Source organism: Saccharomonospora piscinae, assembly GCF_005862235.1.
GTDB lineage: Bacteria > Actinomycetota > Actinomycetes > Mycobacteriales > Pseudonocardiaceae > Saccharomonospora > Saccharomonospora piscinae.
The window spans coordinates 339,801-397,471 of sequence record NZ_VCEK01000001.1 but is presented as its reverse complement, the minus strand read 5'-3'; the positions used below and the strand labels follow the sequence as shown (position 1 = coordinate 397,471).

The following is a 57,671-nucleotide window of genomic DNA, read 5'->3' as shown; positions in this document are numbered from 1 at the left end:
TCCTGCTGCAGAACGCCTACCACGGCCATTCCGACTCCACGCTGTTCAGCCCGCGCCCCGGCAAGCGCCGCGAACACCTCGCGGCCCCCTCGTTTCCCGGTGTCTCCGCCGGTGCGGCCGAGGACGTGCGGGTCCTGCCGGTGAGCGAGCAGCACCTCACCGACTTCATGGCCGCGCACGGCGAGGATGTCGCGGCCGTCGTGATGGAGCCCCGGTTGAACCAGTCGCCCGATCTCGACCTCGGGCCCCTGGCGCGGCTGGCCCGTGAGCTCACCGAGCAGGCTGGCGCGCTTCTCGTGTTCGACGAGGTGCTGACCGGGTTCCGCTTCCACGTTCGTGGTTTCCAGGAGCTCTACGGTGTCCGCGCGGATCTCGCCACCTACGGCAAGACGCTGGCGGCTGGTCTGCCGTTGGCCGCCGTGGCGGGGCGGTCCGAGGTCATGGATCTGATCGACGGTGGGCCGTGGACCGAGAAGCTCCGCGCCGACCCCGACAGGGTGTCGTTCACCGGCGGGACCTACGCCAAGCACCCGCTCTCGGTGGTCGCGGCGCGTGCTGTGCTCGGCCGGCTGGCAGAGGACGGGGACAGCGTGCTCGCCGAACTCAACGCCGCGGGTGACGAGTTGCGCGCCGGGATCGCGCGGGTTCTGGCCGAGGCCGACATCGCCGTGCGGGTGCTGGGGACCGGCTCGTTCTTCCGGTTCGTCCCGGCCGGTTCGACGAGTTTCGCCTACGGTGGGAAGGCATTCCACGAGTTCCGGCGTGCGATGATCGCCGAAGGGGTGCTGATCCCGGAGACCGGGAACTGTTTTTTGTCTCCCGCCCACACTTCGCCGGTGCGCGCCGCCGTCCTCGACGCGGTAGCCCGCGCGGCGAGGCGGCTCTCCGGCGGCGGAGAGCCCCGGAGCGAGGCGCTCGACCAGCGGTCGCCCGCGGTCAGCCTGGCGCTGTTCGGTTTCGCGGCCAACGGTGAGAACGACGTCTACTCGCGGCTGCTCGACCTGGTCGAGCACGCCGAGGCCGAGGGCCTGGCGAACGTGTGGCTGCCGGAACGGCACTTCGACGACTTCGCCGGTTTCTCGCCGAACCCGGCCGTGCTCGGTGCGATGGTCGCGGCCCGCACGTCGCGTCTCGGCATCCGGGCGGGCAGCAGCGTGTTGCCGTTGCATTCGGCGGTGTCGGTGGCGGAGGACTGGGCGATGGTCGACGTCGCCTCCGGTGGGCGGGTCGGGCTCGGCGTGGCGTCGGGCTGGATGAGACGTGACTTCGTGCTCTCCGACGCGCCGCATTCCGAACGTCGCGCGCTTTTCCGGAAGCGGCTGTCGGAGTTGGAGCGCCTCTGGTGCGGCGAGGCTGTGGCGGTCGAGGGGCACTCGGGTGAGCGGGCTGACGTGCGCCTGCATCCCCGCCCGGTGAGCGATCTTCGTCTCTGGCAGGCGTGTGTGGGTTCGCCGGACTCGTTCTACGAGGCGGGGCGAGAGGGCCGTGGTGTGCTGACCAACCTGATTCAGCAGGACCTCGACCAGCTGACCAGCAACCTCGAACGTTACCGGCAGGGGCGCCGCGACGGTGGGCTTTCCCCGGACGGCGGGAACGTCACGGTTCTTGTGCACGCTGCCGTGTCGACCGACGGTGCTTCGGAGGAACGGAACGTGGAGGCGCTCGAGCGCTACATGTTCGCCACGTTCCGGAGTACCCATGACGACCCGGACTCGGTTTCGGCGGACGTGTGGAAGTCGCGGATGAGGACGGCGGCGCACCGTTTGCGTTCGGGGCTGTCGCTGGTGGGCGCGGAGGACGAGTGGCCCGCGCTGACGGCCAGGCTGGCGCAGCTCGGCGTGACCGAGATCGCGTGTCTCGTCGATTTCCTGCCGCACGGCCCGGCGTGGAGCGACACGGTACGGGCGTTGGGTAGGCTGCGTGCCCGGCTGGACGGCCACCGGCCGTCCGCGCCGGATCGGGTGGAGGCCGTTCCGGGCACCTCGACCGACCCGCCGAGGATGGACCACTCGAGCGCGAGTACCGGTGGCGAAGCGGGCAAGGGTGCCGTGCCCGTGCGGGTGGCGGAGTCCGTGGTGCGGGGACCGTCGTTTCCCGTCACGATCAGCCGAGCCGCCCGCGAGATCTGGGCCGCGTGCCAGCTCGGCGCGCAGACGCGCGAGGCCTACGTCATCGCGCGCACGTTCAGCATCTCCCCTGAGGTCGACCTCGATCGGCTGCGGCGGGCCTATCTCGACGCGCTTGAGGCGCAACCCGCGTATCGCCTCCGCCTCGATCCGGATGGGGCCGGAGGCTGGGTGGAACCCTTCGGTGAGGCGCACCGGAGCAGCTGGCATCTGCTCGACGGTGTCGCGGAGTCGGCGGAGGCGTTCGAGGCCGAGGTCAAGGCGAAGTCTTTCGATCTCCCGCTCGACCCAGCGTTGCGCTGCGGTGTGCGCATGACCTGCCAGCGCTCCAGTGACGGGGTGCTCGTCAACCTGCGGGCCTCACACATCGTGCTGGACGGCATGCGGTTCGCCGAACTGCTGGAGTCCGTGGCCCAGCGCTACGCGGGCCGGCCGGTCGAGGTGCAGCGGATTCCGGCGGCGGCGCAGATCGAGAAGGATGTCCGCGACCGGGATCGCGCGTACTGGGACGGTTGGGTGGCCGCCCTCCCGGACGAGGTGTTCGACGCCGGGTTCGACGCGCGCACGCTTGACCGGCGCGGATACCGGGTGTCGGCGCCGCTGCCGGACGGCCTGCGAGAGGGTCTCGCGGCGTACGCGCGGGCCGAGCGGTCGACGTCTTTCGTCGAGGCGCTGCGCGCGGCAGCCGAAATCATCGATGACACGCTCGGGCGCCACCACCTGTATGCGTTCCCGGCTCGGCCGTCGTTGGTGGAGTACGGCAGTGGCGCCGTTCTGGTGCCGTTCTGGATGGGTTCGACGACCGACGGGTCCGCGCCTTCCGCGAAAAGCTCGATCATGTCGGGGATCGAGCACGGTTCCCTCACGTTCCGGCAGGTGTTCCACGACGTCACCCGCCGGGTGCAGACCCCCACGGTGACGGTGTCGTGGGACAACCTCGAATCCTTCGCGCTGAGCGGGCACCGGGTGGAGGAGGTGTCGATGCCCACCGACGTGGTGCGCTTCCCGCTGGCCGTGACGTTCACCCAGCGTGCGGATGGCGCGGTCGAGCTGTCCCTCGACGCGGCCCACGGCTTTCTCTCCCGGGACGAGGGCGACAGGCTCCTGGCGCGGCTGAGAGGTGGCCTCGCGGAGCGGTTCGCTCCCGCGGCGGTCGAGCCGGACCTGTTGGCCCGGCTGGTCCGCGGCCTCGCGCTGCCGGTCGGTGATCGCGGTGCCGCGCAGGTAGCCCTTGACGGGCGGTCCTGCCCGCTCGATTTTCTCGTCTCGAAGGCCCGGGCGTCCGCACGGATCCTCGCGGAGGAAGAGCCGGCCTCACTGGGCTCGTCGGCGGTGGTGATCGATGTCGACACCGCCTTCGAGGCCACCGTGGCGCTGCTGGCCACGGGGATGGTGGGCCTGGCAGGCAGGGTCGGTGCGAAGGATGTGCCGGATCGGCTCGTCATCGCCCGGACAAGTGGCCGGGAACCCGACGACGGCGCTGGCGGCGCTGGCGGCGCTACGGTGTTCGCGTTGAACCGCTGGGCGGTCGTCAGCCCGACCGAGACACTCAACCTGGCTCCGTCGCCGGCTGGGGACCTCGGCGGGGCCCTGTCGCACGTTCTCGGCACGATTCGGGCCGACCAGCGGGCCGACATCGTGGCCGCGCTGCGCGCACTGGCCGACGAGTACGCGGTCTCCGGCGGTGCGAACTCCGAGATCGCGGGCACCGGGGGCACCGGGGGCGCCGAGTGTCACGTGCCCGAGCTGGTGCGGGGGATCTGGAAGCGGGTGCTCGACGAGGGCGCCCAGTTCCGGGACGAGGACGACTTCTTCGATCTGGGCGGCGACTCGATCGACGCGATCCGGATGATCGCGATCCTGAACCAGGAACTGCACACCGATCTCGAAGTGGCGCTGATCTTCGACAATCCGACAGTCGGTCAACTGAGCGACGCCGTGCGTTCGCTGATCTGAGGAGGCGACGAGATGACTCGGGAAATCAGGACGACGTTCGGCGAGCTCCGTGAGTTCCCCTCGTGGGAGGAGCCGAGTACGCGGGTGGCGGCCGAGTTCGGTTTCGACGACGGGATCATTCCCGACCAGGCACAGGCCACTGTGGACTCGAATCTGGCGGTGTTCGCCGCGAGCGGGCGGCGTTCGATCGTCGACGACTCCCGCGCCGACTGGGCCATGTTCTGCCAGGAACGGTTCGGGCTCGAGTCCACGCTCTGGCCGTCGTTTCGCAGGCACCCCTTGAACGAGGACTTCGTGTGGCGCTCGGTCGGAAAAGGCAAGCGTGTGCTCAGCGACGCGGAGGCGCAGGCGTACGACCAGGACGGTTACGTCGTCGTGGAGGACGTACTGAGCCAGGCGTTTCTCCGGGACGTCGTCGCGGACCTCGACCGCTTCGAGGAAGCGCGAGTGGAGTCCGCGAAACACGCGAGCGGCAAGAAGACCATCACCCAGGCGGGCAAAGTGACGTTCAACATCCAGCTCGCGCGCCATTCGGCCCGGCTGCGGGAGCTCATCGCGTTGCCGCTGTTGCAGCACATGATGTACGACCTCATCGGGCCGAACGTGCGTCTCTACTGGGACCAGTCGGTGTACAAGAGCCCGCACTCCTGTCTGGTCTTTCCCTGGCACCAGGACACCGGCTACACCTTCGTCGACCGGCCCGGTCAGGTCGTGACCGCCTGGATCGCGCTCACCGACGCCAACGAGGACTCCGGGTGCATGTGGGTGGTGCCGGGGGCGCACCGGGTGGGACCGCTGGTACACGAGAAGGGCGAGTCCGGGAACTGGGTCTTCGACACCGATCCCTCCGGGATGGTCCCGCTTCCGGTCAAAGCTGGTTCCGTGGTGGTGTTCGCGGGCCTGCTCCCGCACATGACCGGCGGCAACGCCCAGGACTGGACGCGCAAGGCGCTGGTCGTCGAGTACGCCCCGGACGGCATGAACCGGATCGCGATCGACCCGTGGGGCGACAGGGTCGTCAGCCCCGCGAACAACCCGCACACCCAGTTCGAGATCCTGCGTGACGGTCGGCCGGCGGTGAGCCACTAGCATGCGGACGGAGCACCGTGTTCTCGCCGCGCTGTCGGGACAGCCGCTCTCCGCCCTGCGCACGCCCACGACTCCGGCGAGCCTGTCCGGTGTGCTGGACCGGGCGGCGGAAGGTTCCGCCGGCGTCACCACCGTCGACTCCGGCGGGTCGTGGCGGCGGGAGAGCTGGCACGGCTTTCGTGACCGTGTCCGGCGTATCGCCGACGATATCCGGGAGCGTGGCGTCGAAGTCGGTTCCATCGCGGTCGTGGCGGCGACCGAACCGTCGCAGATCCTCGCGCTGTTCTGGGGCAGCGTCGTGGCGGGGATCGAGCCGCTGCTGGTTCCGGCGGAACTTCTCGACGGCCGGGACGACAGCGGCGCGTGGCTGGCCGCGCTCGCCGAGCACGCACCGATCCGTGCCCTCGTCCACGCCGAGGGCACGCGATTCCGGGTCGTGTCGGAGGCTGTGAAGGCTGCGGAGACTGCGGAGTGGGGTATCACACCGGTCCCGCTCGATCTGGACCGCGCCACGGGCGGGCCCGGGCCGGCTGGTGGGGCCTGCGACAGCCCGGACTCGCGGGTCCACTTCATGACGTCGGGCAGCACGGGCACGCCGAAGGTGGTGCCACAGCGTCACCGGGGCATCATCGACATGGCGCTGGGTGCGGTGGCGGTGAACGGCCTCGACTCCACCACGGTCGGGTTCAACTGGATGCCGCTGTCCCACGTCGGCGGCATCCTGATGGCCCATGTCCGCGACGCCGTCCTCGCGGCCGAGCACATCTCGGTCGCGCCCGAGCGCATCCTCGCCGACCCGCGTGAATGGTTCCGGATCGTGACCGAGCACCGGGTGAGCGCGGTGTGGTCGCCCAACTTCGCGTATCGGCTCCTGGCGGGTGTGGCGGAGCAGATCCCGCTCGACGGGCGGGTGGATCTGAGTAGCATCCGGTTCTGCCTCAACGGGGGAGAGGCGGTGTCGGCCGGCGACTGCGCCCGTTTCGAGCGGTCGCTGGGCAGACTGGGCATGCCCGCCCGCACGTTCGCTCCCGCCTGGGGTATGGCGGAGACCTGCTCGGGGGTCCTGTACCGCCCGCGCTACGACCCGACCGCCGACACCTCGCTCACCGTCTCGGTGGGGTTCCCGCTTCCGGGGGCCGAGGTCCGGATCTCGGCCGCCAGCGACGTCGCGGAGGAGGGCGTGGGGCATCTGGAGGTCCGCGGGTCGATGGTGCTGGAGGGCTACCTGGTCGGAGGGGATCTCACCGGCAGCGCCGACGGCTGGTTCCGGACCGGCGACCTCGCCCGGATCGACGCCGACGGGGTACACATCGTCGGCCGGGACGGCACGAGGATCGTCGCCAACGGCGTGACCTTCAACTCCGCCGACCTCGAAGGCGAGATCGAGCAGGTCGACGGCGTCGTCCCGGGCACAGCGGTGGTCACCTCGTACCGGGCACGTCCCGCCGAGCGCGATGAGATCGCCGTGTTCTGTTCGGTCGACGGGGAGGTCGCCGCGGTGTGCGCCGACGTGCGACGCCGCGTTGAGAAGATCATCGGCATTCCGGTCGACCACGTGCTCGACGTTCCCGCCGCGGCGATCGAGCGGACGAGTATCGGCAAGGTCCGCAAGGGCAAGCTGGTGGACAGATTCATCGACCCCGATCCCGCGCGACTGTGGGAGTTGGCGTGGACACCCGCGGCGGCGGTGCCCGGAACCCGGCGGTCGCGCCGGGCCGAGGGGCCGGTCATCCTGCGCGGTCCGGGGCTGGTCCACTCCGCGGTGTCCGACTACCACCCGCACCAGCTGCACGACCTGCTCGAACACTGGCACCACGCCGTCGAACCCGCCCGGCTACGCGGGCGGGACGTCTGCGTCGTCATCGAGGCACACGAGGGGCGGGCGGAGCGTCTGCCCCGGTCTCATCCGGTGGCGGCGTTCCTGCGCGCTCGTGCGCACGGTGCCGGAGCCCGGTCGGTGCGCACAGTCTGGGCGCATCCCGTCGTGGAGCAGCGGACGCTGGAGGACGTCCTCGACGACGAGCTGGCTCAGGGCACGACCGCGGACCTCTTCGTGGGTCCGCGTGGTGACCTCTGGCGGCGGCTTCGCGTACCGGTTCCCGCCGAGCGGGACTCCTCGCGGGCGGACCATTTCGTCCTTGTCGGCGGTACCGGTCGGCTCGGTGAGGCGCTTGGTGCCGAACTGTCGCTGCGCGGCGCGCGGGTCACGCTCGTCGGCCGCCCCGCCCGGGGGCGCAGCGGTACGGCAGGGGGAATCGACCGGATCGGCGTCGACCTCAACTCGGCAGCGGCGGTGCGCGGGCTGGTGGACGAACTCGGGTGGAATGCCGGGGAACGGACCCAGGTGGTTCACCTGGCCGGAGCGCCGAGGCCCGCACCCGAGGACAGGGTCGAGCGGCTCGTCGGCCCGAAGACCGACGGGGTCCGCGCGGCCGTGGAGCTGGCCCATTGCCTGGACGCCCACCTGACGATCGTGTCGTCGGTCAACGCCCACCTCGGGGGAACGGGAGTCGAGTTCTACGCGGCGGCGTGCGCCGCGTCCGAGATCATCGCGGAACGGGCGGCGGCGGTGCCGAGAACGACCGTGTCGGTCACCTCCGTGCGCGAGGCCCGGCAGACCGGCGAGGCGGACGTGGCGGTCGCGGAGGCGCTGGGCCTCGAGGAGGTCAGCGTCATGGATCTCGCGGCATGCCTGGTGGCGGGGCCCACGCGCTCCGTGTTGCTCGGTGTGGGCGAGCACACGCCGCTCGTCGCCGAGCGAGCGGGTGATCCGGCCACCCCCGCGTCTGCCGCGGCGAGCGCGGACCGTGAGGCACCCGACCTGGCCGGGTGGCCACCCGCCGCCGTGGAACTCGCCCACGTGGTGCGCCCGCTTCTCGGTCCCGACGTCCTGGGCCTGGGCCGGAGCTGGTTCGAGATGGGGCTGACGTCGGTGGACATGCCGAACCTGGCGCGCGTCGTCACCGAACACACCGGCCACACCGTCGGTGTGCTGGAGCTGATGCGGTATCCGACCCTGGCCGCACTCGCGGACCACATCGAAACGAGTCAGAACAGGAGCGGCGGTTGAGCGACAGGATCGCGATCGTGGGGTACGACGTCTGCCTTCCCGCAGGGCGTGAGCGCGCGGAGATCGACTCGTTCCTCGCGTCCGGGAAGAGCGCCGTCGTGGACGTGTCGCGCAGTGAGCTGCTCGCCGCGGGCGTGCCGGAATCGGAGTTCACCCGGGACGACTACGTCGCCCGGTCGGCCCGCGCGGAGTGGACCCCGCGGACAGCGCGCCACCTGGGGGACGTCAGCGCACACGAGCTGGCGGTCACGGACCCGCAGCACCTGCTGTTTCTCGACTGCTGCGCCGGGGCGCTGCGCGATGCGGGCATGAGCCCGGACAGTGTTCGCGGCCGCGACATCGGTGTCGTGGGCGGTATCGGGATGGGCCTGTACGCGGGCCATTCGCTCGACTCCCATTTCACGACCCGGATCCAGCGGGATGCCGCGTTGCGGGACCAGCTCGCCTTCCCCGAGGTTCTCATCGGCAACAGCAGCGACCACTGCGTGGGGCGGGTCTCCCACCGCCTCGGCCTGACGGGGCCGAGCGTCAACGTGCAGACCGCGTGTTCGACGGCGCTGGCCGCGGTGGACCACGCGGTTCTGCTGCTGCGCAGCGGACGGACCGACACCATTTTGGCCGGCGCGGCGGCCCTGTACTTCCCCGACCGCCGCGGCTACCGGTGGCAGCGTGGGGGAATTCTGTCTCCCACCGGGGTGTGCCGGGCGTTCGACGCTGCCGCCGACGGCACCGTCGGCGGCAGCGGGGGCGGGGTTGTCGTGCTCCGTCGCTACAACGACGCGGTCGCCGACGGCGACGTGATTCACGGGGTGATCGAGGGAATCCACTCGGGAAGTGACGGCGGGCAGCGGGCGAGCTACGCCGCGCCCGCGTTCGACGGGCAGGTACGGGTCATCCGCGGCGCGATGGCGGACGCGGGCGTCGGGCCGGACGACTTCGCCTACGTCGAGGGGCACGGCACGGGCACTCCCGTTGGTGACCTCGTCGAGCTGGGCGCGTTGCACGAGGTGTTCGGTTCGCGCCGCACACACCTGCCGGTCGGCTCGGTGAAACCGACGCTGGGACACCTCGACACGGCCGCCGGCGTCGCGTCCCTGGTGAACGTGCTGCTCGGAATCAAGCGTGGCTGGATCCCGCCGACGGCGAACTTCACCGAACTGGGCCCGGACGCGCGCGACTGGACCGCCCAACCGTCCACCGGACCCACTGTGTTCCCGTCAGGGACCTCCCTGGCCGGCATCAGCGGGTTCGGCGCGAGCGGCACCAGCGTTCACTTGGTGCTGTCCGCTGAACGCGACCCCGACGACCCGGGTGCCACCGCTGGAGACGGTGTTTCGGCCGGCACGGTCGTCGCCGCTGCCGCGACGGCCTCGGCTGTCCCGGCTGCCCCGCCAGCGCACGAGGACCAGCGACTCTCCCCGGCGGGGGACAACACCGGAATCCTCCCCGCGCGGGAGGAGATCGCCGGGGTGCTGATCAGGCTGCTGCGGGAGCGCGGGGATTTCGCCCACCTCAGCGACGAGCAGGTGATGGAGGTCGGGATTCTCGACTTCGGGATCGACTCCGTGGACGTGGTGGCCATCACCAACGTCTTCGAGGCCAGGTGGAAAGTCAGTCTCGAGGTGCTGGACCTGTTCGCGGCCGACACCGTGGCGGCGATCGTGGATCTCGTCGAACAGGAACTCGGGGAGTGACCCGACGGCAACCACACGAGCCCCACAGCGTCTCGCGGGCGAGCATCAGGTTCGGCAGGCGGCTGCGCCTGTTCGCGCTGGGGTGGCGGCTGCTGCCCGGGTTCACCGTCGGGATCGCACTGCTCGTCCTCGCGGGCGGTTCGGTGCCGGCCGCGTCCATCGTGGCGGTCGGGCACGTCCTGGGCAGCGCCGCCAGCGGCGCGTCGGGGCTGGCCCTGGCGGGTGCGCTGTTCGTGGCGCTCTTCCTACTCGACCAGCTCACCAACATGGTGATCGACGTCCTCGCCGACCGCTATGGCGGGCGCCTGCAGGCCGAATCGGAACAGGCACTGGTCCGCGCCCGGCTCGACGCACCCGGTGCGACGCCGCACGCACTTCAGGCCGCGCTCGACGCGCTGGGGTCCGCACCACCGATCCGGCGGCTCGTGGTGTCGACCGTGCGCTACCTCCTGTTGCGCGCGCAGGCGGTGATCCCGGGACTCGTGCTCGTGTTCGTCGAGCCGGTCGCGGGCCTGCCCGTGCTGGCGGCGTTCGTCACGCTGTCGGTGTTGATGGAAAGGGACTACCGCGCCGAGCAGTCGGCGGCCTACTCGACCGACGACCAGAGCGTGCGCGCGTGGTACCTCGGCGGCCTCGCTTTCGACCGCCGCACGGCCCGCGAGGTGATCGTCTTCCGCGCGGCCGACTGGGTGATCAGCAGATTCCGTGCCGCCGCGCACGGTGCCCGCCCGGCCACGCGCATCCGCCCACGGCTGCTGGCGGCGCTGGCGCTCGCGGTCGGCTCGATGGCGTTCGCGCTGAGCGTGCTCGCACAGTCCGGTGTGGCTCCGTCGCGGCTGGTGATGGGCGTGTCCTCGCTGGTGGCACTGATGCTGCTGTTCGGCGTGACGATGGACGCGGTCCACTCGGCGACCGGAGCCGAGGTGTTCGCCCGCGTGCGGTCCGCGACGGCGGGAACGCGGCCACGGCCGGTGGCGACACACACGGCGGCTCCGCACGCGGGGCCGGGCAGCACGATCCGGTTCGACCGGGTGACGTTTGGCTACCCCGGTGCGGCCGAGCCGGTCTTCTGTGAGCTGAGCTTCGAGGTGCGACTCGGGCGGAGCCTGGCCGTCGTCGGGGTCAACGGCGCCGGGAAGTCGACCCTGCTGAAACTGCTCGTCGGGCTGCTCGCGCCCAGTTCGGGGCGGATTCTCTGCGACGGTGTCGAGGTGTCCGCCGCGAGGTCGCGGACCGCGTGGCGGCACTCGTTCGCCTTCCTCGGCCAGCAGTACGTCCGTTATCCGGTGCCGGTGTACGACAACGTCGCGCTGGGGCGGGCGTCCAGCGTCGGCGCACGCGATCCGAGGGTACTGGCCCTGCTCGGTGATCTCGGCGCCGCACCGCAGGACCGGGCGGCACCGGGATCCACCGCCGCGACGGGTGGCGGAAGTGGTCTCTCCGGCGGGCAGTGGCAGCGTGTCGCGACCGCACGCGCGCTCGCGGGCATGGTCGACGACGACCGGCGGGTGCTGGTGCTGGACGAGCCGACGGCCGCGCTCGACGCGCAGGCCGAGGCGCGCTTCTTCGCCGAACTCGGCGAGCTGGCCGGGCCGGATCGCACCACGGTCATGGTGTCCCACCGTTTCGCGGGCGTCCGGCGCGCGGACGAGATCCTCGTGCTCGACACGGGCGAGATCCGGGAGCGCGGTTCGCACGCGACGCTCATGGCCCACGGCGGCACGTACGCGCGCATGTTCGACTCGCAGGCAGCGCGCTACCGCGCACCGGATGAGGAAGCGGTGCGGTGATGACGTTTCGTGGTGCGCTTCGCGAACTGCTTCGCTTGTCGTTCCGGGCGGACTCCAGGGCCGCGTGGATCACTGTCCTCACGTTCACGGTCCGCCCCGTCGCCACAGTCGCCGCGTCCGTCGCGATCGCGGTGATGGTGGCCAGGTGGGCGGCGGACGAGTTCTCGGCGGGTGTCGTGTTCCTCGGCGTCGCGTGTGCGGCGCTGGCGGCGCAGGTACTGCTCGGGCGTTACTCGCTCACCGTCTCGGCCCGGCTGGTGGACGCGACGAACCGGCTCGTCGACGAGGATCTGCAGCGTGCGCTCTACGGTGTCCGCTCCATCGAACACTTCTCCGAGCGCTCCTTCCTCGACGACCTGCAGATCGTGCGCTCAGAGCAGCCGCGGCTCACCGAGGGCGCCGACGTGGTCGGTCTGATCCTCGGTACGAGTGTCCGGCTGGGCAGCACAGTGCTGATCACCGTGCTGGCGACCCCGTGGTTGCTGTTGCTGCCCGTCGCGGCGATCGGTGCGTACCTGTGCGTCCGGCGCAGGGAGGCGGCGGTCGGCGCGGCCCAGCGCGCCGCGGCGGAGCACGCGCGGACGAGCGCGGAACTCGCGGGCATCGGGACCGACGAGCGGCACACCGGAGAGCTGCTGCTGTCCCGGGGCGGCGAGTTCGTCCTGGAAGCGCACCGCCGCGCGGCCGAGGCGGCGGAGGCGACCAGAAGTGCGGGCCTGTGGCGTGGCGCGCGGTGGACCGCACTCGGTGCGGTCCTGACCAGCGCGGCGCTGGCCGTGGGTATCGCGGGGCTCGTCCACGCTCTCGACCACGGCACCACCGACCTGGCGACGACTCTGGCCTCGTTGCTGCTGCTCTCGACGACGACGTCGCTGGTGGGCGCGCTGGCACGCTACCTGACTTCCTGCGCCGACTCGATCCGCGTGGTCCGCGCGCTCAACCGCGTGTACCGGCGGCTGCGCCCCGGGTCACGGCGGTTCCAGGACACCGGTGACAGCACCGGTATCGAACTCCGGGACGTGTCCTACCGCTATCCCGGCGCCGAGACGCCAGCGGTGCACGACGTTTCGCTGCGACTCGACGCAGGCCGGACCTACGCTCTCGTCGGCGCGAACGGCAGCGGCAAGACCACCCTGGTGACCCTGCTGAGCGGATTGGTCCAGCCCAGCTCCGGAGAGATCCGGACGGCGGGCGGGTGCGCACCCGACGTCACCGCCGTCACGCAGGATTTCGCCGAGTTGGAGTTCGAGCTGCGCGACGCGGTCCGGCTCGGCGACGACCGGTTCACCGACGCCGACGTCACGCACGCGGTGAACCTCGCCGGGCTCGAACACTGGGCCGGGCAGGACGGCGCCGGTCTCGGGCGCGAGCTGGGGGCCACGATGCCCCATGGCACGCGGCCCTCACACGGCCAATGGCAGCGCGTGGCGCTGGCGCGGGGCTTCCTGCGTGCGGACGCGCCGGTGCTGCTGTTCGACGAACCCACCTCGGCCATCGATCCGATCGCCGAGGAGACGCTGCTCGACCGGCTGATGGACCGAGCGCGCGCGGTCACCCGGAACAGGCACGGCATCGCCGTGATCGTCACCCACCGGATGTCGCTGGCACCGGAGGCCGACGAGGTGATCCTGCTGCACGAGGGCCGCGTCGTCGCGGTGGGCCCGCATGCCGAACTACTCGACGTGCCGCTGTATGCACGGTTGTACGACGCGCAGCGCGCCGGCTACCTCGTCGACGAACCGAACAGCTGATCGGCGGGCTCCGATGCGGCCCCGGCGGGGTGCGCGCCGGTGAGTTCGCGCATCGCCTCCCGCCACGACCCGAGCAGTCTGTCGAGGTCGCCCGCGTCGAGCGCGCCCGCCGCGCCGACCAGCATCGCCTCGGTGTCGGACGGGGACTCGGTGAGGTAGACGGACAACTCGACGGGCGCCTCGGGGAAGTCGAGTTCCACCGGCGTGACCTCGACGCCGTCGAGCGTCCAGCCGAGATCGACGTTTTCGGTCGCGTAGAGCAGCGCGACCTGATAGAGGGGATTGCGGCACGGCACGGCCCCACGCTCGGCCCGGGCGGCGGCCATGAGGGTCGCGATCGGATAGTCGCGGCGCCCGAAGGCGTCCCGGACGAGCGACCGGCATTCTTCCAGGGTGCCGCCGAGACCCGCCGCGCGCGGTGAGCGGGAACGCAGCAGGACCAGGTTCTGGAAGAAGCCGACCGTGTCGAAGTCCTGAGGCCGCCGCCGCGTGTCCATGGGAATGACGAGGCTGATGTCGTCGGACTCGGAGAACTGTTTGAGCGCCCACATGACCGCGGCGACGTGCAGGACGAATCGGGTGCAGCGATGCCGCCGCGACGACGCCTCCATGCGCTCCCGGACCGCCGCGCCGAGCGTGCGGGTGGCCATCACCGGCCGGAACGATCCCGGTTCACCACGCGGGTCCGGGCTGGGCAGAAACCGCGGTGGTAGCGGCGTGAGCAGGTCCCTAAGCCCCGCCACCTCGTCGATCTCCGGGAACGTGTTGCGGACCCCGGCCGCGTCGTAGGGATGCGGCTCGGCGAGGGTGTCGCCCTCACCCGCGTACAGCACGGCCAGTTCGCTCTGCAGGACGGCCTTGGAACGCTCGTCGACGGCGATGTGATCGATCGCCAGGACGAGGCTGTGCAGGTCCGCCACGTGCGGAATGACAACGGCCTGGAGTATCGAGTGCCGGTCCGGGGACGTGAACCGGTCAACGATCCGCCCGAGCAGGGTGTTCACGTGGTCGCCGATGTCCCGGACGTCGGACAATCCGGTCTCGCCGCACAGCTCGAACAGGTCCGGCCCCTCGTACTGGTGCAGGATCGCCAGCACCTCGCCGGACTCGGCGAGCGCGTAGTTGGTGCGCAGAATGGTGTGCCTGCGGACGAGCGCCACCAGCGCCTCCCGCAGCCGATCGAGGTCCAACGGTCCCCGCACCAGCAGATGCACACCGACGACCTGCGCGGGCACCGCGCCCCGCGCGTAGCGCATCATGATCAGACGGCTCTGGGTCGACGACGCCGGATACACGTGCGCCCGCGACGCCGCGCGAGCGAGATCGCCTGTCATCCCCCACCCGCCTACCCTGCGATCCGAGATCGGTTGGCCGAACTACCGAGAGTTTACTGACACCGGCTCGCCTGCGGTACCGACTCGACGTGTCCCGTCCGGCTCGGCGGCGGCCCGTGCTCGTACTCGGGTGCTTATACGATGAGCGAAACGTACCTTTTGTGCTGGAGAGTGAATCCGCTGATGGACTCGTCCGCGAGTTCCGGGTCGTCGCAAGACGACCCGAGTCATAGTTGTTCCGTCGCCGCGTCGTCCGTCCGCGGTGTCCGTGCTGGTGAGCGGGGGCCCGTCTGATGGCGACGGTTCTCACGCTCCTGCTGGGTGTCGCCGCAATCCTGTTGATCATCGCCGCGAACGGGTACTTCGTCGCCCAGGAGTTCGCCTACATGTCGGTGGACCGCTCGAGGCTCGGCGCGCGGGCCGAGGCGGGTGACGCGGCGGCGAAGCGAGCGCTCAAGGTGACTCGCCGCACGTCGTTCATGCTCTCGGGCGCGCAGCTGGGCATCACCGTGACGGGCCTGCTGGTCGGCTACGTCGCGGAGCCCATGGTGGGCGAGGCGCTGGGTGAGCTGCTGGGGGGCGCTGGTGTTCCGGCGGCCGTCAGCATCTCGATCGGGACGGTGCTGGCGCTGGTCGTCGCCACCGTGGTGCAGATGATCTTCGGCGAGTTGTATCCGAAGAACCTCGCCGTGGCGAACCCCGAACCGCTGGCGCGTGCGCTCGCGCGGTCGACGGCGATCTATCTGGCCGTGTTCGGTTGGCTGATCACCGTGTTCGACCATGCCTCGAACGCGCTGTTGCGGGCGTTGCGGATCGAGCCGGTGCATGATCTGGACACCAGCGCGACCGCTGAGGACCTGAAACGTGCCGTCGCGGATTCCCGGGACAGTGGTGACCTGCCCGCCGACCTGTCGGTGCTCATCGACCGGATCCTCGACTTCCCTGAGCAGGACGTCGAGCACGCGATGATTCCGAGGTCGCGGATCGGCACGGTGTCGCCGAGCACGACGATCGGCGAGCTGCGTGAGCTGATGGCGAGTGGGCACACCCGGTATCCGGTGGTGGACGAGCGCGGGGAGCCGATCGGTGTGGTGCAGCTCGTCGATCTGCTTCGCGGTAGCGCACCCGACGACGCCCCGGTGACGGGCATCATGCGGTCGCCGCTGGTGATTCCCACGTTGATGTCGTTGCCGGACGCGCTCACGGAGTTGACGCGGACGCGGAACCAGCTCGCCTGTGTGATCGACGAGTACGGCGGGTTCACCGGGGTGCTGACCACCGAGGATCTCGCGGAGGAGCTGGTCGGCGAGATCACCGACGAGCACGACGAGGGCCCGCAGGTCACGTGGGTGCGGGAGTCGGCGGACACGTGGCGGATGGATGGCGATGTGCACATCGACGAGGTCGGGCGTGCGCTGGAGCGCCCGATGCCCGAGGGGGACTTCGAGACGTTCGCCGGGCTGCTGATCGCCGAGCGTGGTGCCCTTCCGGAGCCGGGGGAGCGGGTGCGGGTGCCGTTGCCCGACGACCCAGCGGACCTGCTGGAGGACCCGCCGGTGCATCGGGCTCTGGACGTCGACGTCCTGGCGTTGTCCCGGCATGTGCCGAGCCGGCTGCGGGTCAGAGTCGTCGAAGTGCCCGATTCCCAGGACGCGGCCACGGAGGAGGGCGAGCGAGGATGAGCAATCCCGTGGTCGTGGTGCTGGTGACGATCGCGCTGATCGTCCTCAGCGCGTTCTTCGTGATCATCGAGTTCGCGTTGCTGGGTGCGCGCAGGCACCGGCTTGAGGCGGAGGTGGAGCACAGCCGGTCGGCGCGGGCGGCGTTGCGGGGCATGAACGAGTTGACGATCATGCTCGCGGTGGCGCAGCTCGGGATCACGGCGTGTACGTTCGCGCTGGGTGCGGTGACCAAGCCCGCGATGGATTCGTGGCTGAGCCCGACCTTCTCGTCGTGGGGGTTTCCGTACTGGTTCGCCGACGGCGCTTCGTTCGTGCTGTCGCTGTTGCTGGTGACGTTCCTGCACCTCGTGGTGGGTGAGATGGCACCCAAGTCGTGGGCCATCGCGCACCCGGAGAAGGCCGCGAAGCTCACGGGCCTGCCGTCGCGCGGGTTCGCGTGGGTGTTCCGGCCGCTGTTGCTGTGGGTCAACGCCATGGCGAACCGGCTGGTGGCGGCGAGCGGGGTGACGCCGGTCGAGCGGGCCGCCGTGGGCGGTCAGGACGTCGACACGATCCGTCACCTGGTGGAGCACTCCGCGTCGGTGGGCACGCTGGACGTGTCCTCGCAGTCGCAGATCTCCGACGTGCTGGAGCTGGAGAGTCTGGCGGCGGGGCAGTTGGTCGCGCGGCATCGACCCCCCACCTCGGTGCCCTCCGACGCGACGGTGGCCGACGTGCGGGAGGCCGCGGCGCGGTCCGGGCACATGCGCATTCTCGTCCACCGGCCCGACGGTGGCGCGCCCCGGCTCGTGCATGTGCGGGACACGCTGCTCGAACCGGCGGACGCGCCGGCCGGTGAGCTCGCCCGGCCCGCCCTCACGCTCACCGCGGCGACCCCGGTGTACGAGGCGCTGGGGCGGATGCGTGGGACGAGCGAGCAGCTCGCGGTGGTGATGGACGGCGACCGGTTCGGGGTCGTCACGGTCACCGACATCCTGCGGCGGGTGTTGCCGCGGCAGGCGCAGGCGCGTCAGGCGTGATCCCGGCCAGCGGGTGACTGGGTGAGGAGCCACCGCTGGCCGAACGGGTCGCGGAGCCGTCCGGTGCGGCCGTGGCCAGTGTCCTCGATCGGTCCCCACTGCTGTGCGCCGAGTTCGACGGCACGGGCCACGGCGGTGTCGACGTCCGCGACCTCCGCCCGGACGGCGGGACCGCCGGTGGTCGCGGCGAGGTGGTCGATCTCGGGGAACTCCTCGGCGAGCATCAGGACCGAGTCGCCGAGGCCGAGTTCGGCGTGGCCGATGCGCCCGTCGGGCATGACGACGGGCTCGCCGCGCCGCTGGGCGCCGAACACGGCGACGTAGAAGTCGAGGGCGCGGCGGGCGTCGGTCACCGCGAGGTACGGGGTCAGGGAGTGGATCGTCGCGTCGGTCATGTCCGGGGGATGCCCGTTTCGCGGCCGGTTCGCTCGGGGCGCGTCGACCTCCGTGGGGTCGCGGCGGCTCGGGGTCAGCGGCGTGGCCCCGAGCCGGTGTCGGTGTGCCAGCGCAGCGCGGCGCTCAAGCGTGCCTCGACCATCGGCGACATGGTCTCCAGGTAGGTCGCGGTGACGTGGTTGTCGTCCATGTACACAAGCACGTTGCCGATCACCGGCGGGCACACCTCGGGTCCGCAGAAGAAGTCGCTGAAGTCGAGGAACTCCACCCCACCTGGCACGCCCGGCGCGTCGCGGTACGGCGGTCGCGGTGACAGGAACTCCCGCCGCGGCGCGTCGCACCGGTCCGCGCTGATCCCGTGGCGGCGCACGCACTCGGACGGTTCGTAGTCGAACCGGGGGCTGTCCCGGATGCCCACGACCGGGATGTCCGCGTCGGCGAGCGCCCGCCACTGGGCGATGTAGCCGGGCGGGGTGCGTTCGGTGAGCCCCGCGCGGACGTCGCGGGTGGCCATGGTGATCACCGCGTCGGGGCGGGTGTCGAGGATCTCGGCGAGCGCGGCGTCGTTCCAGCTTCGGCAGTCGGGCGCCACGTCGGCTCCGGCGGTGAACGGGCAGCCGCCCTTGCCGATGGAGATGATCTGCCAGCCGCGGCGGTCGACGACCGGTCGCAGGGCGGCGATGTACTGCTGGGAGTGCGAGTCGCCCACGACGACCACGCGCCGCGTCGGCGGACCCTCGGGGTCGACCGTGCAGATGCGCAGGTCCTCGTGCCGGGGCGAGTACCGGCACTCGTCGTCGGGGAAGCTGTCGAACTCCTCCGGCAGCGCCGCGAACGGTGGGATGACGGGGCTGCCGGAGTCCAGCAGCGGGGCCTGCGCGGAGACGGCGTGGGCGCCCAGCGTGTCGATCTGCTGGGCCTCGACGTCGAACGACGCGCGCTGCGCGGTCAGGCCCTGCCAGGCACCGGCCGCCAGCAACACGGGTACCAGTGTGAGCAGCCCGAACCGGTAGGCGCCCCACCGCGTGCGCGCGCCGATGCCGGACACCCGCACCGGGTTCTCCACCCAGCGGTGCGTGGCCATCGCCAGCGCGACCGACACGGCGATCACCACCGCGCCGCCGACCGCGCCCGCGTCCTGCCGTTCGAGGGTGATCAGGAACAGCAGCAGCACCGGCCAGTGCCACAGATACAGCGCGTAGCTGAGATCGCCGAGGCGCACCAGCGGCCGGGACGACAGGAACCGGTCCGCGCCCGCCCGGCTGCCGGTGGCGCCCGCCAGCAGCACCAGCACCGCCGCCATCGTCGGCCACAGCGCCGCGTAGCCGGGGAACACGGTGCCGACCGGCCACACGATCCCGCACAGGACCAGAGCGAGCACACCGGCCCAGCCACACGCGAGGCGCAGTGCCCGGGGCAGCCGCACCGCGTCGATGGCCAGTGCCAGCAGCCCGCCCAGCGCGAACTCCCATACGCGGGTGGCGGAGTGGAAGTAGGCCAGCGGCTGGTCGGCCGCGGTCAGCCACACCGAGTAGGTCAACGAGAGCGCGAACACCACCCCCAGCGAGGCCAGCAGCGCGGGTCGCAGCCCCCAGCCCGCGCGGCGGGCGGCCAGCGCGATCAGCGCCACCACCACCGGCCACACCAGGTAGAACTGGACCTGGATCGACAGCGACCAGAAGTGCTGCACCACGCTGGCCGTGGAGTGCTGGGCGAAGTAGTCCGCCGAGTCCGCGGCCAGCCGCCAGTTCTCCACGAACAGCGCCGACGCGACGACCTCCTTGATCGTTTGCGCCCAGCGGTTCTCGGGCAGCAGCACCACGGCCGCCGCCATCGTGGCCAGCAGCACCGTGAGCGCGGCGGGGAACAACCGGGTGATCACCCTGCCCCACAGCGCGCGGAAGTCGATGCGGCCCCGTCGGCTCGCCCGGTACAGCTGCCCGGTCAGCAGGAAGCCGGTGATGACGAAGAACACGTCCACACCACCGGAGACCCGGTCCAGCCACACGTGATAGACGACCACGAGCAGCGCCGCCAGCGCCCGCAGGCCCTGCAATTCGGGCCGGAACCGGCGTTCGGGTCGTGGTGTGGCGGGCTCGTCGGCCGCCCGCTCGGGCGACGAAACGGACGTCGACAACTCCTCGGATCCTTCCCTGCCTGCACTGCGCGCAGCGACGGTACCGGCCCCGGGATCGGGGCCGTGCGCCGCGTCCGCGTGGTGTGCCGCAGCGAACAGCGGGCCACGGCCGGGCGCCCGCACGGGAAAAGGAATCGCCGGGTGCCGGGCGGTGTCCTAGCATCGGGCCCGCCGCGGCAGTCTCGACGATCACCTGGAGGTCCCGTGTCCCCATCCACCGGCTCGCGCGTACTGGTGACCGGCAGCGCAGGGCACCTCGGTGAGGCGCTGGTGCGAGTGCTGCGGGAACAGGGCCGCGACGTCGTGGGGCTCGACGTCCAGAGCTCCCCGTTCACGACGGTGGTCGGCTCCATCACCGACCGGGACGTGGTCCGGAGCTGCCTGCGCGGTGTGAGCACCGTCCTGCACACCGCGACCCTGCACAAACCCCACGTGGGCACGCACGAGCGGCAGGCATTCGTCGACACCAACGTCACCGGCACGCTGGCGCTGCTGGAGGAGTCGGTCACGGCCGGGGTCGAGCGGTTCGTGTTCACCAGCACCACCAGCGCCTTCGGGCGCGCGCTGACCCCCGACGCGGGACAACCCGCCGCGTGGATCACCGAGGACGTCACCCCGCTGCCGAAGAACATCTACGGCACCACCAAGGTGGCGGCCGAGCAGCTGTGCGAACTGGTCCACCGGGACCACGGCCTGCCCGTGGTGGTGTTGCGCACCGCGCGGTTCTTCCCCGAGCTCGACGACCGTCCCGAGGTCCGTGCCCGCTGGGCCGACGCGAACGTCAAGGCCAACGAGTACCTGTACCGCCGCGTCGACCTGCGCGACGTCGTCGACGCGCACCTGGTGGCGGCCGAGCGCGCACCGGACATCGGGTTCGGCCGCTACGTCGTCAGCGCCACCACCCCGTTCACCCGGGCCGACCTGCCCGAGCTGGGCCGGGACGCGGCCGCGGTGGTGCGCCGCCTGGTACCCGGTGTCGACGCGGAGTACGGGCGACGGGGCTGGGAACTGTTCCCGCACCTCGACCGCGTGTACGTCAACGAACGCGCCCGCGCCGAACTCGGCTGGGCGCCCCGCTACGACTTCCGCTACGTCCTCGACCGGCTCGCCGCCGACGAGGACCCGCGCAGTCCGCTGGCCCGCGCGGTCGGCGCGAAGGGCTACCACCGCGAGCCCACGGACGTCTACACCGTCGGTTGAGGTCCGGGAGTTCTGGGCCGCCGATCTGGGGGCCGCCACAGTGACTCGGGTTCTGTCGGGTGTTCGCCTGACGCCGGTCTGCCTGGGGGAGAAGTAGCGTAGACCGCGTCCGAGTCGATGCGGGCGACGGGTCCACGACCTCGACGATTCCGCATCGACGTACCACCCACGATCTCCATGAGGGGGAGAGTCATCGATGGGACGCATGAAACGCTGGACCATGGTGGGGACCACCGTCGCTGCGATGCTGGGCATGTCGCTCATCAGCGCACCGACTGCCGCAGCCGACAGTTCGGCTCGAATTGACGGCGTCACGGTCACCTTCAAGTCACACGGTGAGGTGTTCACGCTCGACGACACCGCGTGTGACGGCAATCCGGTGTACCTGCTGTACAAGTACGACGGGGGCGGAGAGCGACGCTACAACTTCAGCGGAGGGTGCAACGCCAGTCCCTCGGTCATCAACCTGAGCTTCGCCGAGGGCAACACGATCCAGTACCGCGGTTGCGTGAACCGGGCCGGGATCTGGGACCGCTGTAGCGGCTGGACGACCGACAAGACCTGACCGCGCGCCGGGCCGCTGGTCCGTCCAGTAGGTCCGAACACGTCCGGTGCTGACTGTTCGGACACACTGGCCCCCGGAGGCGGAGTAACGGTCACACGAGCAGGACGCGGCGCCCGCGCGTGTGACCGGCCTGGCTGTCGGCGTGCGCCGCCGCCGCTTCGGCGAGGGTGTACGACTTCGCCACCGGAATGCGAAGTTTGCGCCGGGTGATGAGGTCCACGGTCTCGGCGAGCGCGTCCGGCATGCTCCCGGCCACGCCGGAGAAGCGCACACCGAGCGCAGGGGCGAGATCGGCGATCGAGATCACCCTCTGTGGGTCTCCGGTCAGCTCGACGAGTTCGCGGATCACCCCCGAGCCTGCCAGGTCGAGAGCCGCGTCGACCCGGCCGAGCCGCCGCACCCGGTCGGCCCAGCCCTCGCCGTACGTCGTGGCGAGGGCACCGAGGCTGCGCAGATAGTCCTGGTTCGCGGCCCCGGCTGTGCCGATCACCGTGATGCCGCGGTGGCGGGCGATCTGCAGCACCGCCGATCCGACGCCACCGGAGGCGCCGCTGACCAGCAGCGTCTGCCCGGGCTGCACACCGACCTCACGGATGATGCGCAGCGCGGTCTCCATCACGGAGGGGTATCCGGCCGCCTCGTCGAACGTCAGGCCCTCCGGCATCCGGGCCCAGGCCGACAGCACGGCGAACTCCGCATAGGTGTCCGTGCCTTCGCCGAAGACGTGGTCGCCGACCTTGACGCCGTCAATATCCTCAGCGCCCGCACCGACCTCGTCCACCACGCCGGCGGCGTCCAGCCCGACTCCGGCGGGCAGTTCGATCGTCGGATGCGCGCCGAGCGATTGGCCTTCCCGGATCCTCCAGTCCACGGGGTTCACACCCGCCGCCCGCACGGCCACGCGGATCTGGCCGGGGCCCGCGTGGGGTTCCTCGGCGTCGGCGAGGTGCAGGACGTCCGGACCGCCGAACTCGGCGAAGATCACTTTCTTCATGCGACCGACCATAGCACTAACTGTTAGCTTTTTGCACTTGTTTCAGTTTCACATTTGCTAGTGTCAGCGGATGGCCGCACAGTCCGGACGCCGGGAGCGCAAGAAGGCCGCCACCCGGCAGAAGATCGCCGACGCCGCCCTGCGCCTGTTCCTGGAACGCGGATATGACGCGGTGGGCATCCGTGACGTGGCCGCGGAAGCCGACGTCGCCGTCACCACGCTGTTCGCCCACTTCGCGTCCAAAGAAGCTCTCGTGTTCGAGCAGGACGAGAACTTCGAGCACCGGCTCAGGCAGGCGGTCACCGAACGAGCCCCAGGCGAGCCCCTCATCCCGGCACTGCGCCGAGAGATCCAGGCCATGGTGCGGCACTGCCTGGCCGACAGCGCCGCACCGGTCCAGCGCATGATCGACGACTCACCAGCCCTGCGGCAGTACGAGGCGGCGGTGCGGCTGCGCCACGCGACGTCGCTGGCCACGGCCATCGCCGCCGACCTCGGCCTGCCGCGGGCCACCACGGCCTGCCGGGCGATCGCGCGGTTCGCCGTCGACGCCTACTCGCTGGCCAGGGACGCCGCGGATCCCGAGGGCGCGGTGGACGAGGTCTTTCGGATGATCGAGGCCGCCTGGGAGGTCGCGTGCGCTGCCGACGCCCCCACGGCGTCCACCGCCCGGGCCGGGACAGCGGCACCGTAGTCGGGATGACCGCAGGGCACTCGGTCCTCGCCGTCGCGGTACCCGCGTTCGAGGACTACATCCAGCGCCGGACCGCCCACTACGACGCCTCGTTCCTGTCCTCGGACCCCGCCTTCTCCCACGCGCACATCACGGTGCTGGGGCCCTGGCTGACGACGCCGTCGCAACCGGACCTCGACACGGTCGAGCGGATCGTGGCGGCGGCGGAGCCGTTCGACACCACTCTCGCGAGGGTCGAGACCTTTCCCGACGGCCTGATCCACCTGCGTCCCGATCCGGACGAGCCGTTCCGAGCGTTGACCGCCGCCCTGGTGGACGCCTTCCCGCACTGCCCGCCCTACGGCGGCCGGTTCCCGGACCCGGTCCCGCACCTGACCCTGGACCGGCGAGCCGAGACAATCACCCCGGACAGCGTCGGCGAGGATCTGCGCCACCTGCTCCCGGCACGGCTCCACGTCGACCGGGTCGATCTGCAGTGGTGGGCCAACCACAACTGCCACGTGCGCGAATCGTGGAAACTCGGCCGGGGTCGCTGACGCAACACCACACGCGACGACCGTCCGGCGGGAAGCACGGTGACGCCGCTGGGGGAGCGGCTTCTCGCTCAGAGGATGGCGCCGCCGGAGACCTCGATACGCTGGGCGGTGACCCAGCGCAGGTCCTCGGAGGCCAGCGCGGCGATGGCGTCGCCGATCTCGTCAGGTTCGCCGACGCGGCCGAGCGCGGTCTGTCCGGCCAGAACCTGGCGAAATTCGGCGTCGTCCCGCATCGCCCCACCGTTGAAATCGGTGGCGGTCGGTCCCGGGGCGATGGAGTTGACCCGGATTCCGTGCGGGCCGAGTTCCGCGGCGAGGGTGCGGCTCAGGGCTTCGACGGCGGCCTTCGAGGCGGAGTAGACCGAGGTGGCGGGGCTGGTGTGGCGGGTCAGCGACGACGAGACGTTGATGACGTGGGCACCCTGGGCCAGCAGCGGCACAAGGGACTGGATGAGAAAGAACGTGCCCCGGACGTTGGTGCCCAGCACCGTGTCGAAGTCGTCGATCGTGACGTCCTCCAGCGGTCCGAAGATCCCCACTCCCGCGTTGTTGACCACGATGTCGAGCCGCGAAGTACCCCAGCGCTCCAGCTGCTCGCTCAGTTCGGAGGTGAAGGACGCGAAAGAGGAGACGTCGCTGAGGTCGAGCCGCAGAGCAGCGGCAGTCCCACCCACCGCCTGCACCTGTTCCACCGTCTTCTCAACCCCGGCCGCATCACCGCGATGGGTGACCAGGACCCGCACCCCACGTGTGGCCAGAGCGATGGCCGCGCTACGTCCGAGGCCGCGATTCGCGCCGGTCACCAAAGCGATCTTGTTGCTTGTCATGAATTGCTCCTCCACCGCGCGGCCGCCGGAATTCACCCGGGCGCCACAGATACGATGCGAGTCACTCGACTCGCCTTGCTTCCGCATCGTAAGCCGGACCTTCGAAGCGAGTCAAGTGACTCGCCTCGGGGTTGCGGCATACTGTCCGCATGGCAGCAGAACTCTCCGAACACCACCGCAGACTCGCTCAGCAGAAACGCGAGGCGATCACCACCGCGGCCACCGAACTGTTCCTGGAGCGTGGCTACGACGGCACCTCACTAGCCCGGATCGCCGAAGCGGCCGGGGTCTCGAAGTCCACCCTCTTCAAGCGGTTCCCCACCAAGGCGGCCCTCTTCGAGGCCATCGTCACCGAGTCCTGGCAGCGTGACGCCGGCGACACGGCCGCGCAGCCACAGACCGGAGATCTGCGCTCCGGACTGACAACCATCGGCCACCGCTATGCCGACCTGGTCGGCCAGCCCGGCATGACAGCCCTGTTCCGGATCGTCATCGCCGAACTGCCTCGTTTCCCGGAACTGGGACGGATGCAGTTCGAACTAGGCAAACTGCCCTACTTCAACTCCGTTCGGCACTACTTGGAATCCGAGCACGAGGCGGGCAACGCTGATGTCCCGGACGCGGTGAGCGCCGCGAACCAGTTCCTCGGCATGATCGCCAACTACGTCCTGTGGCCCCGCATGCTGCTGATTGACTGGAACCCCTCAGCCTCCGACATCCACGACGCCGTCGAACAGGCCGTCCAGACCATGCTCGCCAGATACACCACGACTCGCCAACCTGACCCAGAGCCGCAACGGTGACACCCGGCGCACGATGCTCATCGTTCGCGACGCCCCCACTCACGGGATGTGCCGATGCTCCCGAGGCCGGTTATCCGCTCAAGCCGAACACACGGCGTGCGTTGCCCGCGAGGAACAGGCTTTTCGCCTCGTCGTCGAGCCCGAGTTCGTCGAGCCTGCGCAGGCACTCGGCCGCGGTGATCATCGGGTAGTTGCTGCCGAACAGCACCCGCTCGCGGCCCCGGCCCCGCATGAACTCGACCAGCTCGCCGGGCAGCCGGTGCACCGCGTAGGCGGAGGTGTCGACGTAGAAGTTGGGGTACTTCGTCGCCAACGACAGAACCTCGTGAATCCACGGGTAGCCGACGTGCCCGCCGACCACCACCAGATCCGGGAAGTCGAGCAACACCTCGTCCAGGTAGGGGATCGGCCTTCCCGGCTCGGACGGGCACAGCGGCCCGGTGTGCCCGATCTGGGTGCAGAACGGCACACCCAGCTCGACACAGGCCACGTACAGCGGGTAGTACCTGCGGTCGTTCGGTGGCAGATTCCACAACCAGGGCACCACCCGGACCGCGACGAAGCCGAGTTCGCGCACACAGCGGCGGATCTCCCGCACCGCCCCGACCGGGTCGGTCAGATCCACCGTCGCCACGCCACGGAACCGGTCGGGATAGGCCGCGACCACCCCGGCCACCTCGTCGTTCGAGATCAGCGGCCCGGCAGGCCCGTGCCAGGCCGACAGCAGCCCGCAGGACACCCCGCCCTGGTCCAACGCCGCGACCGTGTCCCGCACCGGCGGTGCCTGCCTGCGCACCCCGGTCCAGCGCAGCAGCGTCTCCAACCACGGTTGCTGCATGAACACGTCATTGGGCTGCTGCATCCACGCATCAACGACGTCGGCGACTCTCTCGGGCACCCCAGGCTCCTTCTCGGTGAGCGGTGCAGCGCGACAGGTCCGCGCACTACACCTGATCTTGACCGCCAGCATGCCCGACGTCCCCACGCGTGCGCGAGCCCGTTGCGCGGCGCTCCCCGCAGCGGGCGAGGAGTTGGCGGCGTAAGAACAGACCCCTGTCCGCCAGCAGTGAACACCCGTCCAAGTGAACGTGACGGTCACTACAGTCCAGTCGCATGACGACAGTCACAACGCGCGCGGTGCAGTATCCAGCCGACAACCTGACGATGATCGGACACCTCGCGCTCCCGGCCGGCACCGATCGCCGGCCCGCAGTCCTGATCGGACCCGAGGGCATGGGACCCAGCCACGTCGAGCGCCACCGGGCCGAGGCCCTGGCGGAGCTTGGGTACGTGGCGCTGGCCTTCGACATCCACGGCGGACGCTATCTGGAAGACCCGGAGGAGATGTTGGCCCGTTGCATGCCGCTGCTCGCCGACCCCGACCGGATGCGAGGAATCGGTCACGCCGCCCTCAACGTGGTGCGTGCCGAACCACGGGCCGACCCCGACCGCATCGCCGCCCTCGGCTACGGCACCGGGGGTGCAGTCGCGGTGGAACTCGGTCGCGATGGCGTCGACCTGCGCGCGATCGGGACAGTCAACGGTCTGACCACGGGCCGCCCGGGCGAGGCGGCACGCATTCGCTGCCCGGTCTGGGCCGGGGTCGGGTCGCAAGATCCGATCATGCCGCCCGCGCAACGGGAGGAATTCACCGCAGAGATGCAGGGCGCGGGCGTCGACTGGCGCCTCGTGGTCTACGGAGGAGCTCTTCACGCCTTCCACCACCCACCGGTTGACCACCCCGCACCTCCCGGCGTCGGCTACCATCCGCGGCACGCACAGCGAGCCTGGCGTGACATCGTCGCGCTGCTCGATGAGTGCCTGCCCGTCGCGCAGTGATCCGATCGGCTCCTGATCCTCGCTCCTGCCCGCCGTCGTCGTCCCGGGAAGGCGTCGCGGTCAGCCAACGACCACGGACGACGAGGGCACAGCACACGATCCGACACGAATGTTGACCAGACGCCGGAGCCGAACGGTCGGGCACCACCTTTCACGTCACCTTGATGACGACCTTGCCCGGGGTGTGACCGTTCTCGACGGTGGCGAGGGCGGCCGGGGCGTCGGCGAGCGGATGGACCGCGGTGATCACAGGTGCGAGGACTCCGTCGAGCGCTAACCGGGCGGCCCGCCACAGGCTCTCGCGGTCGAGGCGACGCTCGACGAAACGCCCACCGAGCTCGGGCACGGACGCATCACCCACGGCGATGACATCGCGGGGATTCCGGGCCAGCGGCGCGACCCTCCGCAGCGAGGTGCCTCCGACCAGGTCGACGATCCCATCGAAGCCGCCCGGAACCAGCTCGTGTGCCGCGGCGGCGACGTCTTCGGCGGCGTAGTCGATGAACCGCACCCCGACGGTCTCGGCGTGCTCGCGCTTGGCGGTGCTTCCGGTGCCGACCACCCGCAGCCCGCGCGCGACGGCCAGCCCCGCGACGGCGAGACCGACCCCGCCCCCGACTCCGTTGACCAGAACCGTGGCACCGGCCGGGAGGCCGAGCTGGTCGAGCGCGTCCACCGCGGTCGACCCGGCCACCGGCAGCGTTGCCGCCACGCTCGCGGACAGACCCGCCGGAATGCGTGCGGTGTTCGGCGCCGAGAGCACCGTCGTCTCGGCGTAGGTGCCGCCACCGGTGAGCGCGAAGCCGAAGACCGCGTCACCCACCTCGAACTCGTCGACATTCTCGCCCAGGGCGAGAACGGTTCCCGCTGCCTCCATGCCCAGCACGCGGGGAAACGGACGCCCACCGTCGAGCCCCTCGACCAGACCCGAGCGCAGGAGATGGTCGAGGGGGTTCACACCGGCGACGTCGACCCGGACCAGCACCTCGCCAGTCCCGGGGACGGGATCGGGACGATTGAAGAACTCCTGCACCTCGGGCCCACCATGCTTGCCGAAACCCCACGCCTGTCCCATTCTCCGCTGCCTCTCGTGTGACCGAACCCCGTGATTACCGGGCCTGGTCGCCATCCTCACCGCTGACATCGATGTCAGAGGCAACGGGCTGAGGTGCGGGTCACAACGTCACGTGGACAGCTCCGCCTGGTGCCGGGCATTGGCCCTGATCAGCACGTCGAGCGCCTCTCGCGTCTCGGTCAGGTGCGCGATGTCGGCGTCGATCCGGTCGCGCTCACGCGTCATCGTCGCGAACGCCGACTCGACCACGTCCGGGTCACTCGGAGTCTCCACGCACGGCAGCACTGTCGCGATCACCCGGCTGGACATGCCCGCGTCGAGCAGCTGCCGGATGAGCGACACGCGCTGCACCTCGGCGTCGGAATAGTGCCGCTGCCCGGCGTCGGAGCGTGAGCTGCTCAGCAGGCCCTGCGCTTCGTAGTACCGCAGTGAGCGCGGACTCACGCCCGTGCGCTTGGACAACTCGCCGATCCGCATCCCTGAGAGCCTACGCCGGCGTGCTGCGAGCTACGCAGACTGCGGACACGGCTACGCAGGCTGCGGACACGGTCGTCATTCTTCGCGATGGCACATAACATCCATTGTGTGCCATTGAGTTTCACTGTTGCGCGTGTCGCGGAATGGTTTGGCGTATCGCGTGCGCGATACTGATCCGGTGACAGACGAGCTGGTGGAGACGCAGAACGACGAGACAACAGCCGAGAACGCGGTGTGCGCGCTGGACGGGTGCGACAATCCGCTCCCGCCGCCCGCCGTGGACGAGCACGGGCGCCGCAAGGGTGGTCGCCCCTCGTCGTTCTGCTGCAAGAGCCACGCCGACGCGGCGTCCCGGCAACGCCGGGCCGCGCGGACGGCCGCGATCGTGGACCCGTTGGTGGAGCTGCGCCGCACCGCCGAGGTGTTCACCACGGTCTCGGCGCCAGTGGTGGACGCGCTGACCGACATGGCGAGCCGACTGACCCACGCCGAGGAACAAGCGCTGTCCCAGGTGCGGCAGGCCGAGGAACAGGCAGCCGGCTCGCGAGCGGACGCCGAGGACGCGCTACGCCGCGCCGATCAGGCGGACCGGGACCGGGACCGGGCGCTGGTACAGGCCCGCGAGGACCGCGCGGCACGGGAAGACGCGGAACGCGCCGCACAGCACGCGCGCTCGGAGGCCGAGTCGGTGCGGAGCCAAGCCTGGGCGACGGTGGCCGAGCACGAGCGCGCCAGGGGAGCGGCGGACGCCGCCGCGCAGGCCGCCGAACGCGCCCGCGACGAGCTGGCCGCCGAACTGCGCGCGCAGCGGCAGCGCCTCGACACGGCCGAGGCTGAGCGGGACGAGCTGGCGTCCCGGCTCGACGACGTCCGCGCCGAGCTACGGGAACTCACCACCACCCACGCCCGGCTCACGGAACGGCTCGACGCGACCGAGGCGCGAGCCGACGAGCTGACTTCCACGCTCGCCGAAACGCGGAGCCAGCTCGGCGCCGCACGCGAAGAGATCACCGGGCTGCGCTCCGACCGCGACGCCGCACGCGAGAACGCGGCCAGCGAACGCACGGCCCGCGCGCTCGCCGACGCTCGCGCCGCGGCCGCCGAGGCCACCGCCGCCGACCGGCAGGCGCGCCTGGCCGAGGCGGCCGAACAGCTCCGTGCGGCGCACGAGCGTCTCGACCGGCTCCTGGCGGCTCATGCCGGGCGGTCCGCGGAACCGGGAGACGGCGCGGGACCCGGGTCCCGCTCGGAGCAGTCCAGCAGCGCCGAACAGGCCGGCCGCGAGCGATAGGGTGGCTGGTCGGCGGACCAGTCACGGTTTACTGATCTCCGAGGCCGACCGCGAGGGACGCGAGAATCGCAGGCCGTCGGCGCTGCCGTACCGACCACTGTGAGGAGCTATGCCATGTCCACCCAGTACGGCGTTGCTGTGGAGCCCACGCGTATTCATGTGCCGGACACGGTGCTCGGCGACCTGCGCGCGCGCCTCACCGGGACCCGTCCGCCGCTGGACGAGAAAAACGAGGACTGGTCCTACGGCGTTCCGGCGAGCTATCTTGCTGAACTGGTCGCCTACTGGCGCGACGACTACGACTGGCGCACGGCCGAGGCCGCCATCAATGCCTACGAGCACTACCAGGTGAGCGTCTCCGGTGTCCCGGTGCACTTCCTGCGCAAGCCGGGTCGCGGCCCTCGGCCGATCCCGTTGATCCTCACCCACGGCTGGCCGTGGACATTCTGGCACTGGTCGAAGGTCGTCGATCCGCTCGCCGACCCGGCCGCGTTCGGGGGCGACCCCGCCGACGCGTTCGACGTCATCGTGCCGTCCCTGCCCGGCTTCGGTTTCCCCGGCCCGCTCACCGGGTTTCCGGACGTGAACTTCTGGAAGGTTTCCGACCTCTGGCACACCCTGATGACCGAGACCCTGGGGTACGAGAAGTACGCCGCCGGGGGATGCGACATCGGCGGGATCGTCTCCAGCCAGCTCGGCCACAAGTACGCCGACGAGTTGTACGGCATCCATATCGGCTCTGGTTTGCCGCTCGACTTCTTCACCGGCGACCGCGCCTGGGACTTCGCCCGGAATCGGCCCCTGACCGACGGCCAGCCCGCCGACGTCCGCGCCCGCATCATCGAGCTGGACCACCGCGCGGCGTCCCACCTCGCTGTGCACATGCTCGACGGCGCCACCCTGGCCCACGGACTGAGCGACTCACCCGCCGGACTACTCGCCTGGCTGTTGGAGCGTTGGCACGCCTGGAGCGACAACGGCGGCGACGTCGAGTCCGTCTTCACCAAGGACGACCTGCTCACTCACGCCACGATTTACTGGGTGAACAACTCCATCGCCACATCGATGCGGTACTACGCCAACGCCAACCGCTATCCCTGGACCCCCGCCCATGACCGCACTCCGGTCGTGCAGGCCCCGGTAGGCCTCACCTTCGTCACGTTCGAGAACCCGCCAGGCATCCGCACCGCCAACGAGCGCGTCCGGGCGTTCAAGACCGGCCCGCAGGCCGATTGGTTCAACCATGTCAACGTCAACGCCCACGACCACGGCGGCCACTTCATCCCCTGGGAGAACCCGGAAGCCTGGGTGAGCGACCTGCGCCGCACCTTTCGCGGCCGCAGGCCCTGAGCTGATCGAGCGTTCGGATCGCTCACGTCGTCAGTGGTGTCGCCGTCTCCGGACGAGCGTGACGGTGAGCGCGACCGCGAGCACCGCGATGCCGTACAGCGACCGCCAGCCGGACTCGATGAGAGACGCCAGGAGAACCACGCCGATCAGCAGGTTCAGGACCGATCGGACGGTACGGCCCTGTAGCCGGAGGTAGGAGGCGATGCTGAGCAGGTACAGCACCACGAAGGTCGCGCTGGTTCCGGCGAGTGCGTCGACGAGCAACGCCGGGAAGGCCGCGAGCGTGCTTCCCGCCACGAGGAAGAGCACGGCGAGCAGGCCGAGTGCGCGGCGTGGCACTCCGCGTGCGGTGGTGCGTGCCAGTGCGGCGGGCAGGATCGCCGAGCGGCTCGCGCCGACGACCAGCTGGCTGACGCCCCAGACCCAGGACACGGCGTTCTGCACCATCGCCCCGATCGCGATCGCGGTGACCAGGGCGACGACGAGCTGTCTGGATGGAAGGTGCTCGGCGAGTTGCAGTAGGCCGGTGGTGCCGTCCACCGCCTGCGCGGGGATGCTCACGGCGAGGGCGGCGGTGAGCAGCATGGTCAGCAGCCCGTAGACACTGAGCGCGATGACGCTGACGGGGAGGAAGTCCCGGTCCGGTGCGCGGAACTGCCTGCTGAGGAAGGTCAGGTTCTCGAAACCCGCGAACGCCCAGAAGGCGAGCAGCACGCCGGGCAACACCAGGCCGAGGGTCTCCGCCTGCGGCGTGATGGGCGAGGCGTCGTCGGCGGTGGGCAGGGCCGAGCACGCCAGCACGAGGGCCATCACGATCAGTGCCGCCGCGCCGGCGTGCTGTGCGCGCCGGTTCGCGCGGGCGCCCACGGTGTTGACCGCGAGGGCCGCGAGCAACACTGCCGCCGCCGTGGCTGTCTGAACGGTGGGACCGGCCTCCAGCGCCCGCATGGCGTATCGGCCGGCGACCAGTGCCCCGGCGGGAAGGCCCACGACGACCAGAGCCACGAACAGGATCGGGACACACCGTCCGAGTGCGGGACCGAGTCCCGCTCGCACGAAGGACTCGATGCCGTCGCCGGTCGGGTACCGGCGCACCATGTCCTGGAACATCAGCAGCATCGGCAGGCACAGCGCGGTCGCCAGCACCCACACGAGCACGCTGTTACGCCCCACCTCGGCATACACGGCCGAGGGCAGGAACAGGATCCCGGACCCCGCCACCGAGCCCAGCGCGAGCGGGACCGCTTGCCAGCGGGACAGCCCCGCGCGGTCGGGTTCGGGGTGGTGCCGGGTCGTCGTGCGGCTCATGCGGAAACGATGGCATGTCCGGCCGGGCACGCGATGCCAAATGATGCCGCTGGATACGCTGTTCGAGCAATATTCAGCGTGTTCGAACCCGTTTTGGGGGCAATGATGGCAGGCGTCGAGATGGATGGCGTTGATCGGCGGATTCTGGAGGAGTTGCAGCGCGATGGGCGGTTGCCGAACACCGCCCTCGCCGATCGGGTGCGGCTGTCCCCGTCACCGTGCCTGCGCCGGGTGCGCGGCCTGGAAAGCAGCGGTGTGATCAGTGGCTACCGGGCTGAGGTCGACCGGTTCGCCGTCGGGCTCGGGCTGACCGTGTTCGTCGAGATCAAGGTGGCCGGGCATTCCCGGGACCTCGCGGGCCGGATCGAGCAGACGGTCGCGAGGATCCCCGAAGTGGTCGGGTGTCATCTGGTGTCCGGGTCGGCGGACTTCCTGCTCGAGGTGGTCGTGGCGAACCTGCAAGCCTACGAGCGGCTCCTGCTCGACACGTTGCTCACGCTTCCCGGGGTGGAGGACCTGCGGAGCAACTTCTCGCTGCGCACGGTGAAACAGGCCAGCCCGCTGCCGCTGGACCACCTGAGGGGGTGACTGCTCGGTCATCGACTCGTGCGCCACATGCTCACCTTGACGCTGATCCGCCCACGCCAGAGCACCCGGTTCCCGCGCTCCTCGCGGACTTTCGTTCGGATCGCGCGCAGGACCGCAGCCAGGCATGGCACACGCTGTTCACGCGGGTGGCGTTGTTCGGGTACCGCATCAGGTGTGGCCACGATCGAACATTCCGACCGCGCGGGATCACGAGGGTCGGCATAGTGCTGCCATGACGTGGAGATGGGGGCACCGCACAGGCGCTGGTGACGAGTCGGTGACAGAGGATGGCGTTGCGCTGCGGCCGCTGCCGGCATCGAGTGTGTGGTGGGTGCTCGGCGGGCTGCTGGGTGTCGCGGCGGTCGTGACCGCGGTGCTGCTGCTCGTATTCGGCGATGGGACCGAGAGCGATAAGGTGCGGTTGGAGGCGATCCGGCTTGCCGGCACCATCGTGCTGGGCACCGGAGGCGGTGCGGCTTTGTTCGTGGCTCTGCGGCGGCAACGCACCACCGAACTCGACCTGGTGCACAAGCTGGCCGAGGCCAGGACCACCCAGCATGACGCCGAGCAGCGGCGGGTGACCGAGCTATATACCGCCGCGGTCGAGCAGCTCGGCCACGATCGCGCTGCGGTCCGGCTCGGCGCGCTGTACGCACTACAACGGCTGGGTCAAGACCATCCCGAGCAGCGGCGTCCGATCGTCAACGTGTGGTGTGCCTACCTGCGGATGTCCTTCCGGGACCCCGCCGCCGACGGCTTGGACGAGCAAGAAAGCCTGGAGTGGCGCCAGGAGCGGGAAGTGCGGGTGACGTTGCAGCGGCTGCTGCGCGAGCACGTCCACTCCGGCCCCTACAGAGAGAAGCCCGCTTCACCACGGTTCTGGGGTGATGAGCTGGACATCGATCTCACCGGCGCCACCCTCCACGAACTGGATCTCGACGCCTGCCGCATCCACCCGCGCACGACCTTCACCCACGCCACGTTCGCCGGCAACAGCCGATTCCGCTCCGCCACGTTCGCCGGCGACGCCTGGTTCGCCGAGGCCACCTTCACCGGCCACGTCTGGTTCAACGGGACTGTGTTCACCCGCAGCGCCTGGTTCGGTGAGGCTACGTTCACCAGTGAGGCTTCGTTCGCCCAAGCCACGGTCAGCGGCGCCTCTTCCTTCATCAAGGCCACGTTCTCCGGCAGCGCGTATTTCGATGACACCACGTTCATCGATACCGCCGTGTTCGAAGAAGCCGTGTTCACCGGCGTCGCCTGGTTCCGCAACGCCACCTTCACCAAGGTGGCCACGTTCGCCATGGCCACGTTCACCGGCCCCGTCTTGTTCCGCGACACCACGTTCGACAACGGCATTGCGTTACACAGCGCCAGAGCGCGGTGCGACCACAAACATCAGTGGCCAGCTGGTTGGAGCTGCGAATTGGTCTCGGCCGCGCGGGAAGGGATGCCAGAGGGTGAGGACCCGGACATGTCATGGGGTCGGTTGCAGCCGGTCCCAGCCCGGAACTCCCGAAGTTGTCCTGAGCCGCGAAGTAATCAGTGAGAAGCAAGGTAACAGGGCCGCCCAGCGTGTCCACGCTCCAGCGACACCGGCTCAGCCGACAGCCCCTTGGCCGGGACGACTGGTGCGTAGATCACCAGCACGAACAGTCCGATCGCGATCAGCTCCCAGATCGATCACCTGAGTGGGTGGATGCTGGGTCATCGAGCCACCGACACTGAGCACTTGACCTTGACACTGTGACAGGGTCTTGACTGCGGGCAGGAGGTGATCCCCATCGGATCGGCACATCTGCTCGACGCCTTGCGCGCACGCAACTCGTCGACACGGCTCGAGGCCGCCCTAGCGGCGGGCACGCATCCCGAGGCCGCCTTCGTCACCGCGCTGGTGCAGCGGTGTGCGGTGGAGCCGGACTTCTTCGTGCGCGACATGCTCACCTGGGCGTTGACCCGCCAGCCGCCGGAGGACACGGTTCCCGCGCTGCTCACGGAGCTTCGTTCGGATCGCGCGCAGGCCCGGAGCCAGGCGTTGCACACGCTGTCCAAGATCGGAGAAGGGAGCGCGTGGCCCGCGATCACGCGGTCGCTGCTGCGCGACGCCGACGACGAGGTGGCGCGCAGCGCGTGGCGGGCCGCCGTCGTCCTGGTGCCAGCGGGGCAGGAGGAGGCGCTGGCCACGGAACTGGGCGCGCAGCTCGGTCGCGGCGACCGGGACGTGCAGCGGAGTCTCAGCAGGGCGCTCGTGGCGCTCGGCGACGTGGTCGAGCCGGTGCTCCAGGCGAGATCGCTCAGCGGCGACCCGGCGGTGCGGGCGCACGCCCGCGCCACGGAGGTGCTCCTGGGTGACCCGGAGGCCGGTTTCGATTCGGTCATCGAGGAGGCGAAACGGCTCGTCGCGCTCGGGTCGGAAGGGTAGGAAGCAGCATGCTGATCGGCGAGGTGGCACGCCGCTCCGGGGTGAGTGCGCGGATGCTGCGGCACTACGACTCGCTGGGGCTGGTGCGCCCCACGGGCCGCACCGTGGGCGGGTATCGCGAGTACTCCGCGGAGGACATTCGCCGAATCCTGCATGTGGAGGGGCTGCGGTCGCTGGGGCTGTCGCTGCGCGAGGTCGGGCGTGCGCTGGCCGACCCCGACTTCGCGCCGTCCGCGCTCGTCGGCGATCTCATCCGGCGTACCGAGGACCGGGTGAGGCGGGAGCGGGAGCTGCTGGAACGGCTCCGCGCGATCGACGCCTCGGCGCCCGCCGGCTGGGAGGGTGTCCTGCGCATCGTCGAACTGCTGCACGGGCTGGGTTCTCCCAGCGCGGCGCGCAGGCAGCAGGCCGTCCTGGCTCCGGTGGGAGGTGTGCCCGTTCCGGCCGATGTTCTGGCCAGGGCGGTTCTCGCTGAGTCCGACCCGAACGTCGCGGGTGCCCTGCGGTGGGCACTCGCGCGGGCGGGTGATGAGGGCGTGGCGAGCGTGGCCTCCGGTCTGGCTTCGGGGGACGTCGACGTCGAGCGGCGCGCGGTCCGGGCGCTGTCCGGGATGTCCGGTGACAGGGCGACCGCCGCGCTCGCGGACGCGCTGGGCAGCGGGGACGCGACGGTGCGCGCGCTCGCCGCGCTGGCCCTCGGGCGACGTGGAGAGTCCGCGGCCGTGCCGACGCTCGTCGGCATGGTGGTCGTGGGCACGAACGACGTCGAAGCAGCCGAGGTCCTGGGGTCGCTGTCGCGGAACCCGGCGTGCGCGGGTTGGATCGTGGACGCGGTGGTCGCCGCACTCACCGCGCACACCGGGGAGCCGGCGGTGCGGAGCCGGCTGGCGCAGGCACTTGCCGAGCTGCCCGGGTCCCGCGCGCGAGATGTCCTGGGGCGGTTGGTCCATGACGGTGACCGGGCTGTCGCGGCCATCGCGCGAGCTGCGGCGCGCGGCAGTGACCGGGTCGGCGACCTCGGCTGACCTTGCGCCGGGCTGTGGCGGCGGACAGGCGTTGTACGTCGGGGCGCCGCCACAGCCCGGCCGATAGCGGGGCGCAGAGCGGGAAACGCTGGAAAAGCCCAGGGCGGGCGCAGAAAGGGGCGGGGCTAAGAGCCCCAGCACATTGGTCTGTTCGGCTCGCGACGCCCAGGCGGCGCCTCGCTGCGTTGGAGGAGGCGCCCACGTACTTCCAGTACGCGGACACCCCTCCGCCTTGCGAGCCTGGGTCCCCGGCGGGGACGCTCGCCACCCCGGTCAGGGACCGCCTGGCCGCCGCTCCCTGAGCGAACGCCAACGTGTTAGGGGCTCTAAGCTTGCGGTATGCGAATCTCGGCCAGGGCGGACTACGCGGTGCGGGCCGCGCTGGAACTGGCTGCCGGGCAGGATTCTAGGCCGCTGACGGCTGCGACTATCGCTGAGGCCCAGCAGATTCCGCACAAGTTCCTTGAGGGAATCCTGGCCGACATGCGCCGCAGCGGTATGGTCGTCAGCCAACGTGGCGGTCGCGGTGGCTTTCGGCTCGCCAAGCCTGCGGAGCAGATCTCCATCGCGGACGTTATCCGTATGGTGGACGGGCCGCTGGTCTCAGTGCGGGGCGCACGGCCGCCGGAGCTGTACTATACCGGGCCCGCCGAGACCCTGCTGCCGCTGTGGATTGCGCTGCGGGCACATGTGCGCCACATCCTCGACGGCGTGTCGCTGGCCGATGTCGCGTCAGCCAAGTTGCCTGATGCGGTCGCCGATCTGACCGAAAACCCTGACGCCTGGACAAATCCGTAGCACGAGCCGGAACCACTCGCTGGCAGGCCACCAAACGGGCGCGGGCCATCCAGCATGTGAACACCCCTTGGGATAGGTGTGTCTCTATGCCAATATTCCCTACTAATCTAGTGGGAATACTAGGGAACTTGAGGTGGCTGTGAGAACGCTGATCCTGCTCGCCCTCGCCGGGCTCGGTGCTCAACTGGTGGACGGCAGCCTGGGCATGGCCTACGGCGTGACTTCCACCACCCTGCTGCTGGCCATCGGCACCAGCCCGGCGGCGGCCTCGGCCACCGTCCATCTCGCGGAAATCGGCACCACCCTCGCCTCGGGTGCCGCCCACTGGCGCTTCGGCAACGTCGACTGGCGAGTCGTGGCGAAGATCGGCATACCCGGCGCACTGGGAGCGTTCGCCGGCGCCACCTTCCTCTCCCACCTCTCCACCGATCTCGCCAAACCCGTCATGGCGCTGATCTTGCTGAGTCTCGGCGCCTACGTACTGGCCAGATTCACGTTCCTCGGTCTGCCCAAGGGCAACCTCGGTAAGCCGCTGCGCAAGCGGTTCCTGTCCCCGCTCGGCCTCGTGGCCGGGTTCGTCGACGCCACCGGCGGGGGCGGCTGGGGACCGGTCGGCACGCCGGCCATCCTCGCCAGCGGCCGTCTGGAGCCGCGCAAGGTGATCGGCTCCATCGACACCAGCGAGTTCCTCGTCGCCGTCGCCGCCAGCCTCGGCTTCCTCGTCGGCCTGGGCTCCCAAGGCGTCAACTTCGCCTGGGCTGGCGCCCTGCTGGCCGGGGGTTTGATAGCCGCTCCAATCGCGGCGTGGCTAGTCCGCCACATACCCCCACGCATCCTCGGCTCGGCAGTTGGTGGTCTGATCATCATCACGAACACCCGCACCCTGCTCCGCAGCGACTGGGTCACGACCGGCGACTCCGTCCAGTGGGCCGTCTACGCAGCCCTTTTCGCCCTCTGGGGCGCCGCCATCGCCTACTCCCTCAGGGAACACCGCCGCCAGTCGGTAACAGCATCACAGTCGGATGCCGACAGCCGCACCACGGAATCCCCGACCACAACCTGAGCTCCTCCCGGCCTGCCCTTTCCACTGATCCCGGCCTCGCCCCACCACAGGCATACGTGATCGACATGGAGATGGGCAGGTCCGCCAAGTGCGCGGGCCACCGCCGACCAATACGTGCGGTGAGCGGCTCCGAAGCTCCACCATGAGTGACATGACCGGCACACCACAACGTCGGGAGCTGCCGCGGCTGTCCCGGCCTGCGGCGGCGGGGTGTGGCGTGCTGGCGCTGGTGGCGGCGCTGGCGTCGGGCCACGTCGTCGCCGGGTTCGTCGACGGCAACGCCTCGCCTTTTCTGGCGGTGGGCAACACGGCGATCGATCTGTCGCCTGCCTGGCTCAAGGACTGGGCGGTGCGGACTTTCGGGACGGCGGACAAGCTGGTGCTGCTGGGCGGCATGGCGGTGGTGCTGGTGGGGGTCGCGGTGGTGGCGGGGCTGGCGTCACGCCGCTCGCCGCGGCCGGGCACCACGGTGGTGGCGGCGCTGGGACTGGTGGGCCTCGCCGCCGTACTGGCACGGCCGGATCTCGGGGGTCTCGCGGTGCTCGCTCCGCTGGCCAGCGGGTTGGTGGGAGTGGCCGTTTTCCGATGGCTGCATCGGCTGGCCCGGTCGGCGGCGATGCCGCGTGCGGCCGGTGGCGCGTCACGGCGCTCGGTGTTGCTGGCCTCGGCGGGCGTCGCCGCCGGGTCCGGGGTGAGCTGGCTGGTGGGGGAGCAGGTCGGAACGGCGCGGGACGCCGCGGGTTCCCGCGCCCGCGTGGGCAGGCTCGTCGCGGCGGAGCCCGCGCCGCCGATCCCGCCCGGCGCGGATTTCGCCCGCGCGGGCACACCGACTTTTCTGACCCCGAACCGCGACTTCTACCGTGTCGACACGGCGCTGGTGGTCCCGCAGTTGCGGGCCGAGGACTGGGAGTTGCGCGTGCACGGCCTGGTGGAGCGCGAGCTCCGCTACACCTACGCCGACATCCGGAACCGGCCGTTGGTGGAGCGCACCATCACCATGACGTGCGTGTCCAACGAGGTCGGCGGACCCTACGTGTCCACGGCGAACTTCCTCGGCGTCGACCTCGCGGAGCTGCTGGCCGAGGCCGGTGTGCGGCCGGAGGCGCAGCAAGTGTTCTCCACGAGCTCGGACGGCTGGACGGCAGGCACCCCGGTCGCGGCGGCGGCCGATCCGGATCGGGGTGCGCTGCTGGCGATCGGGATGAACGGTGAACCGCTGCCGCTGCGCCACGGTTTCCCGGCGCGGCTCGTGGTGCCCGGCCTCTACGGCTACGTGTCCGCGACGAAGTGGGTGGTGGACCTCGAACTCACCACCTGGGCGGCGCGGCAGCCCTACTGGTTGAACCGGGGCTGGGCCGAGCGCGCACCGATCAAGACCCAGTCGCGGATCGAGCGCCCGCAGGGCTTCGACACGGTGCCACCCGGGCGGCTGCGGGTCGTGGGGGTGGCGTGGGCGCAGCACACCGGCATCGCGCGGGTGGAGGTGCGGCTCGACGACGGGCCGTGGCAGGAGGCGGAGCTGGCGCGGGAGGTCAACGTGAACACCTGGCGGATGTGGTCGGTCGAGCTGGACGTCCCCGCCGGGTCGCACCGGATCTCCTGCCGCGCCACGGACTCGTCGGGAGTCACGCAGACCGAGCAGCGCTCCGGCACCGTGCCCGACGGCGCCACCGGCTGGCACACCGTGAGCGTCACCGCCCGGTAGGTCGGAGAAATCCTTGGTGCACGGCCAATCCGGCTGCCGCGCCGCCCCGAAAGTCAGATATGAGCGCGGCCAGGGCGATCTCAGCCGAGCCGTGACCCACCTGATTGGAGTGATTCCCGTGAAGACTGCTCGTCTCGCCGGTGCCGGCATCGCCGCGGTGGCGGCCCTGACCCTGAGCGCCTGCGGCAGCGAGGCCGCCGACGACAGCGCATCCGGAAGTGAGGCCACCAACGACGGCGGCACCAGCAGCCCGATGGCCCCGCCGTCGAGCTCCATGTCCGAGAGCATGGGTCAGGGTGTGACCACCAACGACGACGTGTTCGGTCCCGCGTGCGATCAGCTGCCGCAGGGTGACGAGCCCGGCAGCCTCGACTCGATGGGCCCGCAGCCGGTGGCCAGTGCCGCGAGCACGAACCCGCTGCTGACCAAGCTCGTGGCGGCCGTGGAGGCGACCGAGCTGACGGACACCCTCAACAGCCAGGAGGCCATCACCGTGTTCGCGCCCGCGGACGCGGCGTTCGACGAGCTGGGTGAGGAGAAGTTCAACGAGCTCGCGCAGAACCCGGACGAGCTCGCGCCGATCCTGCAGTACCACGTGGTGCCCGAGCGCTACGACGCGCAGGGCCTGCAGGACGCGGGCACGGTGGAGACCCTGAACGCCGAGGGCGGCCCGGTGCAGGTCGAGGGCTCGGGTGAGGACATGACCGTCAACGGCGCGGCCGTGCTGTGCGGCAACATCCCCACCGCGAACGCCACGGTGTTCGTGCTCGACACGGTGCTGATGCCCGGAACCAACGAGTAAAGAACGCTGAGGCGAGAGGAGCCCGGTTCACCGCGATGAGGTGGGCCGGGCTTCACCCGTGGGTCAGGGCGGCCACGAGGTCATCGAGCCGGTCGAAGCTCCCGTCGAAGGTGTCCGAGCCCGCCGGCGGGTCGCCGACCGGGCGCGCGACATAGGCGGTGCGCATACCGAGTGCCTGCGCGCCGCGAAGGTCCCAGGCATGAGCCGCCACCATCAGCACGCGGTCCGCAGCGCAGTCAGCGGCGTCCAGGGCGAGCCGGTACACCTCCGGCGCCGGTTTGTAGGCCCGGACGGCTTCGCCGGACAGCGCCTGGTGCCAGCGCAGCCCGGCATGGGCGTTGAGTCGCGGGAGCGCGGCGCGGCCGGCGTTGGACAGCCCGAGGACCGGCCAGTGCCGTGCGAGCCGGTCGAGCGCGGCGACGGAATCGTGCCACGGCGGCAATCGCCTGCCCGCGGTGGCCAGGCGGGAGACGACCGCGGGATCGGCCACCCCGGCCTGCGCGGCCACCCGCTGCGCGGCTTCGCCGTCGATGACCTCGGAGTTGGCGTAGGGACGGTGGCCGCGCGCGATGCGTTGCTGCTCGTGGCCCCGGTAGTCCTGCCATGCGGTCAGCGACTCGTCGACGACCGCGTCGTCGGCACCGGGCAGCGCGTGGCGGATCTCCGCTCGGAGCCCGCTGGGTTCGTCCACCAATGTGCCGAGGACATCGAAGACGACCACCTCGATGTCGCGGATGCCGACCATGCGCTACTCCCTGTCTGCGTCACCGGTTGAACAGGTGACGACCTTGCCACGCGGTCCGTCACCGGTCAAGATGGTGACGTGCGATTCGCGTTCGTGAGCGGCGATCCGGCCCTCGACCTCACCGCCACCGTGCTGTCCCGGCGAGCCGACCCCGTCGACACTCTGACCACACCCGCGGACCTTGAACAGTGGGTAGCGGAGTGTGCCGAACTTCCTGACCACGTGACCGCCGGCGCCACCGATCTCGCGTCCGCGCTGGCGTTGCGCGAAGCGCTGTACCGGCTCGCGCTCGACCGCCTGCGTTCCCGGCCCTTCCATTCGGGCAGCCTGGCGATCGTCAACGACACGGCCGCCGGTCCGGTGCCCACGCTTCGCCTCAGCGACGACGGGCTGCGCGCCTCCGGCGACTTTCGTGCGGTGCTCACCCGCCTGGCCCGGCGCGGGATTACCGTGCTGGCCGATCGCGGGGCCTGCCTCAAGGAGTGCGGTCGCCCCGACTGCACCCGGCTCTATCTCGATCGCTCCCGTGGTTCTCGCCGCACCTGGTGCGGCATGGACGAGTGCGGCAACCGCGTCAAGGCCGCGGCCTACCGCGCGCGCAGACGGGCGAGAGCCACGGCGGCGGACTGATCCCACGCGCGGCCCGCACGCGCGGCATCGACTCGTGGGCGAACGGGCTGTTTCAGTGATGTAAGCGGTTGCGCGGCTGGCCGGGAAACCGGGCACTCGCGCTGGGACGTGCAGCGACTTTCGTATGTAAGAGCTTGCGCGGGGGCGGTTCGTGTTGTGCAGTGGGGTGGCCGGTACCGGTCAGGAGGAGTTCGCATGGCGGCAAGCCAGGCGGAGGTCGCTCAGCGTGCGGGAGTGTCCACAGCGACCGTCTCGCGGGCGCTGCGCGGTCTGCCGCGCGTCTCGGAAACCACCCGAGCCCGCATCGTCGACGCGGCACGGGAACTCGGCTATGTCGCCTCGCCCGCCGCATCCCAGCTGGCTACCGGGCGCACCCGGACCGTGGGTGTGGTGGTGCCCTTCGTCGATCGCTGGTTCTTCGGCCGAGTGATCGCGGGGGCGGAGGCGGTGCTCCGGGAGGCCGGTTTCAACCTCCTGCTCTACAGTGTGGGCGACGAGAACGGGCGCGCCCGCTTCTTCGAGGAGATGCCGTTGCGGGGCCGGGTCGACGCGGTGTTGCTGCTGGCGCTTCCGCTCACGCCCGGGGAATTCGAGCGCCTCTCCGAGCTCGGCGTCCCACTGGCCGCCGTCGGGCTCGACGAGCAGGGGATGGGATGCGTCCGCATCGACGACGCCGCCGGGGCCGAAACGGCGATGCGCCACTTGGCGACCCTCGGTCACCGGGACATCGCCTTCATCGGCGGGGGTACCGGAACACCGCTGGGCTTCCGGGCTCCGGTCGAGCGACGTGCCGCCTACTTCGCCGTCCGCCGTTGCCTTGCCGTCGACGACGATCCAGAGTTCGATCTCGACGGCGGGTTCACCCTCAACGGCGGACAAGCGGCGATGACCAGGCTTCTGTCCGCGCGGCGCCTGCCGACAGCGGTGTTCGCCGCGTCGGACGAGATGGCGTTCGGCGCACTGCGCGCGATCCGCCGATCCGGGTTGCACGTGCCACGAGACATCTCGCTCATCGGTTTCGACGACCACGAAATGGCCGACCTGCTGGATCTCACCACCATCGCTCAGCCCGTGGTCCAGCAGGGGCAGGCCGCAGGCCGCATGCTGATCACGCAGCTCACCGGGGAGACCACCGAACCCGAAGCCGTCGTCGTGCCCACCGAACTGATCATCCGCGGGACCACGGCACCACCCACAACATCGACGACCAGGAGCCCGGCGGTCACGACGCCACACGGCGAACAGGTGTCCAACCTTCCCGCGTGCTGATCCCCCGGCGCGAAGAAGCACAATCGCGCGCTTCGGACCGCCACGGGGGGCCATTTCTCAATTGACTCGCGTGGAAGATTTCTGGTTCTTCTCATGATCCCTGACACGAAGACATGAACAGCGGATGACGGGGCAGTGAGAGCGATCTCCGTCGCGGTGAAAGAGCACGTCGAAAGTCGGTGTCTTCGCAGAAGTGGGCGATAGCACTGCGTAGCAGGAGTGGAGGATCAATACGCCATTGGTGGTAATGTTCTCAATAGCCGGTTTCAAATGTCCTGAATGTGATGTCAAGAGTTTTCGGTGGTTCCCTTCTGGTCAGGTAGATCGGACCACGTCCGGGGCGCGAAGGTTTGTCGTCGCCGCAGCGGAGCGGTACGGTTTCGTCGAACACGAAGTCAACGGCACGTTCTGCTTCCGACCGATCGTACTGGCGACATCCTGGCAGTGTTACTACCACCGAGCTCGTTGTGAATCGACTTAGGCTAATAGCATGGAAGACAAGCGTCTCGGGAACTTCCTGCGTGCTCGGCGAGAGCTCCTACAGCCGGAGGATGTAGGGCTGCGCCGGGTCGGTCGCCGCCGAGTGCCGGGGCTTCGCCGGGAAGAGGTGGCGATGCTCGCCGGCGTCAGCGTCGGATACTGTATCCGCCTGGAGCAGGGACGCGAACGCCATCCCTCGGAGCAGGTGCTCGCGGCACTCGCCAGCGCGTTACGCCTGGACAGCCAGGAGGAGACGTACTTCTACGAACTGGCAGGTCGGGTCGCGACCTGCCGGAACGCGGAGGAAAGCGATCAGGTCAGCTCGATCGTGCGGCGAATACTGCTTGATCTGAACCATCCCGCACTGGTCATCGGACGCTATCACCAGGTTCTTTTTCGTAACGCACTCGCCGATGAACTGTACCGGGGACTCTGCTACGGCCGGGACCTGCTCAGGCTCGTATTCCTGGACCCTGCGGCGCGCGAGTTCTATCCCGATTGGGAAACCATCGCCCTGCGAACCGTTGCGAGCCTGCGCGCGAACATCGGGGCGAATTTGGCCGACCCGCAGCTCATCGAACTGGTCACCGAGTTGTCGACTCAGAGCCAGGATTTTCGAAGAATGTGGCCGCGACACGACGTGCGGGCGAAGGTTCGCGAGGCAACGAGGATCCGGCATCCGGAGGTCGGTGAGATCATTCTGACCTGCGAGACGCTGACGGTGAACAGCACTCCGGATCAGCAGATCATTGTCCATTGCGCCGAACCGGGTAGCCCGTCGCAGCGCAAACTGTCCATCCTGGCCGAAAGTATCCTGCGGACCCCGGAAGGGAAGGATGTGGATTAGCCGGGTTTGGCGACATCGTCGAACGCTGCTCACCTGGCTGACCAAGAAGAAGATTAGCTAGGAAATGTCGAGGAGGTCGTGGAAAGCCATGCTCAACCACAGTCCCACCGTTATCGCCGTCGAAGGGTCCGGTTCGGACGCTGCTCGCCCCGATGGCGAGCGCAAGATCTCGGTGCTGGTCGCGCACCCGGACGAGGTGATCAGCAACGGGCTCGAGTCGCTCGTGGCCAGGATGCCCGGAATAGGGCAGTCCCACGTGTGTGAGGACTGGCCGACGCTCACCACTCGACTGGCGGACCGGGAGCACGACAGGCTTCTGCTCGTCTCGCACCGCATGGTGCGTACCGACGCGGCGAAGATGAGTTCCATCCGGGATTCCAGTATCAAGGTCGTGCTCTTGTTGCAGGGCGTCGACAATGCCGAGGTAGCCGACGCCGCGGATTTGCGGCCGGATGGTTTCCTGGTCGAGGGGAACATCAGTATCGGCGCGCTGGACGAAGCCATCCGCGCGATCTGGCGGGGTCAGCTATACGTGCCTCCCGAGCTCACCAAGGGACTACTCGACGAGATCCAACGACCGAGCAAGATCGGCTTCACCGGAGTCAACCTGCTGACCCCCCGGGAGCGGGACACGCTGAAGTTGCTCGCCGAGGGGTACAGCAACAAACAGATCGCGACCAGGCTGGGAATCAGCATCAATGGAGTCAAGCGGCACGTGGGCAATGTGCTCGCCAAACTCAATTGTCCCAATCGTACTCTCGCGGCGGCCGAGGCCGTCCGGTTGGACATCATCTGAGCAAGCCCGGCAGCGACAGCGCCGCTGACACCGTGGCTGTCCGGCTCGCGGGGCCGGACAGCCACCCGCTCGACCGCTCCGGCCCCGTACGAACAGCACTCCGTTCCGATGACCTGGGCCCGCGTACCCATTCACCTTCGGCGCGCTCGAGGGGCGGCGTCAACGGCCACGACTGGGCCCGGGAACGGGCCTGCTGGCTGGACTACCCGACCAGGTACCACCGCGGAGGGGATCTGGAAGTCACCCCCGGAGAGCTCTCCACGACCGGCGGGACGGTGACAACCTCCTTCCACCGAAGGAGCAGCACACCGTCCGAACGGGGGCGCCGAAGCGATGAGTGGTCCGCAGCAGCCGAACCTCACCGAGCGGTTGCGCCGGTACTGCACCGACCGCGGTGACCGGACAGCCGTCGCGCTCGCCGGTCAGGGAGGTGCGGTCGTCGCCCGGCTCACCGGAACCGAATGGAACGACCGTGCGTCGGCCCTCGCGGCACACCTGCGGCCGGATACCCGAGCGTTGCTGCTGCTTCCCGGAAGCCTGGAATTCTGCGTGGCCCTGTCCGGCGTGCTGTACGCGGGAGCGTGTGCCGTGCCGACACCACTGCCCGGGGACGGCCAAGCTCAGTTCGTCGAGATCGGGCGGGACGCCGAGATCGACGTGATCATCACCGATGCTGCGACGGCGCCCGCGGCGCGACAGCTCTGGGCCGAACGCGACGCCGGCCCGGTGTCCTGGATCGTGCTCGACGTCGCACAGCCCGAGCCGGTGCCGGACTGGACACCACCCACGATCGAGCCCGGCACGCTGGCGGTGTTGCAGTACTCGTCCGGATCGACCGGAGCACCGAAGGCCGTGGAGGTCAGCCACCGGCTGCTGTGCACGTGGCTCGACGAACTGGCCGGGCGGGTGGCCTTGCCTCCGGGTTCCTCGGTGGTCAACTGGGTGCCCGTCCATCACGTGCTGGGCCTGAACCTGCTGTTGATGGGTAGCCGGCTGGACGGCCCGGTGACGTTGCTGACTCCCGAGGACGCGCTGGCCGAGCCGAGGGGATGGCTGCGTGCGATCTCCGAGGCGGACAGCGAGGTGCTCAGCGGCGCGCCGCCGTTCGGATACCAGCGATGTACCGAGGACATCGCCGAGCCGGACCGCGTCGGCCTGGACCTGTCCCGGTGGGCGGTGGCCATCGTCGGCTCGGAGCGGATTCGCTCGTCGGTGCTGGACTCGTTCGCGGAGGCGTTCGGCCCGTGCGGGTTCACCTCCTCGGCGTTCTTCACCGCGTACGGGACCACCGAGATCATGATGGGCTCCGGCGGATGCCGCCCCGACGGCCCCGCCCGGATGCACGTCGACACCGAGGCGCTGGAGCGCGGCCGGATCGAACACGCCACCCCTGGCGAGCGCACCACCGAACTGATCCCCTGCGGACGACCGGCCAGCCGCGCGGAGCTGCTCATCGTCGATCCCGAGCAGCGCACGGAATGCGCCCCGGGTGAGATCGGTGAGCTGTGGATTCGCGGCGACATCGTCGCCTGCGGCTACTGGCGGCGGCCGCGGCAGACGGCCGAGACCTTCGGTGCGCGACTCGCCGACGGGACCGGGCCGTTCCTGCGCACCGGGGATCTGGCGTTCTTCCACGACGGCGAGCTGGTCATCTGCGGCCGGTTGAGCGAGATCATCATCGTGCGGGGCCGGAACCTGTTGCCGCACGACGTGGAACAGTCGGCACAGCGCTGCGCTCCCGAGCTGGCCGCCGGGCCCGCCGCCGCGTTCGCGATCGACGGCGAGGACGGCGAACGACTCGTAGTCCTGGTGAGCGCGGCGCCGGATACCCCGACCGCTCCGGACGAGCTGGCGGCCACGGCCCGCCGCGCGGTGATCGCCGAGCAGGAGATCGACCCGCACGAGGTCGTGGTGCTGCCCCCGGACCGGATACCGCTGACCTCCACCGGGAAGGTTCAGCGTGCCGCCTGTCGCCGGGCCTACCTCGCGGGCGAGTTCGATCCGCTGGGCGCCGTGGGGGCGTACGCGGGCGGGAGCGCGCGGGCGAGCGCGGCGCGCACTCCGCTCGACGCCGTCCGGGACCGGATCGCGAGCCTGCTCGGCGCGCCGACGGACGCGATCGACCCGGACACCCCGCTGGTCGAGCTCGGCCTCGACTCGATGCGTTTGATCAAACTCCGCGGCGTGCTCGCCAGGGAACTCGGACTGTCGGTGCCGATCCACGAACTCGGCGGAACCGACACGCGCGCGCTGAGCCTCCGCGCGAGCGCGGACGGCGTGACCGGTCCGCAGCGGGATGGTACGCGGATCACTCCCGCACCGGCGGCTCGCGGGGAACCGTTCCCGCTCACCGAGCTCCAGCACGCCTACCTGGTCGGCCGTTCCGGCGGCTACGCGCTCGGCGGGGTCGGGACCCACTTCTACGGCGAGTTCGACTCCGCCGGGCTCGACCCCGACCGGCTGCACCGCGCCTGGTGCCGGGTGGTCGAGCGGCACGGCGCGTTGCGCTCGGTGATCTCGGCGGACGGGACCCAGCGAGTTCTCCCGGACCCCGAGATCCCTCCGATGGCGGTGCTCGACCTCCGCGAGGCGACCGAGGAGCAGGCCGCGAAACACGTGGAGCTCACGCGGGGCGAGATGTCGGTGCAGACCTTCGACGCCGACGCGTGGCCGCCGTTCGATATCCGGGTGTCGCGGCTACCGGGCGGTGTCGACCGCGTCCACGTCAGCCTCGACCTGCTCGTGCTCGATCTGTGGAGCCTGCACATCGTCTCCCGGGAATGGCAGGCGTGCTACACGGACCCCGAGGTGGAGCTGCCCGAGCTCGCCCTGACCTTCCGGGACTACGTGCTCCACGAGGACGGCGACCCCGCGCATGCGGAGCGGTCCAGAAAGTACTGGATGGACCGCTTGGCGACCCTTCCCCCCGGCCCCGAACTGCCGTTGGCCCGGCCACCGTCGGGGCTGGGCCGGCCGCCGAAGTTCGTGCGCAGGCAGGCCAGGGTCGACGGGGACCGCTGGCAGCGGATCGTGCGGCGGGCGCGAAGCGCCGGGGTCACCACCTCGGCGGTGCTGATCGCCGCGTACGCCACCGTGCTCGGCACCTTCGGCCAGCGGGGCCGGTTCACGCTGAACCTGCCGACGTTCAACCGCGCGCCCGTCCACCCCGAGGTCGACGCGCTGGTCGGCGACTTCACGTCGGTGACCCTGCTCGAAGTCGATCTCGGCGCCGCGCGGGACTTCGCCGACCTGGCACGGCAGGTGCAGCGGCGGCTCTGGCAGGACCTGGAGCACTCCGCGTTCAGCGGGGTGCGGCTGCTGCGGGAGTTGGGGCGGGCCCGCGGTGGCGAGGCCGAGATCTTCGCGCCGGTCGTGTTCGCGAGTGCTTCGGGGCAGTCGGACCGGACCGGCGAGCCGATGCCGCTGTCCTGGCTCGGAGACCGGGCCTTCGGGCTCTCCCAGACCCCACAGGTGCTGCTCGACCACCAGCTGTTCGAGGACCCCGACGGGCTCGACTTCAACTGGGACGCGGTGGACGAACTGTTCGTCGAGGGCACGCTCGATGCCATGTTCGGCTCCTACCGGACGGTGCTCGACGAGCTGTCCGCGACCGGCGACGACAGCTGGTCCGAACCTCTCGACACGCTGCTGGAGAATCCGGACCACGCACTGGTGGCGCGCGCCAACGACACCGGCGGGGTGGTGCCCGACGGGCTGCTGCACGACGGTGTGCTGGACCAGGCGACCCGGCGGCCGGAGGCGAAGGCGGTCCTCGCCGCGGACGCGGAACTCACCTTCGCGGAGCTGGCCGCACACGCGGGGGCACTGGCTCACCGGCTCCGGGAGCTCGGCGCGGGCCCCGGTGATGTGGTGGGCGTGAGCCTGACCAAGAGCGCGGCTCAGGTCGTGGCCGCCGTCGGGGTCACCCTGTCCGGTGCCGCCTATCTGCCGATCGATCCCGAACTCCCACCCGCACGGCAGAATCTGCTGCTCAGCCGCGGGGAGTGCGGTCTCGTCGTGGCGGGAGAGCACCGCGCGTCCTGGCCGGACGGAGTCGGTGTGGTGCGGGTGGAACTCGACGCGGACCCGGGCACCGTGGCGCCGCCTGGCACACCCGCACGTCCCACCGACCCGGCCTACGTGATCTTCACGTCCGGCTCCACCGGGGAACCCAAGGGTGTCGTCTGCTCGCACCGCGCGGCCCTGAACACCTGCGTCGACATCAACCAGCGCTTCGACGTCACGCCGCAGGATCGAGTGCTCGGGCTGTCCTCGCTGAGTTTCGACCTGTCCGTCTGGGACATCTACGGCGTGCTGGCCGCGGGCGGGACACTCGTGCTGCCCGAGCCGCAGGACCGTCGTGACCCGGCTCGCTGGCTGGAGCTGGTTCGGGCGCACGGTGTCACGATCTGGAACTCGGTGCCCGCGTTGGCACGCATGTTCACCGACTACACGCACGGCGCGGCCGAGCCGGTTCCGCTGCGGCTGGTGCTGATGTCCGGTGACTGGATCCCGGTGGATCTGCCGGACAGGATCCGTTCGATCGCGCCGGAGGCCCGCGTGGTCTCCCTCGGCGGCGCCACCGAAGCCGCGATCTGGTCCGTCTGCTACGAGATCGACGAGGTCGATCCCGCCTGGGAGTCGATCCCCTACGGCACACCGCTGCGGAACCAGACCCTGTCCGTGCTCGACGACCGGTGGCGGGAATGTCCGGTGCACGTGTCCGGGGAGCTGTTCATCGGCGGCGCCGGGCTGGCCGACGGGTATTTCGGCGATCCGGACAAGACGGCGACGCGGTTCGTCACGCATCCCCGGACCGGTGAACGGCTCTACCGCACCGGCGATCTGGGCCGGTGGCGGCCGGACGGCACGATCGAGTTCCTCGGGCGCGCGGATTTCCAGGTCAAGATCGGCGGGTACCGGATCGAACTCGGGGAGATCGAGTCGGCGCTGCTGGCCCATGAGGACGTGGACGCGGCCGTGGTCACCGCGCTCGGCGACCGCCACGGCAAGCGCCTCGCGGCGTGCGTGGTCCCGTCCGGGCTCCGCAGTGAGCCCACCACGGAGGAGATGTTCGGTTCCGGTGTGCTGGCCGGGGGCCTGGAGCGCATGGACTTCACCCTGGCCCGGAACGGGGTGCGCACTGATCTGGACACGGCGGTGGACCCGCCGTGTGACCCCGTGTCGCTGACGGCGGCGTCGGACGGGGTGCCGAGCAGGGCGAGTCACCGGCGCTTCGCCGCCCGGCCGGTGACTCTGGCCGAGCTCTCGGCGCTGCTGGCTCCGCTGCGCTCCCATGCGGGCGAGTCGTTGCCGAAGTACGCGTACGCCTCGGCGGGCAACAGCTACGGCGTGCAGACCTACCTGTGGGTCCGCCACGGACAGGTTGAGGGGCTGGCCGGCGGCACCTACTACCACGATCCCTCCGCACATCGGCTGGTGCCGATCGACGAGCACGAGCTGACCGGTTCCGTGGGGTTCGGAGTGGACGCCGAGGCTGTCGGCACCGCGGCCTTCGCCGTCTTCCTCGTGGCCGACCTCGCCGCGGTGCGACCGCTGTACGGCGTGCGGGCACGGGACCTCTGCCTCATCGAGACCGGTCTGATGACTCAGCTGCTCGATGAGCACGCCCCGTCCCACGGCATCGGGCTGTGCCAGGTCGGTACGCACGACCCCGCAGGTGCGCTGAGGGAGGCGTTCCGGCTCGGTGCCGAGCACGAGCCGCTGCACGCCGTGCTCGGCGGTGCGCTGCTGCCCGCCGGAGCCGAACCCGCCACGACCGGACAACGCACCGAACGGGATCTGGTCGAGGACCTCCGTGACCACCTCGGGCGGAACCTGCCCGAGTACATGGTGCCCGCGACCCTGGTCGTCACCGAGCGGTTGCCGCTGACCCCGGTGGGCAAGGTGGATCGCTCGGCGGTGGAGCGGATGGTGACACCCACCGAGCACCAGCTGGACGACAGCCCCCCGGCCGGAACGCTGGAACGCACCATCGCCTCGGTGTTCCGCCGGGTGCTCGACGTGGACGTGATCGGCGTACACAGCAGGTTCTTCGATCTCGGCGCGGACTCCGCCGCGATCGTGCGGGCCTACCGGTGGCTGCGGACCGAGCTGGACGTCGACTTCCCGCTGGTGCGCATGTTCGAGCACGCCACGGTGCGCAGGCTCGCCGAGGCACTGTCCCGGGACGACGATCCCGAGACCGACGAGCTGATCGACAAGGCGACCGCGCGGGCGCGGATGCGCCGGGTCGCACGCCCTCCCCGAGGGCAGGAGCGGACCGCTGTAGCGGGGGAAGGACGGACGCGCTCATGAGCGAGTACCTTGCCGCCGAGGGCGGTGAGCCGCCCGCCGTCGCCGTGATCGGGATGGCCGCCAGGATGCCCGGCGCGCCGGAGATCGACTCCTTCTGGCGCAACCTGCGGTCCGGTGTCGAGTCGGTGACCGAACTCGACGACGACACGCTGATCGCCAACGGCGCCGATCCGGCGATGCTCGCCGAACACCGTTACGTGCGCTCCGTGATCACGCTGGCGGGGATCGAGGAGTTCGACGCGGGATTCTTCGGGTTCTCTCCGCGGGACGCGGCGATCCTCGACCCGCAGCAGCGGTTGTTTCTGGAGTGCGCGTGGCAGGCGCTGGAGGATGCCGCCGTCGTGCCCGGTGCGGGGGACGCCTCGATCGGGGTGTACGCGGCCTCGACCCTGTCCGGATACCTGCTCGCCAACCTGCTGCGCGGGCGCGTCTACGACGCCAGCCCGGACAGCTTCCAGCTGCTCGTCGCCAACGACAAGGACTACCTGGCCAGCCGAGTCAGCTACCAGTTCGACCTCGACGGACCCGCGGTGGCCGTGCAGACGGCGTGCTCCTCCTCGATGGTGGCGGTCCACCTCGGCGCGCAGGCGCTGCTGTCCTACGAGTGCGACGTCGCGCTCGCGGGCGGTGTCACGGTGCGGGTTCCGCACGGCAACGGATACCTCCACCAGGAGGGCTCCATCTTCTCCGCTGACGGGCACTGCCGGCCGTTCGACGCGCGGGCCACCGGTACCGCCATCGGCAGCGGTGCGGGCGCGGTGGTGCTCAAGCGGCTCGACGACGCCGTCGCCGACGGCGATCGCATCGACGCCGTGTTGCTGGGTAGCGCGATGAACAACGACGGCGCGAGCAAGGTCGGATACACCGCTCCCAGCGTGGAGGGGCAGGCGCGGGCGGTCGCGGGCGCGCTGGCTGTGGCGGGGGTGTCGCCGGAGACCGTGGACGCCGTCGAGGCGCACGGTACGGGAACCCCGCTGGGTGACCCGATCGAGGTCGCCGCGCTGACCAAGGTCTTCGGCGAGGGAACCGGGCGCTCGCACCCGTGTCTGCTCGGTTCGGTGAAGTCGAACATCGGCCATCTGGACAGCGCCGCGGGGATCGCCTCCTTCATCAAGGCGGTGCTGCAGCTGCGCGAAGGCGAGCTGGTGCCGAGCCTGAACTTCACCGAGCCCAACCCGGAGATCGACTTCAACCGCACGCCGTTCCGGGTCGCGACCACGACCACCGCCTGGAAGCGGAACGGGTCACCGCGGCGGATCGGGGTGAGCTCGTTCGGCTTCGGGGGCACCAACGTGCACGCCGTGTTGCAGCAGGCGCCGCCACGGCCGCCGGAGGGCCCCCGCAGGAACGTGCATGTACTCACGCTCTCCGCGCAGGGCAAGCACGCGCTCGACGAGCGGGCGAGTGACCTTGCCGCCGCGCTGCGGGGGGCGCACGGCACGGAACCGGACCCTCGCACCGACCTCGCCGACGTCGCACGAACCCTGCAGACTGGCCGCAAAGACTTCCGGCATCGGCGGATCGCGGTCATCGAGGACGCGCTGGGTGCCGAGGGCGCCGCGACGGCACTGGCCGAGCCGGACCCGGAACGGGTGTTCACCAGGCGAGCTCCGGCCGGGCAACCGGAGCTGTGCTGGCTGCTACCCGGCCAGGGCAGCCAGTACCCGGGGATGGGTGCGCAGCTCTACGAACAGGAGCCCGCTTTCCGCGCCGTGGTCGACGATGCCGCCGACATCCTGCGTCCCGAGCTGGAAATCGACCTGCGGGAGCTGCTCTACCCGCCCGAGGACGCGGACCCGGAGCGCGCGGCGGAACAGCTGCGCCAGACCAGCTACGCCCAGCCCGCCCTGTTCGTCGTGCAGACCGCGCTGGCCACACTGCTGTGGGACCGGGGAGCCCGGCCCGATGCCATGCTCGGCCACAGCATCGGTGAGATCACCGCGGCGCACCTGGCGGGGGTGCTGGATCTGCCCGACGCGCTGCGCCTGGTCGCGCTGCGGGGGAGGTTGATGCAGGAGCAGCCGAGCGGAGCCATGGTCGCGGTCGGGCTCGGCGAGGACGAACTGCGTCGGACACTGCCTCCCACGCTGTCAATCGCGGCGGTCAACGCGCCCGAGCTGTGTGTGGTGTCCGGCCCGCACGCCGCCGTCGACGCCTTCCGCGACGAGCTGTCCGAAACCGGCGTCCATACTCGCGGCCTGCACACCTCGCACGCGTTCCATTCCGAGATGATGCGGCCCGCCGCGCGGGGAGTCGCCGACTTCCTCACCGGTGTCTCGCTGCGGGCACCGCACGAGCGCGTGGTGTCCAACCGAACCGGCGACTGGCTCACCGCCGAGCAGGCGACGGACCCGCACTACTGGGCCGGGCAGATCCTGGACCCCGTCCGGTTCGCCGCGGGCTTCGCACGGGTGAGCGGCGCCGCCGAGCATCCGGTGTGCCTCGAAGTCGGGCCGGGGCACACGTTAACCTCGCTGGTGAAGGTGTGCCCCGAGGGCAAACGCACGCACACCGCGACCACGCTGCGTGCGGCGGGCGAGCAGGGCTCGGACACCGTGACCCTGGCGACGGCGCTCGGCCGCCTGTGGCTGTCCGGGGTCGAGGTCGATTTCGCCGCCGTGGACGCCCATGCCCCACGCCGTCGCGTGTCGCTGCCGGGATACCCGATGCAGCGCCGCCGGTACTGGATTCCGGCTGGTTCTCCCAGCGCGGGCGGCCCGCTCACCCTGGACACCGGTGTCGGCGGCGATTCCGCCGACTCGGCCGTCGACGACGCCGAGGGCCGCGTGGAGTCCGGGCTTCCCGCTTCCGGCCGGGAGCCACGCCCCGAACTCGATGCGGAGTTCACCGAGCCGGACACCGAACTCCAGCGGCGGATCGCCGGCATCTGGCAGGAGTTGCTCGGAGTCGAGCCGGTCGGGCTGCACGACCCCTTCCTCGAACTGGGTGGGCACTCGTTGCTCGCGATCAAGGTGGTGCAACGCATCGAGCAGGAACTCAAGGTCACCATTCCGCTGCGCAGGCTGGTCCGAGCCGGAACGGTCGGCAAACTGGCCGAGTTGGCTGCCGAGCTCGGCGCGGAGTCTTCGGACGAGCGCACCGGGATACCGCAGGCCGTCGCGCACCCGGAGCAGCGGTACGAACCGTTCCCGCTGACCGAGATCCAGCAGGCCCAGTGGATCGGCAGACAGGGAAACTTCCAGCTCGGCAACGTCGCCGCCCACGTCTACTTCGAAGTGGCAGCGGGCGAGCTGGACCTCGACCGGCTTCAGGGAGCCTGGAACGCCGTCGAGCAGCGGCACCCGATGCTGCACGCCGTGCTCACCGACGCGGGCACACAGCGCGTCCTCCCGGATGTGGGACCGTACGAGCTGACCGTGCGCGATCTTCGCGACCACGATGACGCGCAGGTCGCGGCGGAGCTGGACGAGCTCCGCGAGCGGCTCTCGCACGAGATGCGGCCGGTCGATCGATGGCCGCTGTTCGACATCGTCGTCGCCCGGCTGCCCGAGCGGCGGCACCGGGTCTTCATCTCCTTCGACCTGCTCATCGCCGACATCGGTTCCATCCGCATCCTGCTGCGGGACTGGGGACGCGCCTATGCCGCCGAGCGGCCCGCGCTCGCGCCGCTGGGCATCTCCTATCGCGACTACGTTCTGGCCGCCTCGGAGATCCGCGGCACGGAGCTCTACCAGCGATCCCTCGAATACTGGCGGGAGCGGGCGCGCCGGCTTCCGCCCCCGCCGCAGCTCCCGCTGGCGCGCAACCCGGCCGAACTCACCGAACCCCGCTTCGGCTCGCACGGCAGACTCCTGCCCACCGACGTCTGGCAGCGGCTGGTCGACCGGGGCGCACAGCACGGCGTGACCGCCTCGTCGATCCTGCTCGCCGCCTACGGAGTGGTGCTCGGCCGGTGGACGCGCGAAAGCCGCTTCACCGTGAACGTCACGGTCACCAACCGGTTCGAGGTGCATCCGGACGTGGAGGACCTCGTCGGCGAGTTCGCCTCGTTCGACCTGCTCCCGATCGATCTCGGCTCGGGTTCCTTCGCCGAGATCGCCGACGCGCTCCAGGAACAGAGCTGGTCGGATTTGGAGTACCGCTACCTCAACGGCGTCGAGGTCCTGCGGGAGCTGGCGCGAGAGCAGGGTGGCAACGCGGGTGGCATGCCGGTGGTGTTCACCTCGACCCTCGTGCAGCAGGCGGAGTCTCCGGACGAGTCGCTGCTCGGCTGGCTCGGCGACATCGTGCACGAGGCCGCGCAGACGCCCCAGGTGTGGTTGGACGGGGCGGCCATCCAGGTCTCGGACGGGGTGTATCTGAGCTGGCTCGGTATCGACGAGCTCTTCCCGGACGGGCTGCTGGAACAGATGCTGGACGCCTACGCCGCGCTGCTGCGGGAGCTGGCCGACTCCGACGAGCCGTGGTCCCGGATTCCCGGGCCACGGCTTCCGCCCCGGGACCGGGAGCTGGTCGAGCGAGCCAACGACACCGGCGGCGCGCTGCCGGAGGGCCTGCTGTGCGATCGGTTGGGCGAACAGATCCGCATCCGCCCGGACGCCATCGCCGTCGTGGCGCCGGACGCGACGCTGACCTACGGCGAACTCGGTGCGCACGCCGGTGCGCTCGCGCACCGGTTGCGGGCCCTCGGGGTGGGCCCGGGGCAGCTGGTCGCCGTCTCGCTGCCGAAGAGCGCGGCGCAGATCGCCGCCGTGCTCGGTGTGCACTGGGCCGGGGGCGCCTACCTTCCGGTCGATCCGGAGCTGCCCGCGCAGCGCCAGGACCACCTCGTCGAGCGAGGCCGCTGCCGGGTCGCGGTCGTCGCGCCGGACGGCCGGACCGAGTGGCCGGAGGGCGTCCGGGCGCTCGACCTCGACCTCACGGCCGATCCCGGCACGGCCGAGATGCCCGAGTCGCTGGCACGTCCGGACGACCTGGCCTACGTGATCTTCACGTCCGGGTCGACCGGCGACCCCAAGGGAGTGGCCGTTTCCCACCGGGCCGCGCTGAACACCTGCGTCGACATCTGTGAGCGGTTCGGTGTCGGCGCCGACGACCGGGTGCTCGGCCTGTCGTCGCTGAGTTTCGACCTGTCGGTCTGGGACGTGTTCGGATTGCTGGGCGCGGGCGGGACACTGGTGTTGCCCGAGCCGGACGCGCGCCGTGACCCGCAGCGCTGG

General features: G+C 70.4%; 39 protein-coding genes and 1 pseudogene (2 of these 40 cut by a window edge). 30 read left to right on the top strand and 10 right to left on the bottom strand.

The genetic code is table 11. The annotated features are described in order from the left end of the window. The 6 genes in view from FFT09_RS01860 to FFT09_RS01835 are tightly spaced (at most 12 nt apart) and all read left to right on the top strand, a layout consistent with a single transcriptional unit that may run on beyond the window. On the top strand, nucleotides 1–4,082 hold the 3' portion of the coding sequence (locus tag FFT09_RS01860) for a MupA/Atu3671 family FMN-dependent luciferase-like monooxygenase (RefSeq protein ID WP_167305316.1). 1,078 nt of this gene lie to the left of the window's left edge; the window shows 4,082 of its 5,160 coding nt (coding positions 1,079–5,160); its start codon lies beyond the left edge, outside the window; the stop codon is at nucleotides 4,080–4,082. Nucleotides 4,083–4,094: 12 nt separating this feature from the next. Continuing rightward, nucleotides 4,095–5,171 carry a phytanoyl-CoA dioxygenase family protein gene (locus FFT09_RS01855; protein ID WP_081190092.1) on the top strand — a complete coding sequence of 359 codons (1,077 nt, stop codon included), beginning with the start codon at nucleotides 4,095–4,097 and terminating at the stop codon, nucleotides 5,169–5,171. A 1-nt stretch (nucleotide 5,172) separates the two neighbouring features. Continuing rightward, the gene (locus FFT09_RS01850) at nucleotides 5,173–8,241 is read left to right on the top strand and encodes an AMP-binding protein (RefSeq protein WP_138381627.1); all 3,069 of its coding nucleotides are present in this window, start codon (nucleotides 5,173–5,175) and stop codon (nucleotides 8,239–8,241) included. Continuing rightward, nucleotides 8,238–9,935 (top strand): beta-ketoacyl synthase N-terminal-like domain-containing protein, encoded by a 1,698-nt coding sequence (locus FFT09_RS01845; protein ID WP_138381626.1) that lies wholly within the window; start codon nucleotides 8,238–8,240, stop codon nucleotides 9,933–9,935. The genes FFT09_RS01850 and FFT09_RS01845 overlap by 4 nt, the downstream gene beginning before the upstream one ends. Next, nucleotides 9,932–11,725 carry an ATP-binding cassette domain-containing protein gene (locus FFT09_RS01840; protein WP_138381625.1) on the top strand — a complete coding sequence of 598 codons (1,794 nt, stop codon included), beginning with the start codon at nucleotides 9,932–9,934 and terminating at the stop codon, nucleotides 11,723–11,725. Before FFT09_RS01845 ends, FFT09_RS01840 begins: the two co-directional genes overlap by 4 nt. Continuing rightward, nucleotides 11,725–13,476, top strand: a complete 1,752-nt coding sequence (locus FFT09_RS01835; protein WP_138381624.1) for an ATP-binding cassette domain-containing protein — start codon at nucleotides 11,725–11,727, stop codon at nucleotides 13,474–13,476. The genes FFT09_RS01840 and FFT09_RS01835 overlap by 1 nt, the downstream gene beginning before the upstream one ends. Here the strand turns inward: FFT09_RS01835 and FFT09_RS01830 are convergent. Beyond that, nucleotides 13,449–14,810, bottom strand: a complete 1,362-nt coding sequence (locus tag FFT09_RS01830; RefSeq protein WP_138381623.1) for a condensation domain-containing protein — start codon at nucleotides 14,808–14,810, stop codon at nucleotides 13,449–13,451. The genes FFT09_RS01835 and FFT09_RS01830 overlap by 28 nt on opposite strands. A 293-nt stretch (nucleotides 14,811–15,103) precedes the next feature. Here FFT09_RS01830 and FFT09_RS01825 point away from each other — a divergent pair, with 293 nt between their 5' ends. Both FFT09_RS01825 and FFT09_RS01820 read left to right on the top strand, forming a co-directional pair. Then, nucleotides 15,104–16,492, top strand: a complete 1,389-nt coding sequence (locus FFT09_RS01825) for a hemolysin family protein (RefSeq protein ID WP_208544333.1) — start codon at nucleotides 15,104–15,106, stop codon at nucleotides 16,490–16,492. Beyond that, entirely contained in the window at nucleotides 16,489–17,511 is a 1,023-nt protein-coding gene (locus FFT09_RS01820) for a hemolysin family protein (protein WP_138381621.1), read from the top strand. Before FFT09_RS01825 ends, FFT09_RS01820 begins: the two co-directional genes overlap by 4 nt. Before the next feature lie 14 nt (nucleotides 17,512–17,525). Here FFT09_RS01820 and FFT09_RS01815 read toward each other — a convergent pair. Both FFT09_RS01815 and FFT09_RS01810 read right to left on the bottom strand, forming a co-directional pair. Next, nucleotides 17,526–18,017 (bottom strand): annotated as a pseudogene (locus tag FFT09_RS01815) (VOC family protein); the annotation flags it as partial. Then, entirely contained in the window at nucleotides 17,981–20,044 is a 2,064-nt protein-coding gene (locus FFT09_RS01810; protein WP_138381620.1) for an acyltransferase family protein, read from the bottom strand. The gene FFT09_RS01810 and the pseudogene FFT09_RS01815, both read right to left, overlap by 37 nt. Nucleotides 20,045–20,248: 204 nt before the next feature. Here FFT09_RS01810 and FFT09_RS01805 point away from each other — a divergent pair, with 204 nt between their 5' ends. Then, nucleotides 20,249–21,244 (top strand): NAD-dependent epimerase/dehydratase family protein, encoded by a 996-nt coding sequence (locus FFT09_RS01805; protein ID WP_138381619.1) that lies wholly within the window; start codon nucleotides 20,249–20,251, stop codon nucleotides 21,242–21,244. Between the two features lie 196 nt (nucleotides 21,245–21,440). After that, entirely contained in the window at nucleotides 21,441–21,809 is a 369-nt protein-coding gene (locus FFT09_RS01800; protein ID WP_138381618.1) for a hypothetical protein, read from the top strand. 91 nt (nucleotides 21,810–21,900) lie between these two features. Here the strand turns inward: FFT09_RS01800 and FFT09_RS01795 are convergent, their stop codons facing one another. Next, a complete protein-coding gene (locus FFT09_RS01795) occupies nucleotides 21,901–22,803 on the bottom strand; it encodes an NADP-dependent oxidoreductase (protein WP_138381617.1) in 903 nt (300 codons plus the stop codon). Nucleotides 22,804–22,873: 70 nt separating this feature from the next. Between FFT09_RS01795 and FFT09_RS01790 the strand changes: the two genes are divergently transcribed. Beyond that, a complete protein-coding gene (locus FFT09_RS01790) occupies nucleotides 22,874–23,497 on the top strand; it encodes a TetR/AcrR family transcriptional regulator (RefSeq protein WP_138381616.1) in 624 nt (207 codons plus the stop codon). A 5-nt stretch (nucleotides 23,498–23,502) separates the two neighbouring features. Then, nucleotides 23,503–24,033 carry a 2'-5' RNA ligase family protein gene (locus tag FFT09_RS01785; protein ID WP_138381615.1) on the top strand — a complete coding sequence of 177 codons (531 nt, stop codon included), beginning with the start codon at nucleotides 23,503–23,505 and terminating at the stop codon, nucleotides 24,031–24,033. Between the two features lie 68 nt (nucleotides 24,034–24,101). Here FFT09_RS01785 and FFT09_RS01780 read toward each other — a convergent pair whose 3' ends face one another. Next, entirely contained in the window at nucleotides 24,102–24,860 is a 759-nt protein-coding gene (locus FFT09_RS01780; protein ID WP_138381614.1) for an SDR family NAD(P)-dependent oxidoreductase, read from the bottom strand. Between the two features lie 149 nt (nucleotides 24,861–25,009). Here FFT09_RS01780 and FFT09_RS01775 point away from each other — a divergent pair, with 149 nt between their 5' ends. After that, nucleotides 25,010–25,663, top strand: coding sequence for a TetR/AcrR family transcriptional regulator (locus FFT09_RS01775; protein ID WP_138381613.1), 654 nt, complete (start codon nucleotides 25,010–25,012; stop codon nucleotides 25,661–25,663). 70 nt (nucleotides 25,664–25,733) lie between these two features. On the opposite strand, the gene FFT09_RS01770 is transcribed toward FFT09_RS01775, so the two are convergent. Then, entirely contained in the window at nucleotides 25,734–26,561 is an 828-nt protein-coding gene (locus FFT09_RS01770; protein ID WP_244231148.1) for an amidohydrolase family protein, read from the bottom strand. Nucleotides 26,562–26,776: 215 nt separating this feature from the next. Between FFT09_RS01770 and FFT09_RS01765 the strand changes: the two genes are divergently transcribed. Continuing rightward, the gene (locus FFT09_RS01765) at nucleotides 26,777–27,502 is read left to right on the top strand and encodes a dienelactone hydrolase family protein (RefSeq protein WP_138381612.1); all 726 of its coding nucleotides are present in this window, start codon (nucleotides 26,777–26,779) and stop codon (nucleotides 27,500–27,502) included. A 151-nt stretch (nucleotides 27,503–27,653) separates the two neighbouring features. Here the strand turns inward: FFT09_RS01765 and FFT09_RS01760 are convergent, their stop codons facing one another. Together FFT09_RS01760 and FFT09_RS01755 are read right to left on the bottom strand one after the other, a co-directional pair. Further along, nucleotides 27,654–28,577 carry an alcohol dehydrogenase catalytic domain-containing protein gene (locus FFT09_RS01760; protein WP_138381611.1) on the bottom strand — a complete coding sequence of 308 codons (924 nt, stop codon included), beginning with the start codon at nucleotides 28,575–28,577 and terminating at the stop codon, nucleotides 27,654–27,656. Between the two features lie 108 nt (nucleotides 28,578–28,685). Next, on the bottom strand, nucleotides 28,686–29,054 hold the full coding sequence (locus FFT09_RS01755; protein WP_037333323.1) for a MerR family transcriptional regulator: 369 nt from the start codon (nucleotides 29,052–29,054) through the stop codon (nucleotides 28,686–28,688). Between the two features lie 178 nt (nucleotides 29,055–29,232). Here FFT09_RS01755 and FFT09_RS01750 point away from each other — a divergent pair, with 178 nt between their 5' ends. Together FFT09_RS01750 and FFT09_RS01745 are read left to right on the top strand one after the other, a co-directional pair. Further along, nucleotides 29,233–30,345: a coiled-coil domain-containing protein gene (locus FFT09_RS01750; protein ID WP_208544332.1), complete on the top strand. Its 1,113-nt coding sequence runs from the start codon at nucleotides 29,233–29,235 to the stop codon at nucleotides 30,343–30,345. Between the two features lie 114 nt (nucleotides 30,346–30,459). Beyond that, entirely contained in the window at nucleotides 30,460–31,695 is a 1,236-nt protein-coding gene (locus FFT09_RS01745) for an epoxide hydrolase family protein (protein WP_138381610.1), read from the top strand. A 30-nt stretch (nucleotides 31,696–31,725) separates the two neighbouring features. Here the strand turns inward: FFT09_RS01745 and FFT09_RS01740 are convergent, their stop codons facing one another. Beyond that, nucleotides 31,726–33,003, bottom strand: coding sequence for an APC family permease (locus tag FFT09_RS01740; protein WP_138381609.1), 1,278 nt, complete (start codon nucleotides 33,001–33,003; stop codon nucleotides 31,726–31,728). Between the two features lie 120 nt (nucleotides 33,004–33,123). Here FFT09_RS01740 and FFT09_RS01735 point away from each other — a divergent pair, with 120 nt between their 5' ends. From FFT09_RS01735 to FFT09_RS01700, 8 genes are all read left to right on the top strand, one after another. Beyond that, nucleotides 33,124–33,591, top strand: coding sequence for an Lrp/AsnC family transcriptional regulator (locus FFT09_RS01735; RefSeq protein WP_208544331.1), 468 nt, complete (start codon nucleotides 33,124–33,126; stop codon nucleotides 33,589–33,591). Between the two features lie 277 nt (nucleotides 33,592–33,868). Continuing rightward, on the top strand, nucleotides 33,869–35,140 hold the full coding sequence (locus FFT09_RS01730; RefSeq protein WP_244231146.1) for a pentapeptide repeat-containing protein: 1,272 nt from the start codon (nucleotides 33,869–33,871) through the stop codon (nucleotides 35,138–35,140). Between the two features lie 225 nt (nucleotides 35,141–35,365). After that, on the top strand, nucleotides 35,366–36,013 hold the full coding sequence (locus FFT09_RS01725; protein WP_138381606.1) for a HEAT repeat domain-containing protein: 648 nt from the start codon (nucleotides 35,366–35,368) through the stop codon (nucleotides 36,011–36,013). Nucleotides 36,014–36,021: 8 nt separating this feature from the next. Continuing rightward, nucleotides 36,022–37,038 (top strand): MerR family transcriptional regulator, encoded by a 1,017-nt coding sequence (locus tag FFT09_RS01720; protein WP_138381605.1) that lies wholly within the window; start codon nucleotides 36,022–36,024, stop codon nucleotides 37,036–37,038. Nucleotides 37,039–37,377: 339 nt separating this feature from the next. Next, complete coding sequence (locus FFT09_RS01715; protein WP_138381604.1) at nucleotides 37,378–37,836, top strand: RrF2 family transcriptional regulator; 459 nt, start codon at nucleotides 37,378–37,380, stop codon at nucleotides 37,834–37,836. Between the two features lie 139 nt (nucleotides 37,837–37,975). After that, nucleotides 37,976–38,899 carry a sulfite exporter TauE/SafE family protein gene (locus tag FFT09_RS01710; RefSeq protein WP_138382008.1) on the top strand — a complete coding sequence of 308 codons (924 nt, stop codon included), beginning with the start codon at nucleotides 37,976–37,978 and terminating at the stop codon, nucleotides 38,897–38,899. Between the two features lie 151 nt (nucleotides 38,900–39,050). Further along, nucleotides 39,051–40,604, top strand: coding sequence for a molybdopterin-dependent oxidoreductase (locus tag FFT09_RS01705; RefSeq protein ID WP_138381603.1), 1,554 nt, complete (start codon nucleotides 39,051–39,053; stop codon nucleotides 40,602–40,604). A 118-nt stretch (nucleotides 40,605–40,722) separates the two neighbouring features. Further along, a complete protein-coding gene (locus FFT09_RS01700; RefSeq protein WP_138381602.1) occupies nucleotides 40,723–41,406 on the top strand; it encodes a fasciclin domain-containing protein in 684 nt (227 codons plus the stop codon). Between the two features lie 52 nt (nucleotides 41,407–41,458). Here FFT09_RS01700 and FFT09_RS01695 read toward each other — a convergent pair whose 3' ends face one another. Beyond that, nucleotides 41,459–42,151: a haloacid dehalogenase type II gene (locus FFT09_RS01695; RefSeq protein WP_138381601.1), complete on the bottom strand. Its 693-nt coding sequence runs from the start codon at nucleotides 42,149–42,151 to the stop codon at nucleotides 41,459–41,461. A gap of 78 nt (nucleotides 42,152–42,229) precedes the next feature. Here FFT09_RS01695 and FFT09_RS01690 point away from each other — a divergent pair, with 78 nt between their 5' ends. The 6 genes from FFT09_RS01690 to FFT09_RS01665 form a co-directional block, all read left to right on the top strand. Further along, entirely contained in the window at nucleotides 42,230–42,781 is a 552-nt protein-coding gene (locus tag FFT09_RS01690) for a CGNR zinc finger domain-containing protein (RefSeq protein ID WP_081190117.1), read from the top strand. Nucleotides 42,782–42,976: 195 nt separating this feature from the next. Beyond that, entirely contained in the window at nucleotides 42,977–44,050 is a 1,074-nt protein-coding gene (locus FFT09_RS01685; RefSeq protein WP_138381600.1) for a LacI family DNA-binding transcriptional regulator, read from the top strand. Between the two features lie 490 nt (nucleotides 44,051–44,540). Then, on the top strand, nucleotides 44,541–45,377 hold the full coding sequence (locus FFT09_RS01680) for an MmyB family transcriptional regulator (RefSeq protein ID WP_081190119.1): 837 nt from the start codon (nucleotides 44,541–44,543) through the stop codon (nucleotides 45,375–45,377). 88 nt (nucleotides 45,378–45,465) lie between these two features. Next, nucleotides 45,466–46,173, top strand: coding sequence for a response regulator transcription factor (locus FFT09_RS01675; RefSeq protein WP_167305315.1), 708 nt, complete (start codon nucleotides 45,466–45,468; stop codon nucleotides 46,171–46,173). A gap of 333 nt (nucleotides 46,174–46,506) precedes the next feature. Beyond that, complete coding sequence (locus FFT09_RS01670; RefSeq protein ID WP_138381598.1) at nucleotides 46,507–52,491, top strand: non-ribosomal peptide synthetase; 5,985 nt, start codon at nucleotides 46,507–46,509, stop codon at nucleotides 52,489–52,491. After that, a protein-coding gene (locus FFT09_RS01665; RefSeq protein ID WP_138381597.1) for a non-ribosomal peptide synthetase/type I polyketide synthase crosses the window boundary here: on the top strand, nucleotides 52,488–57,671 show its 5' portion. It continues 2,340 nt past the right edge of the window; only the first 5,184 of its 7,524 coding nucleotides appear in the window; its start codon is at nucleotides 52,488–52,490; its stop codon lies off the right edge, out of view. The genes FFT09_RS01670 and FFT09_RS01665 overlap by 4 nt, the downstream gene beginning before the upstream one ends.

Bases quoted from the DNA above. Each gene is read 5' to 3' on its own strand.
- FFT09_RS01855 (WP_081190092.1), top strand. From the start codon at position 4,095: ATGACTCGGGAAATCAGGACGACGTTCGGCGAGCTCCGTGAGTTCCCC.
- FFT09_RS01850 (WP_138381627.1), top strand. From the start codon at position 5,173: ATGCGGACGGAGCACCGTGTTCTCGCCGCGCTGTCGGGACAGCCGCTC.
- FFT09_RS01835 (WP_138381624.1), top strand. From the start codon at position 11,725: ATGACGTTTCGTGGTGCGCTTCGCGAACTGCTTCGCTTGTCGTTCCGG.
- FFT09_RS01830 (WP_138381623.1), bottom strand. From the start codon at position 14,810: ATGACAGGCGATCTCGCTCGCGCGGCGTCGCGGGCGCACGTGTATCCG.
- FFT09_RS01825 (WP_208544333.1), top strand. From the start codon at position 15,104: ATGGCGACGGTTCTCACGCTCCTGCTGGGTGTCGCCGCAATCCTGTTG.
- FFT09_RS01820 (WP_138381621.1), top strand. From the start codon at position 16,489: ATGAGCAATCCCGTGGTCGTGGTGCTGGTGACGATCGCGCTGATCGTC.
- FFT09_RS01800 (WP_138381618.1), top strand. From the start codon at position 21,441: ATGGGACGCATGAAACGCTGGACCATGGTGGGGACCACCGTCGCTGCG.
- FFT09_RS01795 (WP_138381617.1), bottom strand. From the start codon at position 22,803: ATGAAGAAAGTGATCTTCGCCGAGTTCGGCGGTCCGGACGTCCTGCAC.
- FFT09_RS01790 (WP_138381616.1), top strand. From the start codon at position 22,874: ATGGCCGCACAGTCCGGACGCCGGGAGCGCAAGAAGGCCGCCACCCGG.
- FFT09_RS01785 (WP_138381615.1), top strand. From the start codon at position 23,503: ATGACCGCAGGGCACTCGGTCCTCGCCGTCGCGGTACCCGCGTTCGAG.
- FFT09_RS01780 (WP_138381614.1), bottom strand. From the start codon at position 24,860: ATGACAAGCAACAAGATCGCTTTGGTGACCGGCGCGAATCGCGGCCTC.
- FFT09_RS01775 (WP_138381613.1), top strand. From the start codon at position 25,010: ATGGCAGCAGAACTCTCCGAACACCACCGCAGACTCGCTCAGCAGAAA.
- FFT09_RS01765 (WP_138381612.1), top strand. From the start codon at position 26,777: ATGACGACAGTCACAACGCGCGCGGTGCAGTATCCAGCCGACAACCTG.
- FFT09_RS01760 (WP_138381611.1), bottom strand. From the start codon at position 28,577: ATGGGACAGGCGTGGGGTTTCGGCAAGCATGGTGGGCCCGAGGTGCAG.
- FFT09_RS01755 (WP_037333323.1), bottom strand. From the start codon at position 29,054: ATGCGGATCGGCGAGTTGTCCAAGCGCACGGGCGTGAGTCCGCGCTCA.
- FFT09_RS01745 (WP_138381610.1), top strand. From the start codon at position 30,460: ATGTCCACCCAGTACGGCGTTGCTGTGGAGCCCACGCGTATTCATGTG.
- FFT09_RS01740 (WP_138381609.1), bottom strand. From the start codon at position 33,003: ATGAGCCGCACGACGACCCGGCACCACCCCGAACCCGACCGCGCGGGG.
- FFT09_RS01735 (WP_208544331.1), top strand. From the start codon at position 33,124: ATGGATGGCGTTGATCGGCGGATTCTGGAGGAGTTGCAGCGCGATGGG.
- FFT09_RS01720 (WP_138381605.1), top strand. From the start codon at position 36,022: ATGCTGATCGGCGAGGTGGCACGCCGCTCCGGGGTGAGTGCGCGGATG.
- FFT09_RS01715 (WP_138381604.1), top strand. From the start codon at position 37,378: ATGCGAATCTCGGCCAGGGCGGACTACGCGGTGCGGGCCGCGCTGGAA.
- FFT09_RS01705 (WP_138381603.1), top strand. From the start codon at position 39,051: ATGACCGGCACACCACAACGTCGGGAGCTGCCGCGGCTGTCCCGGCCT.
- FFT09_RS01695 (WP_138381601.1), bottom strand. From the start codon at position 42,151: ATGGTCGGCATCCGCGACATCGAGGTGGTCGTCTTCGATGTCCTCGGC.
- FFT09_RS01685 (WP_138381600.1), top strand. From the start codon at position 42,977: ATGGCGGCAAGCCAGGCGGAGGTCGCTCAGCGTGCGGGAGTGTCCACA.
- FFT09_RS01680 (WP_081190119.1), top strand. From the start codon at position 44,541: ATGGAAGACAAGCGTCTCGGGAACTTCCTGCGTGCTCGGCGAGAGCTC.
- FFT09_RS01675 (WP_167305315.1), top strand. From the start codon at position 45,466: ATGCTCAACCACAGTCCCACCGTTATCGCCGTCGAAGGGTCCGGTTCG.
- FFT09_RS01670 (WP_138381598.1), top strand. From the start codon at position 46,507: ATGAGTGGTCCGCAGCAGCCGAACCTCACCGAGCGGTTGCGCCGGTAC.